34 protein-coding genes, 1 tRNA gene and 2 pseudogenes (1 of these 37 cut by a window edge) are annotated in these 43,539 nt (G+C 64.5%); 22 read left to right on the plus strand and 15 right to left on the minus strand.

What is annotated here, in order from left to right; genetic code table 11:
• Positions 1-43 carry the 5' end (the start) of a 7alpha-hydroxysteroid dehydrogenase gene (gene hdhA, locus EMO90_RS09250; protein WP_150354282.1) on the minus strand. The gene continues 779 nt to the left of window position 1, outside the view, so 43 of the gene's 822 nt are visible here — the first part of the coding sequence; it begins with the start codon at positions 41-43; its stop codon lies off the left edge, out of view.
• A gap of 341 nt (positions 44-384) precedes the next feature.
• On the opposite strand from hdhA, the gene EMO90_RS09255 reads away from it, so the two are divergent.
• Positions 385-1,014: an ECF transporter S component gene (locus EMO90_RS09255; protein WP_150354283.1), complete on the plus strand. Its 630-nt coding sequence runs from the start codon at positions 385-387 to the stop codon at positions 1,012-1,014.
• Between the two features lie 29 nt (positions 1,015-1,043).
• Here EMO90_RS09255 and EMO90_RS09260 read toward each other — a convergent pair.
• Positions 1,044-1,120: transfer RNA gene (locus EMO90_RS09260), tRNA-Ile, on the minus strand.
• 206 nt (positions 1,121-1,326) lie between these two features.
• On the opposite strand from EMO90_RS09260, the gene EMO90_RS09265 reads away from it, so the two are divergent.
• The 4 genes from EMO90_RS09265 (at position 1,327) to prmC (ending at position 4,852) form a co-directional block, all read left to right on the plus strand.
• Entirely contained in the window at positions 1,327-2,199 is an 873-nt protein-coding gene (locus tag EMO90_RS09265) for a hypothetical protein (RefSeq protein ID WP_150354284.1), read from the plus strand.
• 213 nt (positions 2,200-2,412) lie between these two features.
• Positions 2,413-2,625: a 50S ribosomal protein L31 gene (gene rpmE / locus EMO90_RS09270; protein WP_150354285.1), complete on the plus strand. Its 213-nt coding sequence runs from the start codon at positions 2,413-2,415 to the stop codon at positions 2,623-2,625.
• Between the two features lie 132 nt (positions 2,626-2,757).
• A complete protein-coding gene (prfA, locus tag EMO90_RS09275; protein ID WP_150354286.1) occupies positions 2,758-3,846 on the plus strand; it encodes a peptide chain release factor 1 in 1,089 nt (362 codons plus the stop codon).
• Between the two features lie 13 nt (positions 3,847-3,859).
• Positions 3,860-4,852, plus strand: coding sequence for a peptide chain release factor N(5)-glutamine methyltransferase (gene prmC / locus EMO90_RS09280; RefSeq protein WP_150354287.1), 993 nt, complete (start codon positions 3,860-3,862; stop codon positions 4,850-4,852).
• Between the two features lie 144 nt (positions 4,853-4,996).
• Here prmC and EMO90_RS09285 read toward each other — a convergent pair whose 3' ends face one another.
• The 4 genes from EMO90_RS09285 to EMO90_RS09300 form a co-directional block, all read right to left on the minus strand.
• The gene (locus EMO90_RS09285; RefSeq protein WP_150354288.1) at positions 4,997-6,364 is read right to left on the minus strand and encodes a hypothetical protein; all 1,368 of its coding nucleotides are present in this window, start codon (positions 6,362-6,364) and stop codon (positions 4,997-4,999) included.
• A gap of 17 nt (positions 6,365-6,381) precedes the next feature.
• Entirely contained in the window at positions 6,382-7,158 is a 777-nt protein-coding gene (locus EMO90_RS09290; protein ID WP_150354289.1) for an ABC transporter ATP-binding protein, read from the minus strand.
• Between the two features lie 80 nt (positions 7,159-7,238).
• On the minus strand, positions 7,239-8,453 hold the full coding sequence (locus EMO90_RS09295; protein ID WP_150354290.1) for a sensor histidine kinase: 1,215 nt from the start codon (positions 8,451-8,453) through the stop codon (positions 7,239-7,241).
• An 11-nt stretch (positions 8,454-8,464) separates the two neighbouring features.
• Positions 8,465-9,148: a response regulator transcription factor gene (locus tag EMO90_RS09300; protein ID WP_190972035.1), complete on the minus strand. Its 684-nt coding sequence runs from the start codon at positions 9,146-9,148 to the stop codon at positions 8,465-8,467.
• Positions 9,149-9,302: 154 nt separating this feature from the next.
• Here EMO90_RS09300 and EMO90_RS09305 point away from each other — a divergent pair, with 154 nt between their 5' ends.
• The gene (locus tag EMO90_RS09305; RefSeq protein WP_150354292.1) at positions 9,303-9,695 is read left to right on the plus strand and encodes a hypothetical protein; all 393 of its coding nucleotides are present in this window, start codon (positions 9,303-9,305) and stop codon (positions 9,693-9,695) included.
• A gap of 33 nt (positions 9,696-9,728) precedes the next feature.
• Positions 9,729-10,418, plus strand: coding sequence for a hypothetical protein (locus EMO90_RS09310; protein WP_150354293.1), 690 nt, complete (start codon positions 9,729-9,731; stop codon positions 10,416-10,418).
• 100 nt (positions 10,419-10,518) lie between these two features.
• Here EMO90_RS09310 and EMO90_RS09315 read toward each other — a convergent pair whose 3' ends face one another.
• Both EMO90_RS09315 and EMO90_RS09320 read right to left on the minus strand, forming a co-directional pair.
• The gene (locus tag EMO90_RS09315; protein ID WP_150354294.1) at positions 10,519-11,196 is read right to left on the minus strand and encodes a sugar O-acetyltransferase; all 678 of its coding nucleotides are present in this window, start codon (positions 11,194-11,196) and stop codon (positions 10,519-10,521) included.
• A gap of 214 nt (positions 11,197-11,410) precedes the next feature.
• Positions 11,411-12,181 (minus strand): hypothetical protein, encoded by a 771-nt coding sequence (locus EMO90_RS09320; protein ID WP_150354295.1) that lies wholly within the window; start codon positions 12,179-12,181, stop codon positions 11,411-11,413.
• Between the two features lie 156 nt (positions 12,182-12,337).
• Here EMO90_RS09320 and EMO90_RS09325 point away from each other — a divergent pair, with 156 nt between their 5' ends.
• The 3 genes from EMO90_RS09325 to guaB all read left to right on the plus strand — a co-directional run bounded on the left by EMO90_RS09325 (position 12,338) and on the right by guaB (position 15,772).
• Positions 12,338-12,997 carry an L-threonylcarbamoyladenylate synthase gene (locus tag EMO90_RS09325; protein WP_150354316.1) on the plus strand — a complete coding sequence of 220 codons (660 nt, stop codon included), beginning with the start codon at positions 12,338-12,340 and terminating at the stop codon, positions 12,995-12,997.
• Positions 12,994-14,154: an MraY family glycosyltransferase gene (locus tag EMO90_RS09330; RefSeq protein ID WP_150354296.1), complete on the plus strand. Its 1,161-nt coding sequence runs from the start codon at positions 12,994-12,996 to the stop codon at positions 14,152-14,154. Before EMO90_RS09325 ends, EMO90_RS09330 begins: the two co-directional genes overlap by 4 nt.
• A 70-nt stretch (positions 14,155-14,224) precedes the next feature.
• A complete protein-coding gene (guaB, locus tag EMO90_RS09335) occupies positions 14,225-15,772 on the plus strand; it encodes an IMP dehydrogenase (RefSeq protein ID WP_150354297.1) in 1,548 nt (515 codons plus the stop codon).
• A 359-nt stretch (positions 15,773-16,131) separates the two neighbouring features.
• Here the strand turns inward: guaB and EMO90_RS09340 are convergent, their stop codons facing one another.
• Positions 16,132-17,931, minus strand: coding sequence for a glycoside hydrolase family 13 protein (locus EMO90_RS09340; RefSeq protein ID WP_150354298.1), 1,800 nt, complete (start codon positions 17,929-17,931; stop codon positions 16,132-16,134).
• 345 nt (positions 17,932-18,276) lie between these two features.
• On the opposite strand from EMO90_RS09340, the gene orn reads away from it, so the two are divergent.
• Positions 18,277-18,927, plus strand: coding sequence for an oligoribonuclease (orn, locus tag EMO90_RS09345; protein ID WP_150354299.1), 651 nt, complete (start codon positions 18,277-18,279; stop codon positions 18,925-18,927).
• An 83-nt stretch (positions 18,928-19,010) separates the two neighbouring features.
• Complete coding sequence (locus tag EMO90_RS09350; protein WP_150354300.1) at positions 19,011-20,438, plus strand: DEAD/DEAH box helicase; 1,428 nt, start codon at positions 19,011-19,013, stop codon at positions 20,436-20,438.
• Positions 20,439-20,571: 133 nt separating this feature from the next.
• Here EMO90_RS09350 and EMO90_RS09355 read toward each other — a convergent pair whose 3' ends face one another.
• Entirely contained in the window at positions 20,572-21,648 is a 1,077-nt protein-coding gene (locus EMO90_RS09355; RefSeq protein ID WP_150354301.1) for a PfkB family carbohydrate kinase, read from the minus strand.
• A 523-nt stretch (positions 21,649-22,171) separates the two neighbouring features.
• Here EMO90_RS09355 and EMO90_RS09360 point away from each other — a divergent pair.
• The 6 genes from EMO90_RS09360 to EMO90_RS09385 all read left to right on the plus strand — a co-directional run bounded on the left by EMO90_RS09360 (position 22,172) and on the right by EMO90_RS09385 (position 31,116).
• Positions 22,172-23,824 (plus strand): glycoside hydrolase family 43 protein, encoded by a 1,653-nt coding sequence (locus EMO90_RS09360; RefSeq protein ID WP_150354302.1) that lies wholly within the window; start codon positions 22,172-22,174, stop codon positions 23,822-23,824.
• 73 nt (positions 23,825-23,897) lie between these two features.
• Positions 23,898-26,087, plus strand: a complete 2,190-nt coding sequence (locus EMO90_RS09365) for a glycoside hydrolase family 36 protein (RefSeq protein WP_150354303.1) — start codon at positions 23,898-23,900, stop codon at positions 26,085-26,087.
• A 485-nt stretch (positions 26,088-26,572) separates the two neighbouring features.
• Positions 26,573-27,844: an MFS transporter gene (locus EMO90_RS09370; RefSeq protein WP_150354304.1), complete on the plus strand. Its 1,272-nt coding sequence runs from the start codon at positions 26,573-26,575 to the stop codon at positions 27,842-27,844.
• Between the two features lie 220 nt (positions 27,845-28,064).
• Entirely contained in the window at positions 28,065-29,219 is a 1,155-nt protein-coding gene (locus EMO90_RS09375) for a glycoside hydrolase family 88 protein (protein WP_150354305.1), read from the plus strand.
• Between the two features lie 362 nt (positions 29,220-29,581).
• The gene (locus tag EMO90_RS09380; RefSeq protein ID WP_150354306.1) at positions 29,582-29,926 is read left to right on the plus strand and encodes a hypothetical protein; all 345 of its coding nucleotides are present in this window, start codon (positions 29,582-29,584) and stop codon (positions 29,924-29,926) included.
• A 152-nt stretch (positions 29,927-30,078) separates the two neighbouring features.
• Positions 30,079-31,116 (plus strand): LacI family DNA-binding transcriptional regulator, encoded by a 1,038-nt coding sequence (locus EMO90_RS09385; RefSeq protein WP_150354307.1) that lies wholly within the window; start codon positions 30,079-30,081, stop codon positions 31,114-31,116.
• Between the two features lie 202 nt (positions 31,117-31,318).
• Here EMO90_RS09385 and EMO90_RS09390 read toward each other — a convergent pair whose 3' ends face one another.
• Positions 31,319-31,732 (minus strand): ribbon-helix-helix protein, CopG family, encoded by a 414-nt coding sequence (locus EMO90_RS09390; RefSeq protein WP_150354308.1) that lies wholly within the window; start codon positions 31,730-31,732, stop codon positions 31,319-31,321.
• Positions 31,729-32,004 carry a hypothetical protein gene (locus EMO90_RS09395; protein WP_150354309.1) on the minus strand — a complete coding sequence of 92 codons (276 nt, stop codon included), beginning with the start codon at positions 32,002-32,004 and terminating at the stop codon, positions 31,729-31,731. The genes EMO90_RS09390 and EMO90_RS09395 overlap by 4 nt, the downstream gene beginning before the upstream one ends.
• A gap of 572 nt (positions 32,005-32,576) precedes the next feature.
• Here EMO90_RS09395 and EMO90_RS09400 point away from each other — a divergent pair.
• Positions 32,577-33,824 (plus strand): annotated as a pseudogene (locus EMO90_RS09400) (AGE family epimerase/isomerase); the annotation flags it as partial.
• 616 nt (positions 33,825-34,440) lie between these two features.
• On the opposite strand, the gene EMO90_RS09405 reads toward EMO90_RS09400, so the two are convergent.
• Positions 34,441-35,118: a nucleoside/nucleotide kinase family protein gene (locus tag EMO90_RS09405; RefSeq protein ID WP_150354311.1), complete on the minus strand. Its 678-nt coding sequence runs from the start codon at positions 35,116-35,118 to the stop codon at positions 34,441-34,443.
• 211 nt (positions 35,119-35,329) lie between these two features.
• Between EMO90_RS09405 and EMO90_RS09410 the strand changes: the two genes are divergently transcribed.
• Entirely contained in the window at positions 35,330-36,577 is a 1,248-nt protein-coding gene (locus tag EMO90_RS09410; RefSeq protein WP_190972037.1) for an ROK family transcriptional regulator, read from the plus strand.
• A gap of 262 nt (positions 36,578-36,839) precedes the next feature.
• Here the strand turns inward: EMO90_RS09410 and EMO90_RS09415 are convergent, their stop codons facing one another.
• Complete coding sequence (locus EMO90_RS09415) at positions 36,840-38,060, minus strand: MFS transporter (RefSeq protein ID WP_150354313.1); 1,221 nt, start codon at positions 38,058-38,060, stop codon at positions 36,840-36,842.
• Between the two features lie 503 nt (positions 38,061-38,563).
• Positions 38,564-39,457 carry a carbohydrate kinase family protein gene (locus EMO90_RS09420; protein ID WP_150394996.1) on the minus strand — a complete coding sequence of 298 codons (894 nt, stop codon included), beginning with the start codon at positions 39,455-39,457 and terminating at the stop codon, positions 38,564-38,566.
• 453 nt (positions 39,458-39,910) lie between these two features.
• Between EMO90_RS09420 and EMO90_RS09425 the strand changes: the two genes are divergently transcribed.
• Positions 39,911-40,705, plus strand: coding sequence for a copper homeostasis protein CutC (locus EMO90_RS09425; RefSeq protein WP_223849875.1), 795 nt, complete (start codon positions 39,911-39,913; stop codon positions 40,703-40,705).
• A 285-nt stretch (positions 40,706-40,990) separates the two neighbouring features.
• A pseudogene (locus EMO90_RS09430) lies at positions 40,991-43,201 on the plus strand (5'-nucleotidase C-terminal domain-containing protein); the annotation flags it as partial.
• Between the last annotated feature and the right edge of the window lie 338 nt (positions 43,202-43,539).

Below are 43,539 nucleotides of genomic sequence, written 5' to 3' on the forward strand. Positions count from 1 at the left end.
CCGCGGTGACGACGATAACCTTGTTGTGCAGTCTTCCGGTCATAATGCTCCTTTGACATTCGACATGCATCCATATGCATGATCGTGATCCGTCCATGCTGACGGCGACCGATACCCAGTGTAGACGGTCAACCACGGAAGGCGACCACGGAATGCGATGTTTTTCCGCGGAATCGGCCTCATTTCAACATCGGGGGCGAAAATATGGGGCTTCCGTGGTCGGGATCGAGCCGGGAGCCGGACAGCGGCACCCGGGAGGCCGCCGCTTGCATGCGCCCGATGCTACAGTGTGGGATGGCGCTCCCGCCCGTGCCGCGCAGGTCAAGGAGCGTTCTATGTCTCATTGCTGTGCGCGGTTTTGGGGGAATCAGAAGGAGCCTTCCCATGTCAACATCCGCATCATCATCCATATCCATCCGTCCGTCCCTGCGCTGGAACACGGCGGACATCGCCGTCGGAGCCGCCCTTGGCGTAGGCTGCGGCGTCATCCAGTGGGGCTTCAACTTCGTCTCCGCATGGCTGTTCCCCCTCATGAGCGCGCTGCTGCCCGGCTTCGCCAGCCTGCTGCACGCCATCTGGTACTTCTCCGGCACGCTGGGTCTTGTGGTGATCCGCAAGCCCGGCGCCGCCATTTACGTCAACGTGGTGGGCGTGGCCGTGCAGATGCTGCTCGGCAACCAGTTCTCCCTGAGCTTCGTGTTCATCTCCGCCGCCCTTGAGGGCGTGTTCGCGGAGATCCCATTCCTCATCACCCGCTACCGCATGTACAACCTGCCGCTGACCATGTTGGCGGGCCTGCTCGTGGCCTTGGAATACGGCTTCTACCTGCTGTTCTTCCGCTACCAGGCCGTCTCCCTGTTCAGCCCGCGCGGCATCATCCACATCACCTGCGAATGCATCGGCGGTGTGCTGATCGCCGGCGTGTTCAGCTGGTATCTGTTCCGTGCGATCGCGGCGACGGGCGCGCTCGACCGCTTCGCATCCGGCCGTTCCATCCGCGCCGATGTGGACTGAACGCTGATTGGCTGGGCGCTGGCTGATGATGGTGGGGCGGCAGGGGCTTGAACCCTGGACCGGGCGATTATGAGTCGCATGCTCTAACCGACTGAGCTACCGCCCCACATGGCCGTGTAAAGCGGCCAACTTGCCCAGTGTAGCAAAGCCCGGGACCTTGCATCCCGGGCTTTGTCGTGTCCGTGGCGTACCTGTGCCGCATCCGCTCGGCAGTTACCCCGGCGATGTTGCGCCCGCATGGCGAACATCAAGTCCGCGGTGGTAAGGTACGCCCAGATATGTCATCGGGGCCAAAGCGAACGAGGAGCGTGGATGGACAAGAAGCACATTGAAAGCGGGCTGTCGCAGGAGCAGCTGGATGCCGTCGCCGATCTGGCGCGCACCAACGTGTACGCCAAGCAGTCGAAGTGGAAGACCTTCCGCGAACTGCCGAAGGAGGAGAAGTTCCCGTTCTTCGTGCAGCACTTCCTGCTGGCCACGGTGGCGATCGTGGCCGCGGTGGCCATTGTAATCGGCCTGGGCGTGTTCTACGCCACCCGCCCGCCAAGCACCAAGCTGGTGGTCGCCACGTTCAACCTCTCTGAGTACAACGACAAGCTTGAAAGCCTGCAGCAGGACTTCGCCGCCGCGCATCCAGACCAGGATCCCCGCGTGTTCGACATCGACTCCTCCTTCATCCTCACCTCCAAGGCGGATACGAGCCTGTCCGGGGACGGTTCCGGGGACGGTTCCGGGGACGGGACGGCGTCGGCCAGTACGTCGGCGTCGGCCAGCGCGTCGTCCTCCAATGCGGCCGGCCAGGCCGCGGACGCGATGGCCAACGCGGCCATGGGCGGATCGTCCTATCTGGACGACTCGGCCAAGCTCGCCGTGCGCATGGCCGCCGGCGAGATCAACACGCTGATCGCGCCGAAGGACATGTTCATCGAGTTGACCCACCGCAACGCGATCAACGACCTGAGCGCCGCGCTGGACGACCAGCGGATCGCCGCGCTGGGCGACGCCGTGGTGTACGCGGACGATCTGGAATCCGGCGCCGAGCACAAGGCGATCGGCCTCGACCTGTCCAAGTCGGCCACATGGAAGGCCAAGGGGCTGCCGGACGACGCGATCTACGGCTTCGGCAACGTGTCCGAGGGCGTGGAATGGCCGGTGGCGTTCACCGATTTCCTCAAGTTCGAGTAGCGATCCGAGCGACGGCCCGAGCGTCGGCCTGATCCAAGCGGCGGCCCAGCATTGGTCCGATCGTCATGCGGGCCCGGGATAACGGCGGCGCATCCGGCGTATTGCGGGGCGTGTCGCGCAAATCCACACACCGGCGTATAATCCCATAGGTTCCGGTTCACGCCCACCACAGGGGTGGACGACCCGGGTCGCCTGGATTCCATAGGAGACAAAATGAAGCAGGGTATTCATCCCGATTATCACCCGGTTGAGGTGACTTGCTCTTGCGGCAACACGTTCGTGACCCGCACCGCCGGCAAGGGAGACCACATGTTCGTTGACGTGTGCTCCCAGTGCCACCCGTTCTACACCGGCAAGCAGAAGATTCTCGACACCGGTGGCCGCGTGGCTCGCTTCGAGAAGCGCTACGGCAAGAAGACCAAGTAGCATACTTCAGCGCCAGCCCCCGCATACCCTGCGCCGGCTGGCGTTTTCATATCCAAAACCGTTTTCGCCCGGATTCGCCGGGCACCCATTCCAATCGAGCATCGTTCAAGCAAGCTTCAGGCAAGGATTTCCATGGCAGACGAACAGTTCCCCGCGGCCGCGACCGCGCTGGAGGAATACCAGTCCATCGAGCAACAGATGGCCGATCCGGACATCGTGTCCAACCCGGACAAGCTGCGCAAGCTGGGCCGCCGCCACGCCGAGCTGGGCGCGATCGTGAGCGCCTACAAGGCGTATCTGCAGGTGCGCGACGATCTGGATGCCGCGCGCGAGATGGCGTCCGAGGACTCCGATTTCGCCGAGGAGGCCAGGAGCCTCGAGGCGAAGCTGCCCGATGTGACCGAAAAGCTCAGGACCGCGCTCATCCCGCGCGACCCGGACGACGCCCGCGACACGATCATGGAGATCAAGGCCGGCACCGGCGGCGAGGAGGCCGCGCTGTTCGCCGGCGACCTCATGCGCATGTACACGCGCTACGCGGAGAAGCGCGGCTGGACCGTGTCCATCCAGTCGGAGAACACCACCGAGCTCGGCGGCGTCAAGGACGTGCAGATGGCCATCCGCGCCAAGGGCACGCCCGCGCCGGAGGACGGCGTGTGGGCGTCGCTCAAGTACGAAGGCGGCGTGCACCGCGTGCAGCGCATCCCCGTCACCGAATCGCAGGGCCGCATCCAGACGTCCGCGGCCGGCGTGATCGTGTTCCCTGAGGCCGACGAGGACGACGATGAGATCGAAATCGATCCGAAGGATCTGAAGATCGACATCTTCATGAGCTCCGGCCCCGGCGGCCAGTCCGTGAACACCACGTACTCCGCCGTGCGCATGACCCATATCCCCACGGGCATCACCGTGAACATGCAGGACGAGAAGTCGCAGATCCAGAACCGCGCGGCCGCCCTGCGCGTCCTCAAGTCCCGACTGCTCGCCATGAAGCACGAGCAGGAGGCCGCCGAGGCCGCGGACATGCGCCACTCGCAGGTCCGCTCGCTGGACCGCTCCGAGCGCATCCGCACCTACAACTTCCCGGAGAACCGCATCGTGGACCACCGCACCAACTACAAGGCGTACAATCTGGACGCCGTGCTGGACGGCGATCTGCAGGCCGTGATCGACTCCGACATCCAGGCCGACGAGGCCGATCGCCTCGCCAACCAGAAGTGAGCGGCCGGCGCCGATGAGCACACCGACCTGTGAATCCGTGACCGTCGCCGACCTTGTCCGTTCCGCCGCACAGCGCCTGCGCGAGGCCGGCGTGGACACCCCCGAGCATGATGCCAAGCTGCTGCTCGCCCATGTGTTCGGCTGTGAGCTGCGCGATGTGGACAAGGCCGTGCTCATGGGGGAGCGGTGGCCGCGTGGCGATGCGGATGGTTCCAATGCGTCCGATTCGGCCGGAGCCGCCGCCCCGGGCAGAGTCGCCGGCTCGGACGATCCGGATGCCAAGCTCACCGCCTTCGAGGCCTGCATCATCCGGCGCGCCCGCCGCGAGCCGCTGCAGTACATCACCGGCCACGCCCCCTTCCGCTATCTTGATCTGGAAGTGGGCCCCGGCGTGTTCATTCCGCGTCCGGAGACCGAGCTCGTGGTGCAGGAGGGGCTTGACTGGATCAACCGCCACAGCGGCCTGTACGCGCCCCGCGTGGTCGACCTGTGCGCCGGCTCCGGCGCGATCGGCCTGTCCGTGGCCGGCGAGGCGCCCGGCGCGGAGGTGTGGGCCGTGGAGATCTCCGAACGCACGGCCATGTGGACCCGGCGCAACCTTGCGAAGGTGTCCCGCATCAACCCGCAGGTGGGCTACAACTACCATCTCATCCTCGGCGACGCCACGAGTTTCAGCACGTTGAGCCAGCTCGACGGCACGGTGGATCTGGTCCTGTCCAACCCGCCCTATGTGCCCGAATCCGAGGTTCCCGAGCAGCCCGAGGTGCGCGACCACGACCCATCCCTGGCCCTCTACGGCGGTTCCGCGGATGGTTTGCTCATCCCCGAGCGGATCGTCCAGCGCGCCTATGCCCTGCTCAAGTCCGGCGGCCTGTTCGTCATGGAGCACGACATCTCCCAGGGCGACCGCCTTGCCGCCTATGCCCACGCCTGCGGATTCATCAACGCCGTCACGCGCCTCGACTACACCGGCCGGCCGCGGTACTTGGTGGCGGAGAAGCGGTAGGGCTACTCTGGAGACATGGATGCTCTCTCGTTGAAAATCGTGTGATGAGGGGGTTCGAACGTGACGGCCTGCTTCTGAAGCGGCATCGTGCTGGCGATTCCTTCGAATAATGCAGTGAGTTCGTCCGCCCGCGGTCGATGGCTTTCAGTCCGGCATCACCGCGGCTTCGGTGGCCGTGCAGGATTGCAGTGCGGCCCGGTGACGCGCGAACCAGTCCGAGAACTGCGCATCGGTGAGCCGGGACAGCGCGTCCGAAAGGTCGTTGGGACGCCGGTAGGTCTTCTCGCCCGTCTCCGGATTGACGCCGATCGCGTCCGCGTTGCCTAGCCGCACCCGGATCTCCTGCTGCACGCTGATCAGCACGTCCTCCGGTTCGCTGACCTCCGCGGCCTCGCCGACGGCCCTCGGATCGCGGACCGTGGCGCATTGCATGCGTCCGGCCACCGATTCGACCACTGCCCGCTGGACCTCCCTGACGATCCCATCCCGGCTTTCGCCGCCGGACGGGGCGCGGAACGTCGCGGTTTCGGCGGAGACAACCCAGTCCATGGAACCGAAATGCTCGTTCATTGTCACATGCGGTTGGGGCGCCAATTCCAGCACGCGGCTGGCGGCGGCCGCCACCTCCCCGGACAGTTGCCGATCGGCCGGATGCATGCAGACGATCACCTGCACGGACACGTCTGAGCAGATCGGCGATTGACCGTCGGCGCGAATCAGGGGCATGGGATGGAACAGCGGCGTGATGGCCATAACCGTCGCCATGATCGCGCAGGGCCAGAGCATCAGGTCCCGCGCCCATCGGCGTCCGTCCTCGCCATCGAGCGCATTGCGACCGACCGCCAGCATGGACGTCGCCAGCACGGTGAAGAACGCGATCCGGTATGCGCCGGTCATAGGTTCGAGCCGCCAGCCGGGGGAGGGGAAATCATTGACCCATATGGGCGCGGGCAGGAGCGCCGACCGGCCGGTGTTGACCAAGAAGGTGTTCGTCAGCAATGATCCGAACACCAACGCCGCGAACATGCCCAACGGCAGCGCGACCATCGTCCAGCGTGAGGCGGCGACCGCCCCCAGCACGGACGCGGCGACCGTCAGCGAAGCCAACGTCACCAGGGCGGCCAGTAGCGCCGGAACGTCCGGGCCGTCGTAATCGGCGATCAGCGCGGTGCGCACGGCCAGCGGCGCGAGAGCGACGATGTAACCGGCCGTCACGGCGATGCAGCAGCCGATCGTCTGCCGCGCAAGTACGCGGAACGGCCCGCCGGCGCACAGCCGTCCGATCGCCAGATTGCCGGGGCGATAGGCGCGTCCGAACAACGCCGCCGCGACGGCGACGATCAGCGCCGGCAGCATCACGCCCTCCCGGGCCGCGACGGTCAGCGACGACCAGCGCACCGGCGGGGCGAATAGGTAGGACGCGGTCTGGGCGAACGCGGCGATGGCCACGAGCGCGCCGAGCCCCGCCATGGAACGTGCGCGCGGCCATGCTGCGTGGGTTGTGATGGTCATGATGCCCTCCCGTCCGGCTATCCGCGGGCCGAAACCCGCAGAAACAGTTCCTCGATGGCACGGGTCCGGTCCTCGTCGTTGACGGGGACGTTGCCGTCGGGCCCGCCGACGCTCCGATCCGTCACATCCCCGGCGAAGGCGATTCGCCCGCCGACCATGATGAGCAGACGGTCGGCGCCGCGGGATACGTCGTCGATGATGTGCGTGCTGAGCAGCACGGTGGCCTGTGCGCCGAGTCGCGTGACCAGTTCGCGGATGTTGGCCCGCTGCATGGGATCCACGCCGGCCGTCGGCTCATCCAGCAGGATCACCTCCGGCCGATGGGCCACCGCGCAGGCGATGGCGAGCCGCTGCCGTTGCCCGCCGGACAGTTGGCGTGCGCGCATGGCGCGGCGGTCCAGCAGATCCACCGCTGCGAGCGCGTCGTCCACCGCCCGCGGAACCAGACGTTCCGGCAGACCGTGCGACCACGCCGAGTAGGCCACGTTGTCCTCGAGCGAGGAGAATCCCATGAGCTCGAACCGCTGCGGCAGATAACCCAGACTCAACCGCGCGTCCTCGCGTCCCTGCGCGGTCGAGACGTCATGGCCCGCGACGCTCACCGTGCCCCCATGCGGCCGTTTGAGCGTGGACAGCACGTTGAGCAGCGTGGTCTTGCCCGCGCCGTTCGCGCCCAGCAGTCCGGTCACGCCCCGCCCGATGGCGAACGACACGTTGTGCAGGACCCGCGTTCTGCCGTACCGGAACGAGACATCGGAACAGACGAGGCCATTGGGGAATGGGGAGACGGTCATGGGGCACCTCCTTGGGCTGTGGACCACATATCCTCATTGCAGCACCATGGAGCCCATCAGGGCACCTGCTGCCGTAACGACTACGACAGGAACGGAATCGTCGCGGTCATGGACCATACGCCGTTGTCCTCGCGCAAGGAGAAGGAGCCGCCGGTCTCCTCTATGAGCCGCTGATACCGGGACAGCCCCGTGCCGCCAGACGGCAGCGACGGTTGAGATGATGACGGCTGCGTTCTGGGATCGTCGGCCAGCGAGATGGTGGCGTCCGCCACGTTCACGACGATGGATACGGTGACCATGCCGTGAGGATCGGCATGCTTGATGACATTGCCCTCCAACTCATGCAACAGGCCTTCGATCAGCTCCAGCCGCCCGGACAGCATGGCCCCGTCGGATGGGGCGTTCCCGTCGTCGAACAGCAGCTCGACATCGAACCCGAGCCGATCCAGATGGCCGCGCATGCGATCGGCTGCCGCACGCAGCCGATCGGTCGCATCGGAAGGGACTGTGATCATCGCGGCATCCGAGGATGGATCATCCGGCGCCTCCATGAGATCGATCACGTCCCGTACCTGCGTGAGCGTTCGGCGCAGGGTGGCGTCCAGATCATCGAGCGTCGCGTCATACCGATCGCCGTCCCGCGTGTGGCCGGCTTTCAGACCGTCCACCAGTGACAGGGCGTATACGATCGTGTTGGCCGTGGAATCGTGCAGGGTGCGTTCGATGCGGTCCTTCAGGGTGCGCTGCCGTTCACGTTGGCGCAATGCGGCCAATTGCCGGTTCTTGCGCACCACGATGGCCGTGATGACGGCCGCCGACTCGCCCACGCACATGAGCAGAAATCGTGGGATTCCACCGCTGTTCGGCAAGTTCATGGTCATGACCAGACAGGCGTACATGGGCGGGACGATCGTCATCGTGCCCAATACCGGATGACGGCCGGTGAGCCGGAACGTCGCCAGGAACACCGCGAACATGGTGAATATGGACAGCGGAATCGGCATACGACCGTCGAGGCCGTCGAACATCGCGCACGCGCACCATGTCGACAGCACCGCGCAGGGTGACCAGAGTGCGGACCACGCCAGGCAGACCACGGCGGCCGCGAACAGGCACACGCCTCCCAGCGCAAGCGCGAATGGACCGATGACGGCAGCGTGCGGGGAACCGGCCAACAATACAGAGGAATGAACCATGGTCGCCACGGCCAGTGCAATGCATACGGCCGGTACGGCGTATCGCGACGCAAACACGGTATGGAGCAGCGCCCTCGCCTGATCCATCCATGCGCCCATACCGTACCCGTTCACATCGCACCCCGCTTGGTGAGCAGATGAATCGCCTCCGGGATGCTGCCGGCGCCCAGTTTGGCGAGCGCCCGGTTGCGGTAGGAGTACACGGTGGTGGGGCCCACGCCCATGGCCGCGGTGATCCGTTCCGTGGTCAGGCCCTGCGCGTAATACCGCAGCGTTTCCAGCTCACGCTTGGACAGAGGCTGCGAGTCGGCGATGGGCCGTTGGGGCGTCCCGGAATCCGCATTGCCGTCCGTGGCCGTGACTTCGTCGCCGGGCGATTCCCGTGTCGCCTTTCGCGCCGCCGCCGCGATGATGGCCGGTTCCAACTCGGTCGCCACGTTCTCCTTGCCCAGCAACGCATCCATGCCGGCCGCTTTCGCCCCATCCGCGAACCGTTCGACCGAATAGGCGGTGATTCCCACCAAACCAACCCCTTCGGCACCGGCTTGGGCGTGGATCCGGCGGCATACCTCAAGACCGGACAGGTCGCCCAGAAAGACATCCACGACCATCACGTCCGGCAGCGCACCCCGTCCGCGCAGCCCGCGCGTCACCAATTGAAGCGCCTCCACACCGGACATGGCCCGCCACAGCACCGTGCAGCCGCGCATGCGCCCCACTGCGGCCACCAGCATGTTCAGCGCCAGCGGATCATTGTCCACCACCCCGACGCGAATCAGACGATCACTGTCCATACCTCCATTGTGACACTTGCGGGCGCGCGGGGCCATGCGTGGGATGGGTTTCGCCGTAGTGGCTACGGCATGCCGTTGCGACAACAGAGCGCGGGATTGTTATCTGTAGTTACAGAAGGACAATGAGGGTCTTTCCCAACGAAGGAATAATGTCATGAAAGACGCAATGAAAATAGTCGCAAAGTTTCTTGTTCCTTGTACCGTAATTTTCGGTCTTGCTTTTATCTATTCAAATACCGCAATTGCCGCGGAGACAGGTGAGGTTTCGCTTCAGGAATGCGGACTATATGTCCGAGTTCCTTGGCGCGATCCACCATTGGCTGTCTTTGAAGGTGGAATGCAAAAATGTGATCAGCAGGAGATCGTCACATTAATGGCTAAACGAGATGTTCCATTCGGATTCGATCAAGAATTAGCAAAATCCACATTTAGGTCTCGTGACGAACTTCACCATATTGAAGTATATGCCACTGTTGGACATAAGTATTATACGGCAGCCACTACTGTCTCTGGAGCAAAAATGGAATCCATGAGGATGATTTACTAACTTCATGCGAAAGAGATTAGGTCGCAGTGAAAGATGACATCATTTCAGGCATTCCACTATTGGTGTCTGGGACGGCACTGTCGGATGGCCGTGCTGGCGCTCGCGGCCGGCTATGCGATGTCCTGGCTGTGGTGGGACGTGGGATTCGACACGCATCTGCTGGGACAGTACCACGGCGTGAGCGTCGGTTCATGGCAGATGCTGCCCATCCTGACCGGCATCGCGGCGATGGCGCTGCTGGCGCGCAACAGGCCAAGCGCCGGTCTGACCTGTTGCAAAACCGAGCATCGTGTCACCGCGGCGGCGCTGGCGCTGGCGGCATCGCTATCCAGCGTGATGACGCCCGTGGTGAGAATGGCGTTCTGCGCGGTGCCGTTGGCTTGGATCCCAAGGGGCTCGGCTTGGGTCGCCGCGGGCAGCCGACTGCAGACGCCCCTGGGCTGGGACATATGCGCGCTCATGTGGATGCAGTGCGCGCTGGTGCTGGCGGTGGCGATGGTGGCGATCGCGGCGTGCGGTCGGCTTGTCGGCGTCGTCGCCGGATTCGGGGCGTACGCGCTTCTGCTGCTCGCCGCGTCATGGCGGCCGATCGCCGCACTGTCACCGCTCGCATGGGACTCGTCCGGATACACCGGCGGCAGGATGATCGCCGTGTCCGCCATGTTCCTCGTCGCATGCGCGCTGCAATGGGCGTGCCTGCGACGAGGATGGGCGGCGGGCTGAGGGAATTGCCACGGAACTCGAATTTCCCGGATGGCTTGGCGCAATGCCAACGTCGGCCGGCGGAAATTCGAGTTCCGTGACGGTCGCGAGCGGTCAGCGGCTACCGCGCATACTCCTGCAGCGCGGAGGCGTCGGCCTCGGTGATCTCGCGCAGCACGTGCGCGGGGTTGCCCACGGCGATGGTGTGCGGCGGGATGTCGTGCGTGACCACCGCGCCGGCGCCGATCACGCAGCCCTCGCCGATCGTCACGCCGCCAAGCACGGTCACGTTGCCGCCGAACCAGCAGTTCGAGCCGATCGTGATCGGACGGCCGTACTCGTAGTCGTAGGAGCTGCCGTCGGGGCGCTTGCGCACGTTGCGGTCCTGGAAGCGCAGCGGGTGCATGGGCGGCAGCAGGGAGACGTTCGGGCCGAAGAGCACGTCGTCGCCGATCGTGACGGGTGCGCAGTCGAGCACGGTGAAGTTGAAGTTCGCGAACACGCGATCGCCGATAGTGGTGTGGCAGCCGTAGTCGAAGAACACCGGGCCCATCACGTCCAGATCCTCGCCGTGGCCGGGCAGCAATTCGCCCAGCACGGCCGCACGGGCGGCATGGTCGGTGCGGGACAGGGCGTTGAAGCGGGTGCACAGATCGCCGGCCTTCTCCCTCATTGCGGTTAGTTCCGGGTCCGCGGGGTTGTAGAGCTTGCCGGCGAGCATCTCCTCGCGCTCGGATGCGCGGGGCGTGCGCAGCTCAACGGGTGGTAGAACGTTTGACATGGAGGAATTCTGGGTCATGGACGGCATTGTAGTCGGGGTTCGAGGGGTCAGAGATCGATTTCCAGTTCACGCTTTTGACGGGCCGTTTTTCCGTGAACTGAAGAACAAACAATTCCGCACAAAAGCTCACAGTAAAAGTGGCTGAATTCCAGTGATTCAAGCATTCATGTGAACATGTGGGCCAGTTCACACCTTGAAGGCTTGATGAAAGCGTGAACTGGCCCGCGCCATATCACGCCAATTCCACGCTCTTCGGCACCTCGATGCCATGCTTGCCGAGGATCGCCACGGCCTCCATATAGGCATCGGTCGTGGCGGAGGGGTCCAGCAGGGCCTCGCGCAGTCCGGAAGCACCAGACCCGGAGCCGATCCCCAGCGCATCCACCAGGGCCTTCCGGATGCCGGCCGCGCTCGCCTCCACGGAACCCAGGAATCCCGCTCCGGCGAGCGCATCGGCCAGGGGCTTCAGATCGCCGCCGGTCACCTCGTCGATCACCGTGATCTGATCCAGCAGCGCGAACATCCAGTCGCGCGCGGCGGGGGAGTCCGCGGAACCGGCCTGTCCCAGCACCTCCGTGGTCTTCGCGGCCACCGGCTTCACATCGATGTGCCCAATCTCCGCGTCCGCGCTCGCATGCCCGCGACGATCCTCGATGTCGTCCAGCAGGTGCTGGATCGTCACCTCGTCGGCAAGCGGGCCGGGCTGCGCGTGCAGCGAGCCGATCGCGTCCACGTCGAGCTGCCGGCCGCCGGAGTTCTGGAAGCGCACCAGCTTGGGGGAGTTGAAATAATGGTCCATGCCGTAGGTCACGAACGCCGGGGTCTGGCTCTGCAGGTCGCGGACGGCCTCGGCCACCGGGCGCATGGACAGCAGCGGCTGTTGGACGATCACCCGGGCCAGCGCCTTCTTTGCATCGGCCACGGTGAGCGGTCCGCCGATCGCCACCGCATTGGCCGAACCATGGCCGCCGAACATCGACTTCAACTGATCGAGGAACCCCATTATTGCCTCTTTTCCACATATGATTGCAAGAGTTTCCGCGGCCCAGTGTAGTCCCGGCTCCTCGGCTTCGAACCCCATTTGACTCAAAAGTGATGCACAATGGGTACAGTATCTACGTTGCGCCGAAGGACGGCGGGGATGGAGAGGCATACAGCGATGAGCGATGTGCGGCATGTGAGCGAGGAGTCCTGCGCCCTTGCGGCCGAATTGGTGAGGCGGGGCGAGCTGATCGTCATCCCCACGGACACCGTGTACGGGGTGGCCTGCGACCCGCGCAACGCCAAGGCCATCGAGCGCATCTACCAGATCAAGCGCCGCCCGCGCTTCAAGGCCCTGCAGGTGCTCATGGCCTCGGTGGACGATGTGGACGCGTTGGGACTCGAACTGCCGGCGCCCCTGAACCGTCTGGCCGCCGCATTCCTGCCCGGCGCGTTCTCGCCCATCGCTGTGGCCCGCGAGGACTGCACGCTCGCCACCGCACGCGAAACGCCGCAGGGGGAGCGCACACAGGGCATCCGCATCCCCAACTCCGCGCTGTGTCTGGAGATCCTGCGCGCCACGGGCCCGCTGGCGGCCTCCAGCGCCAATCGCTCCGGCGACGAGTCCGCGCAGACCGTCCGCGAGGCCGTGGAGGCGTTCGGCGACGAGGTGGCCCTGTACTTGGATGGCGGGTCCACCCGCGGCCACATCTCCAGCACCGTCGTGGCGGCCGACCCGCACGAGCGCGACGGCATCGCGATCCTGCGCGAAGGCGTGATCCCGCAGTCGACGATCCGCCGGGCCCTGACCGTTAACGGCGGGGGACTGGGCGCATGAGGGTCTATCTGCTCATCGCCGCGATCGCGGGCGGCGTCACCTGGCTGGTCACCCCCATCATCCGCCACATGGCCATCGAAATGGGCGCGGTGGGGGAGGTCCGCGCGCGCGACGTGCACAAGATCCCCACGCCCCGCATGGGCGGCGTGGGCATGCTCATCGGCTTCATCACGGCCATGCTGTTCGCCAGCCGCATCCCGTTCATCTCCGGCCTGTTCCAGTCGGACGGCACGGCGTGGGTGATCATGATCGGCGCGGTGCTGGTCTGCCTGCTCGGCGTGGCGGACGACTTGTGGGACCTCGACTGGATGCTCAAGCTCGCCGGCCAGCTGCTCATCTCCGTGTTCGTCTCGTGGGGAGGCGTGCAGATCATCTCCCTGCCGCTGGGCTCGCTGGTGGCCGCCTCGCCCAGCCTGTCGATGGCGATCACGGCCATCCTGATCGTCGCGTCGATCAACGCCGTGAACTTCGTGGACGGCCTGGACGGCCTGGCGTCCGGCATCGTGGCGATCGGCGGCGTGGCGTTCGCGATCTACTCGTACATCCTGGCGCGCACCTCGCCGTCCTACGCCTCGATGGCCACGCTGATCGACGTGGCGCTGGTGGGCATCTGCGTGGGCTTCATCCTGCACAATTGGCATCCGGCCAAGCTGTTCATGGGCGATTCCGGCTCCATGTTGCTCGGCTACCTCATCACCTGCGCGTCGATTGTGATGACCGGCCGCCTGGACCCGATGAGCGTGCACACCAGCGTCTACCTGCCGGTGTTCATGCCCATCCTGCTGCCGGTGCTGGTGCTGTTCCTGCCGGTGCTGGACATGTGCCTGGCGATCGTGAGGCGCCTGAGCCACGGCCAGTCGCCCATGCATCCCGATCGCATGCATCTGCACCACCGCATGTTGGGCATTGGCCACGGCGTGCGCGGGGCCGTGTCGATCCTGTGGGGCTGGGCGGCGCTGATCGCGTTCGGATCGCTGAGCGTGCTGTTCTTCAAGGCGAGCTATGTGGCGATCGGCATGTCCGTGGCCACCGTCCTGCTCACCGTGGCGACGATGTACCCGTACATGAAGCACCGTCTGCCGGAACTGCGCGAGGAGAACCGGCAGTACCGCGAGGCCCGTCGCAACGCCGAGCACGCGAGGCGCAAGCGGCGGTAGCAGGCTGAACCTAGGCGCATGGTACACCATGGGGGCGCAAAACGTCAGACACCATGCATATAGTGAATCCATGGCTACTTTCAATTCAGAAGAACAGTCCGCATTCAACCCGCTTCCCCCGATTTTCGCCAAGCTCGGCCTCGCGTATGACGACGTGCTGCTGCTTCCGAACGAGACGGATGTGATCCCCTCCGAAGTGGACACCACCACTCATCTGACCCGCAAGATCACCATGAAGGCCCCGGTCCTGTCAGCGGCCATGGACACCGTGACCGAGTCGGAGATGGCCATCGCCATGGCCCGCAACGGCGGCATCGGCGTGCTGCACCGCAACCTGTCGATCGATGACCAGGCCTCCCAGGTGGACGTGGTCAAGCGCTCCGAGTCCGGCATGATCACCGACCCGCTCACCGTCCATCCCGAGGTCACCCTCGCCGAGCTGGACAAGCTGTGCGGCCGCTTCCACATCTCCGGCCTGCCGGTGGTGGACAACGACAACAAGCTCGTGGGCATCATCACCAACCGCGACATGCGCTTCATCGCCTCCGAGGACTACGACCATCTCAAGGTCAAGGACGTGATGACCAAGGACAACCTGATCACCGGCCCGTCCAACATTTCCAAGGAGGACGCCCACCGCCTGCTCGCCCAGCACAAGGTGGAGAAGCTTCCGCTGGTGGACGGCGAGGGCCACCTGACCGGTCTGATCACCGTGAAGGACTTCGTCAAGACCGAGCAGTACCCGGACGCCACCAAGGATGAGCAGGGCCGCCTGCGCGTGGCCGCCGGCGTCGGCTTCCTCGGTGACGCCTGGCAGCGCGCCACCGCCCTTATGGAGGCCGGCGTGGACGTGCTCGTGGTGGACACCGCCAACGGCGAGGCCCGTCTGGCGCTGGACATGATCTCCCGTCTGAAGCATGACTCCGCGTTCGACGGCGTGCAGATCATCGGCGGCAACGTGGGCACCCGCTCCGGCGCCCAGGCCATGATCGACGCTGGCGCCGACGCCGTCAAGGTGGGCATCGGACCCGGCTCCATCTGCACCACCCGCATCGTGGCCGGCGTGGGCGTCCCGCAGCTTACCGCCGTGTACGAGGCCGCCCAGGCCTGCAAGGCCGCCGGCGTCCCCTGCATCGCCGACGGCGGCATCCACTACTCCGGCGACATCGCCAAGGCCCTCGTGGCCGGCGCGTCCTCCGTGATGCTCGGCGGCACCCTCGCCGGCTGCGAGGAGGCCCCGGGCGAGAAGGTGCTCCTGCACGGCAAGCAGTACAAGCTGTACCGCGGCATGGGCTCCCTGGGTGCCATGGCCCCGCGCGGCAAGAAGTCCTACTCCAAGGACCGCTACTTCCAGGCGGACGTCACCTCCAACGACAAGGTCGTGCCGGAGGGCGTCGAGGGCGAGGTTCCGTACCGCGGACCGCTCAACGCCGTGCTCTACCAGATGATCGGCGGCCTGCACCAGTCGATGTTCTACATCGGCGCGCACAACATCGCCGAGATGAGCGAGAAGGGACGCTTCATCCGCATCACGGACGCCGGTCTGCGCGAGTCCCACCCGCACGACATCGTGATGACCGCGGAGGCCCCGAACTACTCCGGCTTCCACAACAACTGATGATCGTCTGATCGCCTGGCGATAAGCCATCGCATCGAAAAGCCCCCTTGGATCCCGTTCCGAGGGGGCTTTCGGTATTCTTTTCTGTCCTCCTGAGCGGAGCCGCCCAGAGAGAGGCTCATTCGTCATCCTGAGCGAAGCGGAGGATGATGGGGGGAATGTCTTTTCTGTCATCCTGAGCGTAGCGCGTAGCGCGTAGTCGAAAGATCCTTGGCCATTACGCATTGGCCATCCGTGCACAAGTATTAAGGATCCTTCGACTTCGGCTGCGCCTCCGCTCAGGATGACAAGGGGTGACCTGGCTCCGCGTGCTCAGGATGACGGGGCCCGCGCCGCTTTGCTCAGGATGGCCGAAGGGTCTATCGCGCTGCGGTCTGGCTCAGCCATACGGACGTATCCTGCGGCAGCTTCCCGTCCTCGGTGAGTGGGCCGGAGGCGAGGATCACCGTGCCGGCGGGCAGCGCGACCGGCGTGGCACCGAAGTTCGTCAGGTTCGCCCACCCGTTGGCCCGGCGGTACGCGATCACGCCGCCGGGCTGTCCGTCCGCGCCGTCGCGCAGGCCGCTGGGCGCATCCTCGTCCATCCACTCGCAGCTCGTGTCGGACGTCTGCAGCTCGTGACGCAGCTCCAGCACACGGCGGTAGAAGTTGAGCATCGAATCGGCGTCCCGGTCCTCCACATCCACCGCGAAGTCCTTGAACCACTTGGGCTGCGGCAGATGCGGGTCGTTGGTGGCGCCGGCGGGGGAGAATCCGAAGGATCCCCGCGTGCCGAACTGGTCGGAGGGCTTCTCCAGCGTGGGGGCGTCGGAGCCCACCCACGGCAGCGGCACGCGGCAACCGTCGCGGCCCTTGGTGGACTCCTCATGGTCGCTCCTCAGCGGCCATGGGTCCTCGAGTCGGTCCCACGGGATGTCCGGCACCTCGAACAGGCCCAGCTCCTCACCCTGGTACACGTAGGCGGAACCCGGCAGCGCCATCTCCAGCATCAGCGCGGCCTTCGCGCGCTTGGCGCCGAGCGGCCGGTCCTCGAAGTACGTGCGGCCCATCCTCAGCGCCCAGTCGGCGGAGATCTGGTGGTACTCGGCGGTGGGCACCTGCGGCAGCGCGTAGCGGCTCGCGTGGCGGTGCACGTCGTGGTTGCTCATGACCCACGTCGAGGTGGATCCGGAGCGCTCGGCGCACGCCAGGCCCTCCGCGATCGCCGCGTGCATGGCCTCAAAGGTCCAGTCGGCCTTCGCGAACTCGAAATTGAAGATCTGCCCCAGATCGTCCGGCGAGGCGTACAGGTACTGCCGCTCGGGGCGCACCCACGCCTCCGCCACGGCGAAGCGCGGCGGATCGTACCGGTTGAACACCTCGCGGCGCCACTCGTGGTAGATCTCGTGCACCTCGTTGCGGTCCAGCACCGGGTGCGAACCGTCCGTGGGCATGTCGTTGCTGCTCATCACGCCGTAATCGTCCAGATCGTCGCGGTCCAGATCCTTGGCGAGGGCTTGGGCCACGTCGATGCGGAAGCCGTCCACGCCATGGTCGCACCAGAAGCGGAGTGTCTTGAGGAAGTCGTCGCGCACTTCGCGGTTGTCCCAATTGAAGTCCGGCTGCTCCTTGGTGAACATGTGCAGGTACCACTGGCCGTCCGGCACGCGCGTCCACGCCGGCCCGCCGAAATGGTTGACCCACTTGGTGGGCGGCTCGTCGCCGTTCGGGCCCTTGCCGTCGCGGAAGATGTACCGGTCTCGCGCGGGGGAACCGGGGCCGGCCTTGAGCGCCTCCTGGAACCACGGGTGCAGGTGGGAGCTGTGGTTGGGCACGATGTCCACCACCACCTTGATGCCGGCCGCGTGCGCGGTGTCCGTGAGCCGGCTGAAATCGTCCATCGTGCCGAGCTTCGGATCCACGTCGCGGTAGTCGGCCACGTCGTAGCCGCCGTCCGCCAGCTCGCTGGGGTAGAACGGGGACAGCCAGATCGCATCCACGCCAAGCTTCTTCAGATAGGGGATCTGCTCGGTCACGCCGTTGAGATCGCCCAGACCCGATCCGGTGGTGTCCTTGAAGCTGCGCGGATACACCTGATAGACCACGGCCTGCTTCCACCACAGCGCGGGATCCTGCGCCGGGTCGTTGGTCGCCGCCGCGCGGTTCGTCTCGTTCGTCATATGGGCCTCCTTGGGGTTTCGGGCCGTTCGGCCTGCTCCATACCATCGATTATCCGCCCTTTGCCGGCCCATCGGCTGCCTGACGATCGCGCGTCGGTTCACAATTTTTTGGGGCTCTTCAAATCGTGAACTGGGCCATGTGCGATCGAACATCGGAAACCTTGGACTGAAGCCATTTTCTCAATAGGCTGGTGTGCGGTTTTGTGTGTTTCCGGTTCACGATTTGAAGAGCCTCAAAAATCGTGAACCGGAAACCGTGCGTCCCCGGTCGAATATAGCCTGTAACGTTCCCTGAGGAACGACGGCGCGCAAGGTGCGCGGCGGAATATGGAAGGGCGGCACGGCATGGTTGACAGCCACGATGCGGAAACCTACAGCGCGAAGGACTCGCGCCTCATTTGGATCGACTGCGAGATGACCGGACTGGACATCTTCGGCGGCGACGAGCTGGTCGAGGTGTCCGTGGTCCCCACTGATTTCGAGCTCAACGTGCTGGACGAGGGCGTGGACTACGTGATCAAGCCGTCCGACGCCGCCGTGGCCCATATGAACGACTTCGTGCGCGGCATGCACACCCGCTCCGGCCTCATCAAGGAGTGGGAGAACGGGCTGACGCTTCAGGAGGCCCAGGCCAAGGTGGTCGAGTACGTCAAGCGCTTCACCCCGGATGGCGTCAGGCCTCTGCTCGCCGGCAACACCATCGGCTCGGACAAGAAGTTCCTGGACCACTACATGCCCGACCTCATGGCGAACCTGCACTACCGCACCATCGACGTGAGCACCCTCAAGGAGCTCGCCCGCCGCTGGTACCCGGACGTGTACCTCAACCGCCCGGCCAAGCACGGCGGCCATCGCGCGCTCGCGGACATCATCGAGTCGCTCGATGAGCTGCGCTACTACCGCGCGGCGTTCATGGCCCCCGAACCCGGTCCGGACGCGGACGCATCCAAGGCCATCGCCAAGGAGATCAAGGCCACCAGCCTGCTCAGCCGCTGAGCTGAGCCGCTGATCCGCTGAGTTGAGCCGCTGAACTGATCCGCTGAGCCGTTAAGCCGAATTCCACCGGACGAAAGACCCCCATGCTCCAATCCGAAGCCCTGGCCATCCTCAACGCCGGCGCCAACGTGTTCCTCACGGGCGCCCCCGGCGCGGGCAAGACATATGTGCTCGGCGAGTTCATCGCCGCGGCTCGCAAGGCCGGGGCGAGCGTGGCGGTCACCGCGTCCACCGGCATCGCCGCCACGCATGTCAACGGGCAGACCATCCATTCGTGGAGCGGCGTCGGGGTGGCGACCGCCCTCACCGCGAATTTGCTCAAGCAGATCCGGACCCGTCGCCGGCGCCGCATTCAGGAGACCGACGTGCTGGTGATCGACGAGGTCTCCATGCTCCACGCCTGGCTGTTCGACATGGTCGATCAGGTCTGCCGCGCCATCCGTCACGATCCCGCGCCCTTTGGCGGACTGCAGGTGGTGCTCTCCGGCGACTTCTTCCAGCTGCCGCCTGTCTCGGTCTCCGGGCGCAACCATGATCTGCTCGGTCCCACGCCCGAATTCATCGCCTCGCGCGAGCGGTACGCCAAGGCCGGCCGCAATCCGGACGGCTTCATCACCGAGTCTCTGGTGTGGAATGAGCTCGATCCGGTGGTCTGCTACCTGACGGAGCAGCATCGTCAGGACGACGGACAGTTGCTGGGCGTGCTCACGGACATCCGCGAAGGCTCCGTCTCACAGGCCGACCGCGACGTGCTGGTTACGCGACTGGGCAGGATGCCCGAACCCGGCGAGGTGGCCGTGAACCTGTTTCCGGTGAACCGCCAGGCCGATTCGCTCAACGATCTGCGGCTCGCGCAGATCGGCGAGGCGGAGCACGCGTTCTTCGCCGAACAGTCCGGGCCGGCCAATCTGGTCGATCGGCTCAAGAAGAACATGCTCGCCCCCGAGCGGCTGGTGCTCAAGACCGGGGCTGCGGTGATGGCCCTGCGCAACGATCAGGATCATCAGTACGTCAATGGCTCGCTTGGGACCGTGCGCGGCTTCGCGCCGGAGACCAAGGGCGGCTGGCCCATTGTGGAGTTCGAGAACGGCAACATCGTGACCATGCGTCAGGCCGCCTGGGAGATGACCGACGGCGAGACGGTGCTGGCGTCGGTCAAGCAGGTGCCGCTGCGATGCGCGTGGGCGATCACCATCCACAAGTCGCAGGGCATGACGCTGGATCGTGCCGTGATGGACTTGCGCCGCACGTTCGCGCCGGGCATGGGCTATGTGGCCCTGTCGCGCGTCGAGTCGCTGGACGGTTTGTATCTGGCCGGCGTCAACGAGCGGATGTTCTATGTCTCGCCGGATGCCGTCGCCCTCGATGCGGACTTGAGGGACAATTCGGAGCGGGCCGTGGCCGCGCTGGCACAGGAGGGCGCCGATTGGTTCGCTGATCGCGCCGCCTCGTCGCGCGCTCCGGAGCCCGGTTCGCCGGACGACGAATTCGCGCAGGACGCCCTGTTCTGATCGTTCCGTTCCGATCGTCATATCGTTCCAACCTGCGCGCGCAATTTCGCAGATTGGAACGATAGGAGCGGATGATCGTGCCGGCCTACCATGCCGGATGGCCGAGCAGCCGGACGGTCGGACGGTCAGACGATCAAGCCGCCTCGTTGACCTTCATCAGCGCCTCCGCATAGCTCGGGCACACCGGCACGCCGCGCACGCTGCGCTGGATCGCGATCGACGCCGCCGCATTGGCCAGCCGCACCGCATCCACCAGCCGCTCGCCGGCCGCCAGCCTCGCGCAGATCACGCCCGTATGGCACGATCCGGCGGATCTGGCGTGCACGGATTCCGTCGGGAAGCCTGAGATATGCGCCACGCCCAGTTTGCGGCCGTCGGCGTCCACATCGCGCACCCACGCGCCCTTCGCGCCGGAGCGGATGACGATCGGCGCCTTGAGCACATCGCCCAGCCGCATGGCCAGATCTCCCATCGCCGTGGTCACGTCGCCGCCCACGGTGATCTTCTTCGGGTCGATGGGCGCGATGCCCAGCCGGTTGGCCAGCACATCGGCCTGCTGACGGTTGCACGACCACGTGGGGCGGGCCAGCACCAGCGCCTCGAGTAGCTGGTCGCTCACCTGTGCGAGCGCGCTCGTGGGATTGAGCACGATGCGGAATCGGCGCGTGCCATGGGCGTTCTCCGGCTTGGTGAGGAAGGTCAGCAGGCCGCTCGCCGTCTGGTTGGTCAGCGTGTTGCCGCTGATGTGCACCACGTCGCCGTCGTCCGGCTCTATCCCGTCGAAGGCGTCCTCGGAGCCGTGCGCCTCGGCGCCGTATGCGGCGATCAGTGTCTTCGTGCCCGCCGGATCGCCCAGCATGATGCGGAATCCGGAGTCCTCGTCCAGCCGGTCCTGTCCCACGTGCTCGATCTCCGACTGCTCGAAGGTGGCATGGATCATGCCGGCGAGCGGCCCATTGCCCAGAATGCCGCCGTGCTTGGCGGGGGCTCCCATCTGGCGTGCAGCCTTCATCACGCGGTATCCGGCGGCGATGGTCACGTGCGGCGCGCCCGCCACCGCGTAACCGCCCGGCGTGGGCACCTGATCGACCGTGAGCATGATGTCCGGAACGACCTCGCTCAGGGAGATCACCGCATGCTGGGACGATGCGCCCCTTGTCTGCCGCGCGAATTGGTTGGGATGGTCGGATTGCTGGGTGGGCTGCGCCATAATAAACCTCCATCTGTGGTGCTGTGCCGTGCGGACCGTTGCGGTGTGCGATGTCGACTGGTCCTGCCTGTTTTCTGTTATGGGTTTTCTGTTATGAAGGGAGCGCTTCGTCGCGCTTCTTGCAGCCGATCGTAAGTCCGTTTCCTGAAAATTCACAGATAATGCGACGTCCGGGTGCACTGTGTCGACGGTTTTGCTGCGGGCCCGGCTTGGCGTGCTGCCTGGGCGTCCAGGGTGTCTGGGGACCAAGGCATCCACGGAACTCGAATTTCGCTGCCAAATCGGCATGATTCCAAGGCCGGCCGGAGGAAATTCGAGTTCCGTGGATGGGGCAGGCGAGGGCAGATGGGGCGGATGGGGCAGATGGGGACGGCAGATGGCATGAACGACGGTCAGGCAGACAACCGAAGAACCCATCCCGTTCAGTCCTCGCGACACGCCCGCCCCTTGCTTTTGAAACCGGTTTCAAGTTATGCTGATCCCACCAAAACCGTTCAGCAACGAGGCTTGTAAAGAGGTAGTCATGACCACCAAGATCACGAATCCGATCCTTCCCGGCTTCCATCCGGACGCCAGCGCGCTTCAGGTGGGCGACGATTACTACATCGCCACCTCCACCTTCGAATGGTGGCCCGGCGTGGACATCTTCCACTCGAAGGATCTGGTCAACTGGGAGTGGGTCGCCGCCCCGCTCAACCGCCCGGACATCGTCAACCTGCGTGGCAACTACGATTCCGGCTCCATCTGGGCACCGCACCTGAGCTACGCCAAGGGCAAGTTCTGGCTTGTCTTCACGGATGTGAAGAGCTGGTCACCCTTCAAGGATACGCTCAACTACGTCATCACCGCGCCGTCCATCACCGGCCCGTGGAGCGAGCCGACCTTCGTGACCGCCTCCGGCTTCGATCCGGCGCTGTATCACGATGATGACGGCCGCACCTACTTCCTCAACATGCTGTTCGATTGGCGCTTTGGCCGCCAGCGTTTCGCCGGCACCGTCATCCAGGAGTTTGATACCGATTCCATGCGGCTGGTGGGCGAGCGCAAGCACTTCTACAAGGGCACGTCGCTCGGCGTGTGCGAAGGCCCGCAGATCCTCAAGAAGGACGGCTACTACTACCTGCTGTGCGCGGCGGGCGGCACCGGCTGGATGCACGCCGCCACCGTGGCCCGCTCCCGCTCGCTGGATGGGCCGTGGGAGGATTCCCCATACTTCCCACTCATGACCACGCGCGACAACCCCACCGCCCCCCTGCAGAAGTCCGGCCACTGCTGCTTCCTTGAGCGCGACGGCGAATGGTACGTCACCCAGATCTGCGCCCGCCCGCTCACCGAGCGCGGCTACTGCGTGCTGGGTCGCGAAACCGCCATCCAGCCCATCGAATGGACCGAGGACGGCTGGCCGCGCCTGAAGAACCACACGATCATGCCGGATCTTGTGGTGCCCGCGCCCACCGCGTCCCAGGGCATTGTGCAGAAGACCGACCACAGCGAGACCGTGGAGTTCGCCCCGGACCGTCCGCTGCCCCCGAGCTTCAAAACCCTGCGCTGCGGCCTCGACCCCGAGTCCGACTATTCGCTCACCGCGCGCCCCGGCTGGCTGCGCCTCTACGGCAAGCAGACCCTCACCAGCCTGGACAAGCAGACGCTGTTCGCCCGCCGCTGGGAGCACTTCGACTTCGATGTGGAGACCACGCTCGACTTCACCCCGGAGAACTACCAGCAGGACGCCGGCCTGATCCTCTTCTACGACACCGCCAACTGGATCTACGCCATGATGACGTTCGACGATGAGGGACTGGACCGCCGCGTGCTGCGCATTGTGGTCCTCGACGAGCACGATGGTTCCTTCGGCAGCGATCCGGTTGAGCTTGACGTCTCCACGCCGGTTCGGCTGAAGGTGGAGGTGCGCCACGACAAGGCCCAGTTCTACTGGGCATATGACCACTCCGTTGAAGGTGCGGAAGGCGTGGATGGCGCGATCGATGCCGGCGCCGTGGATTGGCAACCGCTCGGCGGTCCGCAGCACGCCGACCACATCAGTGACGACTACGTTGAGGAGCGTCGCGGCTACTGCGTGTTCACCGGCGCGATGGTGGGCATCTGCGCCCAGGACATGGACGCCCATCGCTCGAACGCCGATTTCCGCGGCTTCGAGTACCGCGAGATCCACTGATCATTGATTCCTGATTCGGCTCCCCATCCGGGGAGCCGTCCGCATTTCCAGAGTAGGAAAAGGTCCAATCACCATGTCCAGAACCATCATCGCCCAATACGACCGCAACGGCACCACCGCCCTCTACCGCAGGGACGGCGAAACCGGCGTCGTGGAACTCGTCCTCGTGCCCTCCGCACTGGTCGGCGCCGCCTCGCGCGGCGATTGCGCAGCCGAGCCTCTCGTGCAGGCCAAGATCGTCGGCGACGACTACCCCTTCGGCTTCTCTCAGGGGCGCACGATGCGCAACTCCGCCACCGTGGCCGCCATGCGCTACACCGGCCAGAGTGCCGAGGAGCGCGACGGTGAGACGATCGTAACCAGCACGCTCGCGGACGATCGCGGCTACGAATACACGCACGTCCTACGCATGGGAGACGATTCGCGCGCCGTGGAGATCACCACGTCATTCGCCAACCACTCCGCGGAACCGGTCACACTTGAGATGCTCTCCAGCTTCACGCTGGGATCCCTGTCCCCGTTCGCCACGGGGCTGGCTCCGGAGACCCTGAAGCTTCATCGCCTGCGCAGCACCTGGAGCGCCGAGGGCCGATTGGTCAGCGAGCCTGTGGAGGATGAGCAGCTCGAGCCCAGCTGGCAGAAGTTCTCCGCCAACTCGGTGCGCTTCGGATCGATCGGCAGCTTCCCGGTGCGCGGCTACGTGCCGTTCGTGGGCTTGGAGGACACCGCGCACGGCGTGACATGGGCGGCGGCCACCACGCACGCCTCCAGCTGGCAGATCGAACTGTACCGCCGCGACTTCGGACTGTCCGTCTCCGGTGGCATCGCCGACCGCGAATTCGGCCAGTGGACGCGCACCATCCGGCCCGGGGAATCGTTCGCCGCGCCCATGGCCGTGGCGGCTGTGGTGGCCGGCGGCGTGGACGAGGCCAGCCAGGCTCTCGCGGGCAATGTCCGGCACCGCTTGGATCTGCCCGCGTCCGAGGCCTCGATGCCCGTGGTGTTCAATGAGTTCTGCACCACGTGGGGTGTGCCCACCGAGCAGAGTGTGGACGAGCAGATCGAGTTCCTTGATGGGCTCAAGCGGGCCAACGGAGGCAAGGGCATCGACTATTTCGTGATCGACGCCGGCTGGTTCGACGATCATGCCTTCGAGGCGGCGAGCCGTCTGGGCTCCTGGAATGTGAGCGACAAGGCCTTCCCGCATGGGCTCAGGCCGGTGGTGGACAAGATCCACAAGGCGGGCATGAAGGCGGGCATCTGGTTCGAGTTCGAGATCGCCGGTCGCGACGACGCAGAGTGCTTCAACAAGCGCGCATGGCTGCTGTCGCGCGACGGGGTGTCCATCACCTCCGGCAACCGCCGCTGGTGGGACATGCGCAATCCGGAGGTGCGCGAGTATCTGGCCGGGAAGGTCATCGCGTTCCTCAAGGACAACGGCTTCGACTACATCAAAGTGGACTACAACGACACGATCGGCATTGGCTGCGAGACGCCGGCTGCCGGGAACGGTGTGGCAGAGCCGGGCGATCCGACGAGCCTGGGCGACGGCCTGTACGAGCAGATCCAGGCCAGTCAGGCGTTCTTCCGCGAGATGAGGCGCGAGGTGCCGGGGCTGATCGTGGAGATCTGCGCGTCTGGTGGCCACCGCCTGGTGCAGTCGTTCATGGAGATCGGCTCGATGGCCAGCTTCTCTGATGCGTACGAATGCGACGAGATCCCGGTGATCGCGGCCAACATGCATCGCATGATCCTGCCGCGCCAGAGCCAGATCTGGGCCGTGGTCAAACACGATCAGCCGCTCGCCAAGCTCTACTATCAGGTCGCGTCCGGCCTGCTGGGTCGACTGTGCTTCTCCGGCGACACCGGGTCGTTGCGCCCCGAACAGGTGGAGGTGATCGCGAAGGCGGTGGCATGGTACGCCAAGGCCGCGCCGGTGATCGACCATGGTGTGAGCGAGTGGTTCGGGCCGAAGATCGTGAGCTACCGTCATCCGCGCGGCTGGCAGGGCGTGCTGCGCCGCGGCGTGCTGGGCGATGGCGGCACTGCGGGCGCGGGTGATGCGGCGGGCCGCGCGCTCGCCGTGGTGCACACCTTCCACGATGCGCCCCAGAGCGTGGAGATCCCGGTGGGGGAGGACTTTGCGCGCATCGAGGACGTCTGGGCCCGTCCGGGCGTGGAGGTGTCGATTGACCCGGCAGCGCATGTACTGCGCCTCAGCGGCCTGACCGCCTTTGATGGCGTGGCCGTGTTGCTGGGCTGATCCGTCCGGGCTCCGTCATTCTGGGTGAGCGGGCGGGCTTCCTCCGGTCATTCTGAGCGGAGCGCAGCGCAGTCGAAGGATCCTTAACCTCGCGCAGATATTCACTGTTCTGACTAGTGCGGGGCACTAAGGATCCTTCGACTCCGCCCTATCGGGCTTCGCTCAGGATGACGGCGGGGCTTTCTGTCATCCTGAGCGGAGCGCAGCGTAGTCGAAGGATCCTTGGCCATCACGCACCGGGTTCGTACGCCCGCAATGGCGGGGCATAAGATAGACTCCATGTCATGCCAATCATTCGCTCCACCATTCTGAAAGCGATTTCTAATACATAGGCAGATAGACACGCCAAAGATGATTCCAGTTGAATGAAACCGATTACATGATAGAGTGCTCTGTGGGTCGTCGGGAGTGGCCGTTTGGTCGCATTTGGCAGGTGTGTTCATTGCGGGGCTCTCCGGCGGAGGGAAACATATCAACAAGGAGCGATGATGACGAGCAATGAGGCTTCGGCCAATGACGTGCTGATGGTCCGCGACGACCAACAGCCCAAATTCCCATGGCGCACGGGTGCAGGCCTGCTGCTGGGCGGCGCCGGCTGGTTCTGGGGGTTCCAGGCGCTGAATGCGGTGCTGCTGCCGGCCAAAATCCAGATGATCGACCCGGTGAACAAGGTCACCATTGTGGCCATGGTCTCAACGGTGACCATGCTCATCTCGTTGGTGGCGGGCATCGTCGGCGGCGCGCTGTCGGACAGGACCCGCACCCGGTTCGGCGCTCGCACCCCATGGATTGTCGGTGGCGTGGCGATCGGCACGGTGCTGCTTGTGCTGTTCATTGTGTTTGAAAATCTTGCGGCGGTTTTGGCGGTGTGGTGGCTGTATGCCGCTGTATACAATGTGATCCTGGCCGCCGGCTGCGCGTGGCAGCCGGATCAGGTCGCCCCGCGTTGGCGCGGCACCGCCTCCTCCATGTACGGCATGGGCCATCAGGCCGCATTGCTGGGCGCGCAGGTGATCGCCGCCCTCTTTGTGACCAACATCAGCATGGGTGTGCTGATCTCGTTGGTGATCTTCGACGTTCTGTCGCTGGCCGCCGTCCTCATTGATCAGGAGAAATCCAACAAGGACATGCCCCGTCATCCCCATGCCCGCAGCGTGTTCGACGGTTTCAGGTCCTTCCTGCCCCCGTCCCATGCCGGCCGTGACTACTGGCTGGCCGCGCTCGCCCGATTCTTGTGGATGATGCCCGGCGGCATCGGCACCTATCGTCTGTACACGTTGACAGATTACATGGGCCAGCCCGCCAAGGAGGCCGGCCAGTGGATGAGCCTCATGTCCACGATCGGCTTGGTCGCCGCCGTTTCCTTCTGCGCCATTTCCGGCCCCATCTCCGACAAGTTCCACAGCGTCAAGATACCGCTGGCCGTGGCGATCTTCACCGTCGGTCTGCCCTGCTGGCTGCCGTTCTTCGTGCCGACGCCGGTGGCGTACACGGTGTATGTGGGCGTCTCTTCGATCGGAAGCGGTATCTTCAGCGCCCTCGACCAGACGATCATGACCTCCGTGCTGCCGGATCCGAAGACCCAGGCCAAGGATCTGGCGTTCCTGAACTCCTGCGGCGTGCTGGGCAACCTCGGTGCTCCGCTGTTGGCGGGTGCTGTGGTGAACGCCTTCGGCTATGCCGGTCTGTTCCCGATGGGCTTCATCATCCTGACCATGGCGTCCGTGTGCGTCTTCTGCATCCGGAAGATCAGGTAGCGTCGTTCCCCGGCTCGGATGGGCCGGATGATGTGGGATGGGCCCGCGGTTTCACTGGACCGCGGGCCCATCCCACATTTGAAAGCATTTTCAGGGTGAATAACACGCCGGTATTGCTATTTTGACACGGATGCGTTTCTGTGCTGTAATTCATATTGAAATCGGTTTCACAGAAACCGAGACCGTATTGGACCACCCTCTCCCAACGAAGGGATGACAAATGACATTCTCAGTATCCAAGGCGCTCGCCCCCGCCGATCGCGAGTGGGCCGAGTCCCTGCTGCCCAAGCTGGCGGCCAAGTTCGCCGCCGAGCGTGATCGTGTGGGTTCCCATATCCCGTACATCGCCGAAGACGGTGTCTACAAGGACCTCAAGGATGTGAGCGATCCGGCTTGGTGGACCAATGGCTTCTGGCCGGGCATCCTCTGGCAGATGTTCAAGGCCACCGGCGATGAGGCGTACGTCAAGCCCGCCCGCGAGGTGGAGCAGACCCTTATGGACGTGATCGACACCGATTTCATGGGCCTGCATCACGACGTGGGCTTCATGTGGCTGCTGTCCGCCGTGGCCGACTACCGTCTCACCGGCGACGAGAAGGCCAAGAACCGTGGCCTGGCCGCCGCCACCCTGCTGGCCGGCCGTTTCAACCCGGAAGCCAGGTTCATCCGCGCCTGGAACCTGCCCGATTCCGAGGGCTGGGCGATCATCGATTCCATGCTCAACATCCAGATCCTGTTCTGGGCGAGCGAAGTCACTGGCGATCCGCGTTTCGCGGACATCGCCCGTATGCATGCGGACACGCTGAGCCATACGGCCGTGCGCCCGGATGGCTCCTGCAACCACATCGTCGACTTGGACACCACCACCGGCGAGCTGCGGCACACCCCCGGGGGCCAGGGCTATGAGTCCGGCTCCTCCTGGACCCGCGGCCAGTCCTGGGCCATCTACGGTTACGCGCTCGCTGCGCATCACAGCGGCAAGCAGGGGTATCTGGATGTGGCCAAGAAGGTCGCGCACTACTTCGTGGCCAATGTGGCGCTCACCGACGACAAGTCGCTGGTCGACTTCCGCGCTCCGGCGGAGCCCGTCTACTGGGATGCCCTGGCGGACGTGATCACCGCCTGCGGCCTGCTGGAGATCGCCGAGCAGGTGCCGGAGCTGGAGCGCCCGCTGTACCTGAAGTGGGCCGTCCGCCTGCTCCGGGCCGTGGAGTCCAACTGGTGCGATTGGGATCCGAGCCGCGATGGTCTGGTCCAGATGTGCACCGGCTGCTATGCGAACAGCCACGACCGCGAGGTGCCGATGATGTACGCCGATTACTACTTCGTGGAGGCCGTGCTGCGTCTGCAGGACAAGGCCGCCCGCCTGTGGTGATCCGGGTTCGTCACCACGATCCGCTTGTGCCCTCGACTGGGGCCGGGGGCACAAGCGGTTTGAAACCCTTTTCCAAAACTGAATACGAACCGGAAGGTCTCTGGAGGTTTGATGGTCTGCAACACGCCATCTAACCTCTGGAATTCCGAGGAAAGTCAGTCGCGACACGCGGAGTTACCGCAGTTTGACTTGCATATGTAACCGGTTTCAAATATACTTTCAATCAACAAGATCACATCAGGCAAGGGTGCTGATACCAAGCCTCGACAATGGTTCCGAAGTCCGGAGTGCAACAAATTCAGGCTGACGAGTCGGGGTTATGAAATCAGTTTAACGAATATCAGGCCAACTATCTTGGCGTCATGGCCATCAACGCCGGCGACGCGAACACCGTGCGCGACGTGACGTGGCGGCGCGTCCGCATCGAACGCTTCCTGCACGGTCGCGTGCTGGACATCGAAACCAAGTGGAACAAGGATTACAATCCGCGTCCCGGCCGTCTCATCAAGCGCGTGCTGGTGGAGGACGTGGACGTGGCGTCCGGATCGGGGGAGGAGCCGTCGATCATCGCCGGTTATGATGCCGGCCACCCCGTGCGCGACGTGACCGTCCGGGATTTCAAGCGCGATGGCGTGCCGTGCGCCGATTTCGCGACCGCGGGCATCACCGTCGGGCCGAACGCGCAAGACGTGCGGATCGAGGCGTAGGTACGGTACGGTGCACTCGAATTCGGGACACGCCGCCGATCATTGTTCTGAAATCGCTATCAAGGATGAAAAAGCCTATAATGTAAGGAGTTCCACGATCGTCATGAAACAGTATAAGGAGCGAAACGATGGCGCAAGGCAGGGTGAGTTCAATGCCTCCCAGTGGTAATCGCAGCACCCCGGTCATCAAGGATGTGGCCCAGCTCGCCGGCGTGTCCGTGCCCACGGTCTCCCGGTACCTCAACGGCACCGCCAAGGTCAGCACGGAGAAGCGCGAGAAGATCGCGCAGGCCATCAAGCTGCTCGACTACAAGCCCAGCTTCGTGGCGCGCGCTCTCGCCAACAAGGTCATGGATTCGGTCACCATGCTCACCTCGCTGAGCACCTACTGGGCCACCACCGAGGTCAACAGCGGTGCCGAGCACGCCGCGCGCGATCATGGCTTCCTGTTCGGCGTGACCTCGCTGGACGGCATTTCCGACGATGAGATCGAAAGCACGATCAACCGCGTGCTGTCCGCCAATCCGGCCGGTCTGATCATCAGCGAATCGGACGAGCTGGTGATCCAGCTGCTCCACCAGATCCCCAAGGACATCCCGCTGGTGCTGATCGGCGGCTCGCGTGGCGACGCCCCGTATCAGGTCATTCCCTCCGAGCGCGAGGGCGGCCGGGTCATCACCGAATATCTGTTTGGTCTGGGCCATCGCAATGTGGTGCATGTCCACCGCCGCGAAGGACCGAACAACAACACGCGAACCCTCGGCTGGCGTGATGCCATGACGGATGCCGGCATCCAGGCCATGGAGGCGTATCAGGTGGGTACCGACCTCAGCGAAAGCGTGGAGCTGGGCCGCAAGCTTGCGCAGGACGAGGATCTGACGGCGATCTTCGCCGGCAATGACGAAACCGCGATCTCCCTGATCAAGGGTCTGCGCGACGAGGGCGTGCGTGTGCCGGAGGATGTGTCCGTGGCCGGGTACAATGATCAGATCTTCGCCAAGATGTGGGATCCGGCGCTCACCAGCTACAGCCAGAACTTTGTGGAGTTGGGACGGCAGGCCTTCGAGATGCTGTACGCGCAGATCGAGGCCAAGCGCAGTGGCGAGGAGCCGCCGGAGCCCGAGTGTCGGGTGGTCGAGGGCGAGCTGATCGTGCGCGACTCGACCGCGGCGCCGGGCAGGCGCGGGTAGGGTTCCTCGGCTTCGCGCTCGTGCGGAGTGCTTGCGCTTGCGCGGTGTGCGCGCTGCGCAAGCCTCGCGTGCCGGTTGGTGTGCTGATCGCTGATGCGCAATGTGCCCGGAAGTTGGCGGAGTCGCCGGCTTCCGGGCACATTGCGCATTGGGGAACGTGGGCGCGTGGGGCGGATACGGGTGCGAAGACCGCGTCCGAGCGCTACGCGAACTCCAACACCCGGTCCACCGCGATGCGCAGCAGCTCGGACCGGGTGTGGCCGTGGGCCTTGGCCACGCGATCCAGCTTGTCCAGCTGCGAGTGGGGGAGTTTGAACGAAATGGTTTCCGCCGGATCGTCGTCCTTGGGGGAGATTTTCGGACGCCCGCGGTGCAGGGAGATGAATTCGTCCGGATGGCGCATTTCCTCCGGCATGTCCATCGGTGGGCCCCATTCACCGGGGCCGCCTGGGAGTTCGCCGCGCTCGAACGCTTCTGCTTCCGCTTCGATCTCCTCTTCGGTCAGTATGCTCCCATCGGCATTATGGAAGACGGTGCCATCGTTCAGCACAATTGGCGTGCCTTGAGTATCCTTGTCCTGCTTGTCTGGTTGGTTCTCATCTTGCTGTACCATCATCCCCTCCTTTTGTGTGGCGCTTGAATACCAAGCTCCCGCAGTGTTTTCTTTGTGCACTTCATGGCGTGGTAGATGAGCCACTCGTCCGTGCGTGGATCGTGACGGGCGATGAATTCCAGCAACCTGCCGCTGAGATCATAGCCTGCCCCGATCGTGCCTTGTGCTCCCGCGCGGTTCCGCTGACTAATGCAGCCGATCCACGCAGAATACACGTCCTCGTCGGTGATGTCCGGATGACGCTCGTGGACCCGAGGGTGCACGATGATCTTCATGACGTCACCAACGTTTTTATTGTATGACGAAAATTAGTTACAAACAAGAGAATCAAAGTTTCTTTGGTGATTTTCGTAGTATATCGTTTGGCCTGATGGGGTGTAGTGCGATGGAGGTGCATGATGGTTCTTTCGTGTGCGGGTGGTCTTGCGCGAGCCGGTGGGCCCTGCGTTGGGTCCCATGATCCGGCCGAGCGGAATGCGGGTCAATTTTGAGGAAGGCTGTGCGCGAATGTGCGGGAGCCGTGCGACGCCGCCGATTCCCCGCCGATGCGAACGGTTCCGCGGGCGTGTTCGCGGGGCGATTTCGCTCCGGTGCACCTCGGCCGTGCCCAATGCGCACCCGCGACACGCCGATCGTTTCAAAATGATTGCGGTTTCATGAAATCTTTTTAGTCTGAATAATCACTGTAATCAAGCCAAAATCATTCAATTTATGAAAGCATCCTACTTGCATAAATGAAAGCGGTTTCATATACTCATAACCAACAACGCGGAACAGTCCAGCGCTGGCCCGCGTAACAGAAAAAGGCGTTACGTCCACTGAATTTCAATGAGGAAAGGACATTCCAATGGCTTTGCAGCATCAGACGGATCCGGCGGCATACGAGCTGGGCACCGATGAGAACCGCGAATTCTTGAAGGCCGCCGGGCAGGATCTGCTTGCGTTCGGCCACAACTTCCCGGCCCCGCAGGGCGGCTCGCTGTGGCTGAACGGCGATGGCACTACGGATCCCTCCCAGGGCATCCAGACGTGGATCACCTGCCGCATGGCCCATGTATATTCCATGGGAGCCATGCTGGGCCACCCCGGCAGCGAGGAGCTGGTCGACGCGGCCCTCAAGGGTCTGACCGGTCCGCTCAAGGACAAGGAAAACGGCGGCTGGTACCCGCAGATCGCCGTGGATGGCACTCCGGATCCCGGCAAGATCTGCTACACGCACGCCTTCGTGATGCTCGCCGCCTCCAGCGCCACGCTGATCGGTCGTCCCGGTGCCAAGGAACTGCTGGACGAGGCCATCGAGACCTTCCTCAAGCGTTTCTGGAACGAGGATGAGGGCCTCGCCGTGGACACGTGGAACACCGAGTTCACCGAGCTGGACCCGTACCGCGGCGTCAACGCGAACATGCACACCACCGAGGCGTTCCTTGCCCTTGCCGATGTGCTGAAGGACGAGACCTTCCGTCAGCGCGCGGGCCGCATCGCCCGTCACGTGGTCGAATGGGCGGAGAAGAACGAGTGGCGCATTCCCGAGCACTTCACCTCCGAGTGGGTGCCGGATCTCGAGTACAACGCGGACAACAAGGATGACCAGTTCAAGCCCTACGGCGCGACCCCGGGCCACGGCATCGAGTGGGCCCGTCTGATCACCCAGTATGCGCTGAGCGACAAGACCATCGACCCGGCCGAAAAGCAGCGTCTGATCGACGCGGCCGAGAAGCTGTTCGATCGTGCTGTGGCCGACGGCTGGGCGAGCTGCGAGGGCGGCAAGCCGGGCATCGCGTACACCACCGACTGGTCCGGCAGGCCCGTGGTCACCGACCGCATGCACTGGACCCTGGCCGAGGGCGTCAACACCAGCGCCACGCTGGAAAAGGTCACCGGCAAGCGTGAGTACGGCGAGTGGTATGCGCGCTTCTGGCAGTACATCGACGACAGCCTGATCGATCACGAGCTGGGCTCCTGGTTCCACCAGCTGGACCTGAATAATAAGGTCATCGGCACGGTGTGGCCGGGCAAGTCCGATCTCTACCACGCCTTCCAGGCCACGCTGATCCCGCGTCTCGACCCGTCCGTGTCGGTCGCCCCGGCGCTGAAGGCCCGCGTGGACGGCATCAACGCCACCCCCGGAGCCAATGCGACCGCCCGCCAGCTGCGTTTCGATGTGGGCCGTTTCCCGGTCAACGTCGCTCTGGCCATCATGAGCTGCATGTGATCATGATTGCCATGCGATCGGCGACGGTCCGGAGACCCGGCTGATCATCGCCGATCCCCAATACACGTTCCTTGTTCCTTTCCATTTCCCGGTGTGCCGGCCGTGCTGTGGTCCGGCCGGCACACCGTTCCTTCACTTGCCGGTTGCGGCGGAGGGTTTCTTTCGTTGTTCTCCTTCCCCTTCCGTCCGCCGCAGCCGAGCAGACATATGAAAAGTCCCCGAACCCGGGCAGAGGGTTCGGGGACTTTTCGTTATATATCGCTTTTATCCGCAGAACGCCGTCTGGCACTTGTCGGCTGGGGTCGCCCTCTGCGGGTCGATGAGGCCATAGCCAAGCTTCAGCGCCATGCCACTCGGCGGAGACGACCATCGCCCCCGTGCCGGCATCAGCTGGACCCCGCCGCGGGAGAACGCCATGAAGATCACCGACAACCTGCTGAAGAACCCCGGTGGATGATCGGAATGGCAGTGGGCGTCTGGCGAAGAGCCCGCTTTCGGTTCACAAGTCCAGTGGCGGCAGTTCGACCGTGGCGTCGGCGCGACCGCGACATGCGGCGATGCGGCGCGCGTTGACCTCGTCGACCTCCATGACCCACTTGCGCGCCTGCTCGGATTCCTTGCCGAATCGGATGTGGCGTTCGACGAGGCGCTCGCGGCGCAGGTCGTCGTCGACATCGACGTACCACACCTCGGTCATGGCCGCGCGCACGTCCTTCCACGCGTCGGCATCGTCCAGCAGATAGTTGCCCTCCGTGACGACGAAACGAGTCCACGGGAACACCGGAATCGCGCCGGCCAGCGGCTGCTCCAGATCGCGTTCGAACATCGGCGCGTAGATCACGCCGTCCTCGCCGGCGCTGATGCGCCTAAGCAGGGAACGGTATCCGCGGGCGTCGAACGTGTCAATCGCGCCCTTGCGCTGCAGGCGCCCCAGACGCCTGAGCTCAACGTCGGCCAAATGATAACCGTCCATCGGCACCCACGCCGAGAAATGGTCCTTCGGTTCGGCGCCATCGCCCGGCACTCCTTCGGCGAATGCCTCGGCGAGCAGCTGCGCCAGCGTGGACTTGCCGGCACCGGGCGCGCCGACGATGCCGAGAATCACACGTTCGTCGGCGTCGAGCAGCTCCTTCACGCGGGACTTGGCTTCTTCGAGATTCGCAATGTTGACGGTCATCGTCGTTTCCTCCTATGGGTTCCGCCCCTCCCGTTCGCCGGCGTTGCCAATGAGCGGGGGATGGCTGCGGTGGAGTCCGCGGATGCGTCACCGTCATCCGTTGTTCTCCTTGTAGTACATAACTATACCATAGTTTTGTATAGTAATATACAAAAAACAGTATGAAATCGTGAAAGTATTGTCAATACTATGCTGCTGTATGCTAACTGATATGGATAAGTCTGCGGAACACACCGATCTCGGCGACGGTGCCGTCGAATTGCTCACCCTCCTGCGCGCGCATGGTCCGATGACGCGCAGCGAAATCGGCGCTGTCACGGGCTGGGCGCGCCCCACCGTGAACCGCCGCATCGAGGAACTCGACGTCATCGGCATCGTTCGTCCGTTGTCCATGCCCAGCCCGACCGGAGGCAGGCCCGCGCAGGGCTTCGCTTTCGACGCGTCCTGCGCGGCCATCCTTGCCATCGACATCGCGACCACGGCGACTACCATCGCCCTATGCGACCTGTCCGCACATCCCACCGCAATACGGACTATCGCGGTCGGCGCCGAGAACGAACCGGAGGAGACGCTGACCCTGATCCGCGCGACGGCGGACGCGATGCTGGCCGGCGGCGCGGACGCCTTCCCCTTCCCCAGCGCACCGCCGCGCCTATGCGCGGTGTCTGTCGCGGTGACCACCCGCGTCGAAACCGCCACCGGCAACATCATCCAGGCGCCGGTGATGCGGCATTGGGAGGACCACAACCTCCGCGACTATTTCACGGCGCACTACCGCGTGCCCGCGTTCGTCGAGAACGACGCCAACGCCCGTGCCCTCTGCAAGGCGCACGAATTGGCCGAGAGCGGCGCCGACGCCGAACAAGGCGGCGGCGCGCCCATGATCGCCGACCTCCTGTACGTGCACGCCGGCATGGGATTGGGCGCCGGCGTCGTCTCATCCGGCACTGTCATGCATGGCGCGGACGGAGGCGCCGGCGACATCGGCCACATCCACGTCTTCGGCGAGGACGGCGCGCAAAGCCCCTGCCGCTGCGGCAACACCGGCTGCGTGGAGGCTTCGGCCGGCGGCTGGGCCGTGATGCAAGCGCTGCGCGACGCCGGCCGGCCGGTACGCACGCTGGGCGACGTGGTCGAGCTCGCCGATCACGGCGACGTCGAGACCGTGCGATTGATCCGTCTGGCGGGTCGGCTCATAGGCGACACGATCTCCGCCTGCGTCAACCTGCTCAACCCGTCGTGCATCGTCGTCGGCGGCGAGCTTTCGCACTGCGGGGAACTGCTCATGTCCGGCATCCGTGAGCGCGTATGGGCCCGTGCCCAACCGCTCGCCACCACCTCGCTGCGCATCGAATCCTGTTCGGACGAGGCGCAGGCGGGAATTATCGGACTGGCGTACGCGGCCATCGATCAGGGGCTGACCTCGATCGAGTTCCTGCGGCGTTTCGCTTCACGGTAGCGTTTCCTCGCTGTGAAAACACCTGGGCGGTGATAGACCGGTGCCGCCGCCCGGCTGCCAATTTCGCGGCAATCCCGCTCATCGCGCGGTGACGCAAAACGACGCTATTCCACCAACCTGCAAAATCGCCTCACCGCCCCATGGGATGTTCGCCGCGCGATGGCCATGCAATCCCATCTTTAAAGCGACGCAAAGCGAAAAGTCCCCGAACCCGGGCAGAGGGTTTGGGGACTTTTCGCTTTATGTCGCTTTATGGGAGCGATCAGGCCTTCTTCTCAAGCACCTTGTAGAACACGCCCACCACGAGCACGTAGACGCAGCCCACGGCCATCACGAGGATGCCGCCGAACTGGCCCATGGCGTCGGCCGCCACACCCATGATGGGCGGGAAGATCGCGCCGCCGATCAGACCCATGAGCATGAGGCCGGAGATCTCATTCTGGCGCTCCGGACGGTACATGAGCGCGTGGGACAGGAACAGGGAGAACACGTTCGAGTTGCCGAAGCCCACGAGCGCGACCGCGACCCAGAACAGCCAGACCGGCGGGTTGACGGAGGTCATGGTGAAGATCGCGAAGCAAATGGCGGACAGGGTCATGATCACGCCGCAGATGCGCACGCCCAGCTTGTTGCTGATCTTCTGGAGCACGATGCCGCCGGTGAAGCAGCCGATCATACGGGCCACGAAGTAGACCATGGTGGCGGTGGCGGCGATGGAGGTGAACTGGTCGCCGGTGTGCTCGGTGAGGATGCGCGGGGCCTGGGCGTTGATGCCCACGTCCACGCCCACGTGGGAGACGATGCCCAGGAAGCACAGCAGGATGATCGGGTCGCCCAGCAGCTTGAAGCACTTGGCGATGGTGGTGGTGCCGGCGTCCGGAGCGGGCTCCTCGATCTTGTCCAGCGCGAGCAGGATGTAGCCGACCACGCCCACGACGAAGTAGATCACGAACAGGATCCACCACATGCCCAGCTGGTTGGCGCCCCAGATGGCGATGTACGGGGCGAACAGGGAGGCGAAAGCCTTGACGAACTGGCCGGTGGTGAGGGTGGAGGCCAGCTTGTCGCCCTTGACAAAGACGGTCAGCAGCGGGTTGAGGGACACCTGCATGAGGGTGTTGCCGATGCCCAGGAACGCGAAGGACGCGACGATCAGGACCAGACGCGGGGTGCCCTCGAAGACGGTGTAGGCGATGATCGGCAGGGCCATGGCGACCAGCGTGACGAGGATGGACCACAGCACGGTCTTGCGGCGGCCGATCTTGTTCATCAGCATGCCGGTGGGCACGGAGAAGATCAGGAACCAGAAGAACACCATGGTGGTGAACAGGTTCGCGGTGCCGTCGGCCAGGGCGAATTCACCCTTGACGTAGTTGGTGGCCGTGCCGACCAGATCCACGAAGCCCATGACGAAGAAGGCGAACATCACCGGAATGATGGCCTTCAGACCGGCGTTTGCGGTCTTGGCGGTCTCGTTGCTCATTATTGTTTCCCTTTTTTATTTGTTGTTTCCCTTTTTGCTGCCGCGTAACGCCAATCCGCCCGGCAGAAGGCATGGCTGACGCTGGAACAGGCCGGTCCGCGGCAAGGCTCCGGTCCGAGGAATAATGTGGGGTGGCTTTTGCGCCGTTCTGAGTAAGTGCGGTGGTCACCCGCTGTCGTCCTGAGTGAGCGCGGTGGTCTCCTCTTGTCATCCTGAGCACTGAGCCGTGAAGCGGACAGCCCGGTGGGCTGTCCGTAGGCGAGGGGAGCCGCCGCCAAGGCGGCGACGGTCCGGCGCAGCCGGACACCGGTAGGGTCACCCGCCGTCATCCTGAGCGGAGCGTAGCGGAGTCGAAGGATCCTTGGTTTGTGCACCGAATTAAGGATCCTTCGACTCCGCGCTTCGCGCTGCGCTCAGGATGACAGGGGAGGGCTCCCGCTCCGCTCAGGATGACGAAAGGAGACTCCCGCTCCGCTCAGGATGACAGCGGGGAGGCCCTGGCCTTACTCGGCCTGGGCGAGGTAGTCGGGCATGTGCTCGGGGTACTCCGGCCACGCGCCGTTCTGCGTGCACACGTACGCCGCCGTGTTCACCGCCGCCCGATGCGCCTCCGCCAGCGGATCGCCCAACAGGGTCCGGGCCGTGAACGTGCCCGAGAACGAATCGCCCGCGCCCACCGTGTCCACCACCTCAACATGCGGCGTCGCCAGCGTCGACGACTCCCCGCCGCGCGCGATGACCGTCGAGAACGTCGACCCGCCCGTCAGGATCACGTAATCCAGGCCGTACTGCGACATGAACCAGCGGCACGCGTCGTCATCGCTCGTGCCCCGGATGCCGAACATGTCGCGCAGCAGCAGCAGCTCCGCGTCGTTGATCTTGAACACCGTCGCGTACCCCAGCAGCTCCTCGATCAGCTCCCTGGAGTAGTGGTCCCCCCTAAGGTTGATGTCGAAGAAGCGCATCGCGCCCGGCTTCGTGCGCTTGAGCAGCTCGATGATCGTGTCGTGCGTCTCCGGGGAGCGCAAAGCCAGGGTGCCGAAGCACACCGCGTCGGCCTGCGCGGTCACGTCGATCAGCTCGCGCGTCAAAAGCAGGTGGTCCCACGCCACGCCCTTGACGATCGTGTACTCGGGGATGCCGTTCTTCAACGCGACCTCGACCGTCGAGGTGGGCCACGCGTTGCGCTGGATGATGGTGTGGATCCCGGCCTTCTGGGCCTCGACCACGAGCTCGTCGCCCAGCTCGTCCTCGCCCACCGCGCTGATGGACCAGCCCTCCGCGCCGTTCATCATGGCGTGGTACGCGAAGTTGACCGGCGCGCCGCCCGCGCGCTTGCCCGAGGGCAGCATGTCCCACAACAACTCGCCAAGAGACAGAACAACAGGCTTCGACATAATCACATTCCTTTCAGATGGTTGACTCGCCCAAGAGGGTGAATCGATTGACGTTACGGGCGCAATGGTCCGCTGAATTCGCACGTTGGCATTTGGTTTGATAGTTCGGCCCCGCGCTATCCCGCGAAACCGGCAATGCTGCCGATTGGGGTGCACGGTGCGGGGCGATTGGATGCGGGGAGTGACGCGATGGTGGCGGTGCGCGTGCGCGCGGGTTCGTTGCCGTTCATCTGACGCCTCCTTGCAGGTCCGCTCGTCGTTGAATCTGAACTTGGTTTATATATTAACGCTGTTAAGTGTAGTGTGCAAATCGCTGATATGATAGCGCTTTCATCGGCGTGTCGCATTTAGCTGGGTGTTTGCTGAATGAACGGCGACGCGCGGGTGCGGTGTGATGTGTGTACACTCGGAAGTCAGTTGTTCAATGATGAACCCGCAATGGAGGCTTGGATCATGATGAATACAACGGATCGATGGAGCGATGCGCAGGCGCAGTACAACGGCTCCGCGCCGAGGGTCGAGGTGATCGTCCAGGATGTGGATGGCGCGAAAATCGCCCGCGAGGAGGGCGCCGACCGTGTGGAGCTGTGCACGGCCATGGGCGCGACCGGCGGCATCACCCCCAGCTTTGGGCTGGTCCAGCTGTGCTCCCATGTGGGCGTGCGGCTTGGCGTGCAGGCGCGCATCCGTTCGCGCGGCGGCAACTATGTGTACGACGAGGGCGAAAAGCGCGTGATGCTCGCCGATGTGCGTTCGGTGATCCTGGCCGGTGCGTCCGGCGTGGTGGTGGGGGCGCTGGACAAGTATGGCAATCTGGACGTGCCCTTCGCCAAGAAGCTGTATGAGGCCGCCGTGGATGAGGGACGGCGCTGCGGGCGTCACGTCTCGGTCACCTTCAACCGCGCGTTCGACATGGTCAACGATCCCTTCGGCACCATGGACATCCTGTCCGACATCGGCTACACGCGCGTGCTCACCTCCGGCGGAACCGAGCGCGTGACGGACGGCCTCGGGCGCCTGCGCGATCTGGTCGGTCATGCCGGCGGGCGCATCGATGTGATGGCCTGCGGGCATATCACCCCCGATCTGGTCCGCCCGGTGCTGGACACCGGCGTGCCATCGATCCACTTGTCCGCGCGCGTGATCGTATCCTCCGACGGCGGTCCCGGCGGCAGCGGCGACGATCCGATCATCGAGCGCACCGATCGTGAATGGGTGCGTGCGGTGGTGAGTGCCGTTCACGGATGATTGTGGGGGAGATTTCCACCCGAATTAACCCGACGTTCAGCCGCGCTCTTCTCTTCGTTCTCCTCGGCTCCCTACCGTGAATCAGGATAGGGCAGGTCCTCAGGTTGGGGGCTGGCCGATCCATCACGAGGAAGTCCGAGGAGAACCATGTCACGTATGTCACGTCGCGTTCAGGCGCTGCTGCTGTCGGCCGCGCTGATCGCCCCCGCCGCCGCCATTCCGGCCACCGCCGTCTGGGCGGACGATGCCGCCAACCAGCCCGCCGTCGCGGCCGAATCCGGCAAGACCACCATCAACCTGCTGAATTTCAATGATTTCCACGGCCGCATCGACACCGGCCTGACCGTGCCGTTCGCCGCCACCATCGAGCAGCTGCGCGCCGAGTACAAGGACTCCACGCTCCTGCTGGCCGCCGGCGACAACATCGGTGCCTCCCTGTTCAACTCCTCCGTGCAGAAGGACCAGCCCACCATTGACGTGCTCAACGCGCTGGGCGTCAAGGCCTCCGCGGTGGGTAACCACGAGTTCGACCAGGGCTACGCCGATCTCACCGATCGCGTGATCGGCAAGGACGGCGCCCGCAACGCCCAGTGGGACTACCTGGGCGCCAACGTGTACAAGAAGGGCACCAAGACCCCGGCCCTTCAGGAGTACAGCATCCAGAACGTCAACGGCGTCAAGGTTGGCGTGATCGGCGCCGTCACCCAGGAGACCAGCACGCTCGTTTCCCCCGGCGGCATCAAGGACATTGAGTTCGGCGACCCGGTCGAGGCCGTCAACCGCGTGGCCGCCCAGCTCACCGATGGCGATGAGTCCAACGGCGAGGCCGATGTGCTCGTGGCCGAATACCACGAGGGCGCGTCCGCCAACGAGGATCCGAAGACCGGCGAGCCCACTCTGGCCGATCAGGAATCCGCCAGCCCGGTGTTCAAGGAGATCGTGGACCAGACCAGCGCGGCCGTGGATGTGGTCTTCACCGCGCACACCCACATGGCGTACGACTACGTTGACGCCGCTCACGCGGACCGTCCGGTCATCCAGACCGGCAGCTACGCGGCGAACGTGGGTCAGGTCGTGCTCGACTACGACAAGGCCTCCGACAAGGTCACCTACGTCAAGTCCGGCAACGTGCCGTCCGTCACCGCCCCCGAAGGCGTGAAGCCCGCTGACTTCGACGCCCAGCTGGCTGAGAAGTACCCCACCGTCGCCAAGGTCAAGAAGATCGTGGACGCGGCTGTGGCCAAGGGCGAGGAGGAAGGCTCCAAGAAGGTCGGCTCCATCGCGTCCAGCGTGACCACCGCCTTCAAGGACGGCGCCCGTGACGATCGCGCCTCCGAGTCCACTATGGGCAACCTCGTGGCCGACTCCCTGCTCGACTCCCTGTCCTCCGCCGACCGCGGTGGCGCCCAGATCGGCGTGGTGAACCCGGGTGGTCTGCGCGCCGAGTTCTGCAAGACCGGCGAGAACGAGAAGTGCACGCTTGATGCCGACGGCAACATCACCTACGCCCAGGCCAACGCCGTGCTGCCGTTCCTGAACAACCTGTGGACCACCACCCTCACCGGCGCCCAGTTCAAGGAGGCCCTGGAGCAGCAGTGGCAGACCACCGAGGATGGCTCCGAGCCCTCCCGCCCGTACCTGCAGCTCGGCCTGTCCCACAACGTCTCCTACACCTACGATCCGAACGCCCCGCAGGGCAGCCACATCACCTCGGTGACCGTCAACGGTGAGCCGCTCGATCCCGCCAAGGACTATCGCATCGGCTCCTTCAGCTTCCTGCTCCAGGGTGGCGACAACTTCCGCGCCTTCGGCCAGGGCAAGGACACCAAGGACACCGGTCTGGTGGATCGTGACGCCTGGATCGCCTACATCACCGCCAACTCCCCGCTCAAGCCGCGCTACGATCGCCGCGCGGTGGCCGTGACCGGTGTGCCCGCCGCCGATTCCGCCGTGAAGGCCGGCAGCTCCTTCGAGCTCGACTTCTCCAAGCTGACGCTCACCTCGCTGGGTGTGCCGGCCGAGACCAAGCTGACCGCCACCATCGATGGCACCGAGGTCGGCTCCGCCGCCGTCGAGAACGGCGACACCGCCAAGCTCACCGTCACCGTGCCCGCCACGCAGGCCGCTGGTGCCGCGACGCTGGTGGTGACCGGCGAGACCAACGGCACCACCGTGACCCTGCCGATCACCGTGGCCGCCGACGCGACCGAGCCGGGTACGCCTGCCGAGCCGGGTACGCCTGCTGAGCCGGGCACCCCGGACGCTTCCCAGCCGGGCCAGAACGCTGGCAACAACGGCCAGCAGTCCGGTCAGAACGGTTCCAACACTGGCTCCAACGCTGGCTCCAACAACACCGCGAACGGCCAGAACAACGGCCAGAACGGCGCGCTGGCGACCACCGGTGCCTCCGCCGGTGTTGTGGCCGCGGTCATGATGCTGCTGCTCGCGGCCGGCGCGGTTGCGATCCGCGTGGCCCGCTCCGGCAATGCCCGCTGAGCTTGTCCGGTTGGCTGACTGACTGGTTAACTGGCTGACTAGCTGACTGGCTGGTTAACTGACTGACACGATCGTTCCAACCTGCGTTCGTTGATTCGCAGGTTGGAACGATCGTGTTTTTGTGCTGAATGGAGCGATTGTATGTGAGCGATTACAGTGGCGTGATCATTCCAAGCTGACTGAGGCGTGCCGTAGGTTGGAACGATCACGACACGGCGGATTTTAGTGGTGGTTGCAACACCTGAGTGATTTGCCACCTCGAACGGTGGTCTTCGCGATGACGCGATCATATCATGAGGCGTTGATGAGCGCGAGGATCCTTTCACTGGGCTTGTCGT

Source organism: Bifidobacterium vespertilionis (genome assembly GCF_008698145.1).
In the GTDB taxonomy this organism is placed as follows: domain Bacteria; phylum Actinomycetota; class Actinomycetes; order Actinomycetales; family Bifidobacteriaceae; genus Bifidobacterium; species Bifidobacterium vespertilionis.

Excerpts from the sequence above, each read along its gene's own strand:
- EMO90_RS09255 (WP_150354283.1), top strand. The coding sequence starts at position 385 with ATGTCAACATCCGCATCATCATCCATATCCATCCGTCCGTCCCTGCGC.
- EMO90_RS09265 (WP_150354284.1), top strand. The coding sequence starts at position 1,327 with ATGGACAAGAAGCACATTGAAAGCGGGCTGTCGCAGGAGCAGCTGGAT.
- rpmE (WP_150354285.1), top strand. The coding sequence starts at position 2,413 with ATGAAGCAGGGTATTCATCCCGATTATCACCCGGTTGAGGTGACTTGC.
- prfA (WP_150354286.1), top strand. The coding sequence starts at position 2,758 with ATGGCAGACGAACAGTTCCCCGCGGCCGCGACCGCGCTGGAGGAATAC.
- prmC (WP_150354287.1), top strand. The coding sequence starts at position 3,860 with ATGAGCACACCGACCTGTGAATCCGTGACCGTCGCCGACCTTGTCCGT.
- EMO90_RS09285 (WP_150354288.1), bottom strand. The coding sequence starts at position 6,364 with ATGACCATCACAACCCACGCAGCATGGCCGCGCGCACGTTCCATGGCG.
- EMO90_RS09290 (WP_150354289.1), bottom strand. The coding sequence starts at position 7,158 with ATGACCGTCTCCCCATTCCCCAATGGCCTCGTCTGTTCCGATGTCTCG.
- EMO90_RS09295 (WP_150354290.1), bottom strand. The coding sequence starts at position 8,453 with ATGGGCGCATGGATGGATCAGGCGAGGGCGCTGCTCCATACCGTGTTT.
- EMO90_RS09300 (WP_190972035.1), bottom strand. The coding sequence starts at position 9,148 with ATGGACAGTGATCGTCTGATTCGCGTCGGGGTGGTGGACAATGATCCG.
- EMO90_RS09305 (WP_150354292.1), top strand. The coding sequence starts at position 9,303 with ATGAAAGACGCAATGAAAATAGTCGCAAAGTTTCTTGTTCCTTGTACC.
- EMO90_RS09310 (WP_150354293.1), top strand. The coding sequence starts at position 9,729 with ATGACATCATTTCAGGCATTCCACTATTGGTGTCTGGGACGGCACTGT.
- EMO90_RS09315 (WP_150354294.1), bottom strand. The coding sequence starts at position 11,196 with ATGACCCAGAATTCCTCCATGTCAAACGTTCTACCACCCGTTGAGCTG.
- EMO90_RS09320 (WP_150354295.1), bottom strand. The coding sequence starts at position 12,181 with ATGGGGTTCCTCGATCAGTTGAAGTCGATGTTCGGCGGCCATGGTTCG.
- EMO90_RS09325 (WP_150354316.1), top strand. The coding sequence starts at position 12,338 with ATGAGCGATGTGCGGCATGTGAGCGAGGAGTCCTGCGCCCTTGCGGCC.
- EMO90_RS09330 (WP_150354296.1), top strand. The coding sequence starts at position 12,994 with ATGAGGGTCTATCTGCTCATCGCCGCGATCGCGGGCGGCGTCACCTGG.
- guaB (WP_150354297.1), top strand. The coding sequence starts at position 14,225 with ATGGCTACTTTCAATTCAGAAGAACAGTCCGCATTCAACCCGCTTCCC.
- EMO90_RS09340 (WP_150354298.1), bottom strand. The coding sequence starts at position 17,931 with ATGACGAACGAGACGAACCGCGCGGCGGCGACCAACGACCCGGCGCAG.
- orn (WP_150354299.1), top strand. The coding sequence starts at position 18,277 with ATGGTTGACAGCCACGATGCGGAAACCTACAGCGCGAAGGACTCGCGC.
- EMO90_RS09350 (WP_150354300.1), top strand. The coding sequence starts at position 19,011 with ATGCTCCAATCCGAAGCCCTGGCCATCCTCAACGCCGGCGCCAACGTG.
- EMO90_RS09355 (WP_150354301.1), bottom strand. The coding sequence starts at position 21,648 with ATGGCGCAGCCCACCCAGCAATCCGACCATCCCAACCAATTCGCGCGG.
- EMO90_RS09360 (WP_150354302.1), top strand. The coding sequence starts at position 22,172 with ATGACCACCAAGATCACGAATCCGATCCTTCCCGGCTTCCATCCGGAC.
- EMO90_RS09365 (WP_150354303.1), top strand. The coding sequence starts at position 23,898 with ATGTCCAGAACCATCATCGCCCAATACGACCGCAACGGCACCACCGCC.
- EMO90_RS09370 (WP_150354304.1), top strand. The coding sequence starts at position 26,573 with ATGATGACGAGCAATGAGGCTTCGGCCAATGACGTGCTGATGGTCCGC.
- EMO90_RS09375 (WP_150354305.1), top strand. The coding sequence starts at position 28,065 with ATGACATTCTCAGTATCCAAGGCGCTCGCCCCCGCCGATCGCGAGTGG.
- EMO90_RS09380 (WP_150354306.1), top strand. The coding sequence starts at position 29,582 with ATGGCCATCAACGCCGGCGACGCGAACACCGTGCGCGACGTGACGTGG.
- EMO90_RS09385 (WP_150354307.1), top strand. The coding sequence starts at position 30,079 with ATGCCTCCCAGTGGTAATCGCAGCACCCCGGTCATCAAGGATGTGGCC.
- EMO90_RS09390 (WP_150354308.1), bottom strand. The coding sequence starts at position 31,732 with ATGATGGTACAGCAAGATGAGAACCAACCAGACAAGCAGGACAAGGAT.
- EMO90_RS09395 (WP_150354309.1), bottom strand. The coding sequence starts at position 32,004 with ATGAAGATCATCGTGCACCCTCGGGTCCACGAGCGTCATCCGGACATC.
- EMO90_RS09405 (WP_150354311.1), bottom strand. The coding sequence starts at position 35,118 with ATGACCGTCAACATTGCGAATCTCGAAGAAGCCAAGTCCCGCGTGAAG.
- EMO90_RS09410 (WP_190972037.1), top strand. The coding sequence starts at position 35,330 with ATGGATAAGTCTGCGGAACACACCGATCTCGGCGACGGTGCCGTCGAA.
- EMO90_RS09415 (WP_150354313.1), bottom strand. The coding sequence starts at position 38,060 with ATGAGCAACGAGACCGCCAAGACCGCAAACGCCGGTCTGAAGGCCATC.
- EMO90_RS09420 (WP_150394996.1), bottom strand. The coding sequence starts at position 39,457 with ATGTCGAAGCCTGTTGTTCTGTCTCTTGGCGAGTTGTTGTGGGACATG.
- EMO90_RS09425 (WP_223849875.1), top strand. The coding sequence starts at position 39,911 with ATGATGAATACAACGGATCGATGGAGCGATGCGCAGGCGCAGTACAAC.